Origin of the sequence: Pseudomonas sp. 18175 (assembly GCF_050432925.1) — a bacterium.
Classification (GTDB): Bacteria; Pseudomonadota; Gammaproteobacteria; order Pseudomonadales; family Pseudomonadaceae; genus Aquipseudomonas.
This window is the reverse complement of sequence record NZ_JBKFTO010000022.1, coordinates 1-56,063: the sequence shown is the minus strand read 5'-3', so window position 1 is coordinate 56,063 and position 56,063 is coordinate 1. Positions and strand designations below refer to the sequence as shown.

The 56,063-nt window shown below is 59.5% G+C and carries 52 protein-coding genes (1 of these 52 running past the window's edge); 21 read left to right on the top strand and 31 right to left on the bottom strand.

The window, feature by feature from the left end; all coding sequences use genetic code 11:
* Positions 1-835 carry the 3' portion of a M12 family metallopeptidase gene (locus ACLD1Y_RS24640; protein ID WP_429480382.1) on the top strand. The gene continues 290 nt to the left of window position 1, outside the view, so 835 of the gene's 1,125 nt are visible here — the last part of the coding sequence; the start codon falls outside the window, past its left edge; its stop codon occupies positions 833-835.
* A gap of 89 nt (positions 836-924) precedes the next feature.
* On the opposite strand, the gene ACLD1Y_RS24635 is transcribed toward ACLD1Y_RS24640, so the two are convergent.
* On the bottom strand, positions 925-2,571 hold the full coding sequence (locus ACLD1Y_RS24635; protein ID WP_429480381.1) for a Na+/H+ antiporter: 1,647 nt from the start codon (positions 2,569-2,571) through the stop codon (positions 925-927).
* Positions 2,572-2,826: 255 nt separating this feature from the next.
* On the opposite strand from ACLD1Y_RS24635, the gene ACLD1Y_RS24630 reads away from it, so the two are divergent.
* From ACLD1Y_RS24630 to ACLD1Y_RS24615, 4 genes are all read left to right on the top strand, one after another.
* Entirely contained in the window at positions 2,827-3,135 is a 309-nt protein-coding gene (locus ACLD1Y_RS24630) for an arsenate reductase (RefSeq protein ID WP_429480418.1), read from the top strand.
* Between the two features lie 33 nt (positions 3,136-3,168).
* The gene (dapD, locus tag ACLD1Y_RS24625) at positions 3,169-4,203 is read left to right on the top strand and encodes a 2,3,4,5-tetrahydropyridine-2,6-dicarboxylate N-succinyltransferase (RefSeq protein ID WP_429480380.1); all 1,035 of its coding nucleotides are present in this window, start codon (positions 3,169-3,171) and stop codon (positions 4,201-4,203) included.
* 64 nt (positions 4,204-4,267) lie between these two features.
* Positions 4,268-5,473, top strand: coding sequence for an aminotransferase class V-fold PLP-dependent enzyme (locus ACLD1Y_RS24620; RefSeq protein WP_429480379.1), 1,206 nt, complete (start codon positions 4,268-4,270; stop codon positions 5,471-5,473).
* Positions 5,470-5,883, top strand: coding sequence for a SufE family protein (locus ACLD1Y_RS24615; RefSeq protein WP_429480378.1), 414 nt, complete (start codon positions 5,470-5,472; stop codon positions 5,881-5,883). The genes ACLD1Y_RS24620 and ACLD1Y_RS24615 overlap by 4 nt, the downstream gene beginning before the upstream one ends.
* Before the next feature lie 117 nt (positions 5,884-6,000).
* Here the strand turns inward: ACLD1Y_RS24615 and tcdA are convergent, their stop codons facing one another.
* Positions 6,001-6,810, bottom strand: a complete 810-nt coding sequence (tcdA, locus tag ACLD1Y_RS24610) for a tRNA cyclic N6-threonylcarbamoyladenosine(37) synthase TcdA (RefSeq protein ID WP_411380879.1) — start codon at positions 6,808-6,810, stop codon at positions 6,001-6,003.
* Positions 6,811-7,028: 218 nt separating this feature from the next.
* On the opposite strand from tcdA, the gene ACLD1Y_RS24605 reads away from it, so the two are divergent.
* From ACLD1Y_RS24605 to ACLD1Y_RS24590, 4 genes are all read left to right on the top strand, one after another.
* Positions 7,029-9,620, top strand: coding sequence for a glycosyltransferase (locus tag ACLD1Y_RS24605; RefSeq protein ID WP_429480377.1), 2,592 nt, complete (start codon positions 7,029-7,031; stop codon positions 9,618-9,620).
* Positions 9,621-9,872: 252 nt separating this feature from the next.
* The gene (dapE, locus tag ACLD1Y_RS24600; RefSeq protein WP_429480376.1) at positions 9,873-11,024 is read left to right on the top strand and encodes a succinyl-diaminopimelate desuccinylase; all 1,152 of its coding nucleotides are present in this window, start codon (positions 9,873-9,875) and stop codon (positions 11,022-11,024) included.
* On the top strand, positions 11,024-11,833 hold the full coding sequence (locus ACLD1Y_RS24595) for a putative RNA methyltransferase (protein ID WP_429480375.1): 810 nt from the start codon (positions 11,024-11,026) through the stop codon (positions 11,831-11,833). The genes dapE and ACLD1Y_RS24595 overlap by 1 nt, the downstream gene beginning before the upstream one ends.
* A 49-nt stretch (positions 11,834-11,882) precedes the next feature.
* Positions 11,883-12,260, top strand: coding sequence for a hypothetical protein (locus ACLD1Y_RS24590; protein WP_429480374.1), 378 nt, complete (start codon positions 11,883-11,885; stop codon positions 12,258-12,260).
* Positions 12,261-12,405: 145 nt separating this feature from the next.
* Here the strand turns inward: ACLD1Y_RS24590 and ACLD1Y_RS24585 are convergent, their stop codons facing one another.
* Positions 12,406-12,615: a cold-shock protein gene (locus ACLD1Y_RS24585; RefSeq protein WP_017738302.1), complete on the bottom strand. Its 210-nt coding sequence runs from the start codon at positions 12,613-12,615 to the stop codon at positions 12,406-12,408.
* Between the two features lie 180 nt (positions 12,616-12,795).
* Here ACLD1Y_RS24585 and plsB point away from each other — a divergent pair, with 180 nt between their 5' ends.
* From plsB to ACLD1Y_RS24570, 3 genes are read left to right on the top strand one after another with little or no spacing between them, the layout of a single operon-like run.
* Positions 12,796-15,291 carry a glycerol-3-phosphate 1-O-acyltransferase PlsB gene (gene plsB / locus ACLD1Y_RS24580; RefSeq protein WP_429480373.1) on the top strand — a complete coding sequence of 832 codons (2,496 nt, stop codon included), beginning with the start codon at positions 12,796-12,798 and terminating at the stop codon, positions 15,289-15,291.
* A gap of 51 nt (positions 15,292-15,342) precedes the next feature.
* Positions 15,343-15,744: a YbaY family lipoprotein gene (locus ACLD1Y_RS24575; protein ID WP_429480372.1), complete on the top strand. Its 402-nt coding sequence runs from the start codon at positions 15,343-15,345 to the stop codon at positions 15,742-15,744.
* A gap of 23 nt (positions 15,745-15,767) precedes the next feature.
* Complete coding sequence (locus ACLD1Y_RS24570) at positions 15,768-16,457, top strand: DUF4197 domain-containing protein (RefSeq protein ID WP_135291281.1); 690 nt, start codon at positions 15,768-15,770, stop codon at positions 16,455-16,457.
* Positions 16,458-16,940: 483 nt separating this feature from the next.
* On the opposite strand, the gene ACLD1Y_RS24565 is transcribed toward ACLD1Y_RS24570, so the two are convergent.
* The 4 genes from ACLD1Y_RS24565 to ACLD1Y_RS24550 are packed head-to-tail and all read right to left on the bottom strand — an operon-like array spanning position 16,941 to position 20,318.
* Positions 16,941-17,534: a LysE family translocator gene (locus ACLD1Y_RS24565; protein WP_429480371.1), complete on the bottom strand. Its 594-nt coding sequence runs from the start codon at positions 17,532-17,534 to the stop codon at positions 16,941-16,943.
* A 31-nt stretch (positions 17,535-17,565) separates the two neighbouring features.
* Complete coding sequence (locus ACLD1Y_RS24560; RefSeq protein WP_429480370.1) at positions 17,566-18,180, bottom strand: LysE family translocator; 615 nt, start codon at positions 18,178-18,180, stop codon at positions 17,566-17,568.
* Positions 18,181-18,207: 27 nt separating this feature from the next.
* Positions 18,208-19,524 carry a serine hydroxymethyltransferase gene (locus tag ACLD1Y_RS24555; RefSeq protein ID WP_429480369.1) on the bottom strand — a complete coding sequence of 439 codons (1,317 nt, stop codon included), beginning with the start codon at positions 19,522-19,524 and terminating at the stop codon, positions 18,208-18,210.
* Between the two features lie 29 nt (positions 19,525-19,553).
* A complete protein-coding gene (locus ACLD1Y_RS24550; RefSeq protein ID WP_429480368.1) occupies positions 19,554-20,318 on the bottom strand; it encodes a HalD/BesD family halogenase in 765 nt (254 codons plus the stop codon).
* Between the two features lie 41 nt (positions 20,319-20,359).
* Here ACLD1Y_RS24550 and ACLD1Y_RS24545 point away from each other — a divergent pair, with 41 nt between their 5' ends.
* Entirely contained in the window at positions 20,360-20,938 is a 579-nt protein-coding gene (locus tag ACLD1Y_RS24545; protein ID WP_429480367.1) for an Lrp/AsnC family transcriptional regulator, read from the top strand.
* Positions 20,939-21,044: 106 nt separating this feature from the next.
* Here the strand turns inward: ACLD1Y_RS24545 and ACLD1Y_RS24540 are convergent, their stop codons facing one another.
* On the bottom strand, positions 21,045-24,125 hold the full coding sequence (locus tag ACLD1Y_RS24540) for an efflux RND transporter permease subunit (RefSeq protein WP_429480366.1): 3,081 nt from the start codon (positions 24,123-24,125) through the stop codon (positions 21,045-21,047).
* 6 nt (positions 24,126-24,131) lie between these two features.
* Positions 24,132-25,232, bottom strand: coding sequence for an efflux RND transporter periplasmic adaptor subunit (locus ACLD1Y_RS24535; protein WP_429480365.1), 1,101 nt, complete (start codon positions 25,230-25,232; stop codon positions 24,132-24,134).
* Positions 25,233-25,325: 93 nt separating this feature from the next.
* Here ACLD1Y_RS24535 and ACLD1Y_RS24530 point away from each other — a divergent pair, with 93 nt between their 5' ends.
* Positions 25,326-25,961: a TetR/AcrR family transcriptional regulator gene (locus tag ACLD1Y_RS24530; protein ID WP_429480364.1), complete on the top strand. Its 636-nt coding sequence runs from the start codon at positions 25,326-25,328 to the stop codon at positions 25,959-25,961.
* 132 nt (positions 25,962-26,093) lie between these two features.
* On the opposite strand, the gene ACLD1Y_RS24525 is transcribed toward ACLD1Y_RS24530, so the two are convergent.
* Positions 26,094-26,876 carry a class I SAM-dependent methyltransferase gene (locus tag ACLD1Y_RS24525; protein WP_429480363.1) on the bottom strand — a complete coding sequence of 261 codons (783 nt, stop codon included), beginning with the start codon at positions 26,874-26,876 and terminating at the stop codon, positions 26,094-26,096.
* Between the two features lie 96 nt (positions 26,877-26,972).
* Here ACLD1Y_RS24525 and ACLD1Y_RS24520 point away from each other — a divergent pair, with 96 nt between their 5' ends.
* The gene (locus ACLD1Y_RS24520) at positions 26,973-27,593 is read left to right on the top strand and encodes an energy transducer TonB (protein ID WP_429480362.1); all 621 of its coding nucleotides are present in this window, start codon (positions 26,973-26,975) and stop codon (positions 27,591-27,593) included.
* 1 nt (position 27,594) lies between these two features.
* Here ACLD1Y_RS24520 and ACLD1Y_RS24515 read toward each other — a convergent pair whose 3' ends face one another.
* From ACLD1Y_RS24515 to ppc, 6 genes are all read right to left on the bottom strand, one after another.
* On the bottom strand, positions 27,595-28,422 hold the full coding sequence (locus ACLD1Y_RS24515) for an isocitrate lyase/PEP mutase family protein (protein WP_429480361.1): 828 nt from the start codon (positions 28,420-28,422) through the stop codon (positions 27,595-27,597).
* A gap of 28 nt (positions 28,423-28,450) precedes the next feature.
* Positions 28,451-29,311 (bottom strand): DUF72 domain-containing protein, encoded by an 861-nt coding sequence (locus ACLD1Y_RS24510; protein WP_429480360.1) that lies wholly within the window; start codon positions 29,309-29,311, stop codon positions 28,451-28,453.
* The gene (locus ACLD1Y_RS24505; protein ID WP_429480359.1) at positions 29,311-29,601 is read right to left on the bottom strand and encodes a hypothetical protein; all 291 of its coding nucleotides are present in this window, start codon (positions 29,599-29,601) and stop codon (positions 29,311-29,313) included. The genes ACLD1Y_RS24510 and ACLD1Y_RS24505 overlap by 1 nt, the downstream gene beginning before the upstream one ends.
* Before the next feature lie 160 nt (positions 29,602-29,761).
* A complete protein-coding gene (tsaB, locus tag ACLD1Y_RS24500; RefSeq protein ID WP_429480358.1) occupies positions 29,762-30,448 on the bottom strand; it encodes a tRNA (adenosine(37)-N6)-threonylcarbamoyltransferase complex dimerization subunit type 1 TsaB in 687 nt (228 codons plus the stop codon).
* 90 nt (positions 30,449-30,538) lie between these two features.
* Entirely contained in the window at positions 30,539-31,186 is a 648-nt protein-coding gene (gene adk, locus ACLD1Y_RS24495) for an adenylate kinase (protein WP_105520619.1), read from the bottom strand.
* Positions 31,187-31,465: 279 nt separating this feature from the next.
* Complete coding sequence (ppc, locus tag ACLD1Y_RS24490) at positions 31,466-34,093, bottom strand: phosphoenolpyruvate carboxylase (protein ID WP_429480357.1); 2,628 nt, start codon at positions 34,091-34,093, stop codon at positions 31,466-31,468.
* Positions 34,094-34,278: 185 nt separating this feature from the next.
* On the opposite strand from ppc, the gene ACLD1Y_RS24485 reads away from it, so the two are divergent.
* The 3 genes from ACLD1Y_RS24485 to ACLD1Y_RS24475 all read left to right on the top strand — a co-directional run bounded on the left by ACLD1Y_RS24485 (position 34,279) and on the right by ACLD1Y_RS24475 (position 36,151).
* Positions 34,279-34,623 carry a pilin assembly protein gene (locus ACLD1Y_RS24485; protein WP_429480356.1) on the top strand — a complete coding sequence of 115 codons (345 nt, stop codon included), beginning with the start codon at positions 34,279-34,281 and terminating at the stop codon, positions 34,621-34,623.
* 275 nt (positions 34,624-34,898) lie between these two features.
* Positions 34,899-35,309 carry a DUF4398 domain-containing protein gene (locus ACLD1Y_RS24480; protein WP_176999372.1) on the top strand — a complete coding sequence of 137 codons (411 nt, stop codon included), beginning with the start codon at positions 34,899-34,901 and terminating at the stop codon, positions 35,307-35,309.
* 56 nt (positions 35,310-35,365) lie between these two features.
* Positions 35,366-36,151 carry an OmpA family protein gene (locus ACLD1Y_RS24475; RefSeq protein WP_429480355.1) on the top strand — a complete coding sequence of 262 codons (786 nt, stop codon included), beginning with the start codon at positions 35,366-35,368 and terminating at the stop codon, positions 36,149-36,151.
* Positions 36,152-36,210: 59 nt separating this feature from the next.
* Here ACLD1Y_RS24475 and ACLD1Y_RS24470 read toward each other — a convergent pair whose 3' ends face one another.
* From ACLD1Y_RS24470 to prfB, 8 genes are all read right to left on the bottom strand, one after another.
* A complete protein-coding gene (locus tag ACLD1Y_RS24470; RefSeq protein ID WP_429480354.1) occupies positions 36,211-36,540 on the bottom strand; it encodes a hypothetical protein in 330 nt (109 codons plus the stop codon).
* A gap of 185 nt (positions 36,541-36,725) precedes the next feature.
* Entirely contained in the window at positions 36,726-37,052 is a 327-nt protein-coding gene (locus tag ACLD1Y_RS24465; RefSeq protein ID WP_065872475.1) for a hypothetical protein, read from the bottom strand.
* On the bottom strand, positions 37,049-37,954 hold the full coding sequence (locus ACLD1Y_RS24460; RefSeq protein WP_429480353.1) for an alpha/beta hydrolase: 906 nt from the start codon (positions 37,952-37,954) through the stop codon (positions 37,049-37,051). Before ACLD1Y_RS24460 ends, ACLD1Y_RS24465 begins: the two co-directional genes overlap by 4 nt.
* Before the next feature lie 161 nt (positions 37,955-38,115).
* Positions 38,116-39,393 carry a flavohemoglobin expression-modulating QEGLA motif protein gene (locus ACLD1Y_RS24455; RefSeq protein WP_429480352.1) on the bottom strand — a complete coding sequence of 426 codons (1,278 nt, stop codon included), beginning with the start codon at positions 39,391-39,393 and terminating at the stop codon, positions 38,116-38,118.
* A 21-nt stretch (positions 39,394-39,414) separates the two neighbouring features.
* A complete protein-coding gene (locus tag ACLD1Y_RS24450) occupies positions 39,415-39,963 on the bottom strand; it encodes a hypothetical protein (RefSeq protein ID WP_429480351.1) in 549 nt (182 codons plus the stop codon).
* Positions 39,964-40,110: 147 nt separating this feature from the next.
* Positions 40,111-40,827 (bottom strand): TetR/AcrR family transcriptional regulator, encoded by a 717-nt coding sequence (locus ACLD1Y_RS24445; RefSeq protein WP_429480350.1) that lies wholly within the window; start codon positions 40,825-40,827, stop codon positions 40,111-40,113.
* A gap of 106 nt (positions 40,828-40,933) precedes the next feature.
* Positions 40,934-42,436 (bottom strand): lysine--tRNA ligase, encoded by a 1,503-nt coding sequence (gene lysS, locus ACLD1Y_RS24440; protein WP_429480349.1) that lies wholly within the window; start codon positions 42,434-42,436, stop codon positions 40,934-40,936.
* A gap of 70 nt (positions 42,437-42,506) precedes the next feature.
* Positions 42,507-43,602 (bottom strand): peptide chain release factor 2 gene (gene prfB, locus ACLD1Y_RS24435; protein ID WP_429480348.1). Its coding sequence is split into 2 segments (ribosomal slippage): positions 42,507-43,529 and positions 43,531-43,602, totalling 1,095 coding nucleotides; the frame shifts between segments, so codons are not numbered across the junction.
* A gap of 551 nt (positions 43,603-44,153) precedes the next feature.
* On the opposite strand from prfB, the gene ACLD1Y_RS24430 reads away from it, so the two are divergent.
* The 3 genes from ACLD1Y_RS24430 to ACLD1Y_RS24420 are packed head-to-tail and all read left to right on the top strand — an operon-like array spanning position 44,154 to position 47,044.
* Complete coding sequence (locus tag ACLD1Y_RS24430) at positions 44,154-46,427, top strand: S-type pyocin domain-containing protein (protein ID WP_429480347.1); 2,274 nt, start codon at positions 44,154-44,156, stop codon at positions 46,425-46,427.
* On the top strand, positions 46,424-46,675 hold the full coding sequence (locus ACLD1Y_RS24425) for a bacteriocin immunity protein (protein WP_429480346.1): 252 nt from the start codon (positions 46,424-46,426) through the stop codon (positions 46,673-46,675). The genes ACLD1Y_RS24430 and ACLD1Y_RS24425 overlap by 4 nt, the downstream gene beginning before the upstream one ends.
* A gap of 42 nt (positions 46,676-46,717) precedes the next feature.
* Positions 46,718-47,044, top strand: coding sequence for a bacteriocin immunity protein (locus tag ACLD1Y_RS24420; protein ID WP_429480345.1), 327 nt, complete (start codon positions 46,718-46,720; stop codon positions 47,042-47,044).
* 57 nt (positions 47,045-47,101) lie between these two features.
* Here ACLD1Y_RS24420 and ACLD1Y_RS24415 read toward each other — a convergent pair whose 3' ends face one another.
* The 7 genes from ACLD1Y_RS24415 to ACLD1Y_RS24385 are packed head-to-tail and all read right to left on the bottom strand — an operon-like array spanning position 47,102 to position 55,529.
* The gene (locus ACLD1Y_RS24415) at positions 47,102-48,109 is read right to left on the bottom strand and encodes a diguanylate cyclase (RefSeq protein ID WP_429480344.1); all 1,008 of its coding nucleotides are present in this window, start codon (positions 48,107-48,109) and stop codon (positions 47,102-47,104) included.
* A gap of 51 nt (positions 48,110-48,160) precedes the next feature.
* A complete protein-coding gene (locus ACLD1Y_RS24410; protein ID WP_429480343.1) occupies positions 48,161-49,171 on the bottom strand; it encodes a chemotaxis response regulator protein-glutamate methylesterase in 1,011 nt (336 codons plus the stop codon).
* Positions 49,168-51,444, bottom strand: a complete 2,277-nt coding sequence (locus tag ACLD1Y_RS24405) for a hybrid sensor histidine kinase/response regulator (RefSeq protein WP_429480342.1) — start codon at positions 51,442-51,444, stop codon at positions 49,168-49,170. Before ACLD1Y_RS24405 ends, ACLD1Y_RS24410 begins: the two co-directional genes overlap by 4 nt.
* Positions 51,441-52,142, bottom strand: a complete 702-nt coding sequence (locus ACLD1Y_RS24400) for a chemotaxis protein CheW (protein WP_429480341.1) — start codon at positions 52,140-52,142, stop codon at positions 51,441-51,443. Before ACLD1Y_RS24400 ends, ACLD1Y_RS24405 begins: the two co-directional genes overlap by 4 nt.
* Positions 52,139-53,398 carry a CheR family methyltransferase gene (locus ACLD1Y_RS24395; protein ID WP_429480340.1) on the bottom strand — a complete coding sequence of 420 codons (1,260 nt, stop codon included), beginning with the start codon at positions 53,396-53,398 and terminating at the stop codon, positions 52,139-52,141. Before ACLD1Y_RS24395 ends, ACLD1Y_RS24400 begins: the two co-directional genes overlap by 4 nt.
* A complete protein-coding gene (locus tag ACLD1Y_RS24390; RefSeq protein WP_429480339.1) occupies positions 53,395-53,907 on the bottom strand; it encodes a chemotaxis protein CheW in 513 nt (170 codons plus the stop codon). Before ACLD1Y_RS24390 ends, ACLD1Y_RS24395 begins: the two co-directional genes overlap by 4 nt.
* On the bottom strand, positions 53,907-55,529 hold the full coding sequence (locus ACLD1Y_RS24385) for a methyl-accepting chemotaxis protein (RefSeq protein ID WP_429480338.1): 1,623 nt from the start codon (positions 55,527-55,529) through the stop codon (positions 53,907-53,909). Before ACLD1Y_RS24385 ends, ACLD1Y_RS24390 begins: the two co-directional genes overlap by 1 nt.
* Positions 55,530-56,063: the final 534 nt, after the last annotated feature.

Here is a 56,063-nt window from a genome sequence, read left to right as displayed (position 1 = left end):
CCCCAGCAGTGGAAAAGGCTCCAATGGATCTTCACGCGTGGGTACGGACGCAAAACATGCGAAACCGCTGGAACCCACCATGTTCTTCAACTTCAACCGTCCGCCGGAAAACGTAATTGCCACCGTGATACATGAGGGTTTGCACGCCATTGGTGTTTTACATGAGCATCAACACCCGGACCGCAAGATAAGTTTTAATGAGGCAGAGCTAAAACCTCGTTTCGAAGGTTCTAATAACCCAGAAAAAGACATAAAAGACAACATAACCAACATTATAAAGCGGCAAAAAAAGGGACCCACATTTACACAGTACGATCCAAAATCAATCATGCATTACGAGTTCACTTCAAAAGAACTAAATGGCGCTCCCGCCATACCGAAAAACAATGAGCTTTCAGAAGGCGACATAGCACTCCTGCGTACGCTATACCCTCCACGGCCAGGTCCATCTATCAACGATACTATCGAAAAACTAAACGCCACTGCCGTCCTGAATAAGCTCTGGCCCGCTCTTTCAACTGTCACGATTTCATTACTCGACATGACTGACGAGCAGAAAAAATTTGTAACTCACAACATAAAAAAATTACAACCTTACTTAAGCACTCAAACCCAGTTCACCGACCGGGCAGATGGCGATATCCGGATTTCGCTAAGTACCCTTGGCAAGTCATGGTCAGCGATTGGCTCCGATGCCAGAAACATCGACCCCTCAAGTCCCACCATGAGCCTTCACTGGGGGGCCAACAAAAAGGATACCGCCCGCGCGGTTAAGCAACTTTTTGCACAAGCGTTAGGATTCACCAACATTACCCTTCCGAAAAACACTGCCTGATCTCAACACTGACCTGTTACACCGCTCGACAACGGCAGGCCTCGTCCCAGGGAAGGGGGAAATGTCTAAAAATTCGGGCCCTACGTCGATCATGCCTTCGCTATCCCTAGATTCGCCTCACTCATATCCAACTCGGCCAACACCTCCCTTAAAACGTCATCACCAATCTGGTGGTGACGGCTCAAGCTATACAACTCCAGGCGTTGCGCCCGTAGTGCCTTGAGGCGCAATTTGCGCTCAAGCAGATCCATCTGCTGCGCCAATACCTGGGCTTCGGCCGAGTCGTTGAACACGTCCAATTGATGGCGATATTCCGACATCAGGCGCGCCTTCAACTCAGTGGCGAGCGCGGCCTGGGCGGCATCCTGGTTTTCGCTGCCTGGCGGCTCCTCGGCTTCCAGCGCATGGATCGCGGCCACGGCGGTTTTCTTCCATGCTTCACGCACTTCGTTGTGACGCTTCTCATCCGGGCTCTTTTCAATACCCCGCAACAGCAGCGGCAAGGCGATGCATGCGGCAACCAGCGACAGCAGGATCACACCGGCCGCGATGAATATCAGCAGGTCGCGCTCGGGAAAATCCTGGCCTGGCGCCAACAGCAATGGCACCGACATCACACCGGCCAGGGTCACCGCGCCGCGCACGCCACCGACGGTCAGCAACCAGCAAGACCGGGCGGTGGGCACCAGCGTCAATTCACTTTTCCCTCGCAGCCTACGCAGCAAGCCCGACAGCCGCCAGATGCTCTGCACCCAGACAAAGCGCAGCACAATCAGCACCAGGAAAATCGCGATCACATCCAGGCAGCGATAAAACAACGCGGGCCACAGTGTCGGCTCATGACTGACCACCGCCTTGATGATGTCCGGCAATTGCAGGCCCAACAGCAGAAAGATCAGGCCATTGAACGCAAACTCCAGCAAAGACCAAACGCTGCGATTAAGCAGCCGTGTGCTGGTCTGGCGCGGCAGCAGGTCGAGCCAGCTTTGCATCATCCCCGCCGCCACGGCTGACAGGATGCCCGATGCACCCAAGCGCTCAGCCAGCACATACGCGGCAAACGGCAACAGCAACATGAACACCACGTGGGTCGCAGGATCATCCCAACCTCGGGCGATCATCCACGCACGCAAGCGGCCGACCAGCCAACTCAGCGCCACGCCAACAGCCAGGCCGCCCACCGCTACCAGCACAAAGGTCAGGCTGGCATCCGCCAGGGAAAACACCCCGGTCAACGCCGCCGCCAAGGCGAACTTGAAGGTCACCAGGCCCGACGCGTCGTTCATCAACGCCTCGCCTTGAAGCATATGCATCAATGGCGTAGGCAAACGGTTCTGGGAAATGGCCGACACCGCCACGGCGTCCGTCGGCGATAAAACGGCGGCCAGGGCGAAAGCTACCGGCAGCGGGATCGTAGGCAAAATCCAGTGAATGAAATAACCGGCGCCCACCACAGTAAACAACACCAACCCCACCGCCAGCGTCAGGATCGGCCCGCGCAGCCGCCACAACTCCCGCTTGGGCATGCGCCAACCATCGGAAAACAACAGCGGTGGCAGGAACAGAAACAGAAACAGCTCCGGGTCCAGCGCCACATGCAGCCCCAGCGTGGGCCAGGCCAACAAGGCACCGGCAGCAATCTGTACCAAGGGCAGCGGCAGCGGTATGACACGCCCGACCAGACGCGAAACGCTGACCAGCATCAGCAGGATAAGAACGGTGTAGGCAGTTTGCATAACGCGGGTTTCCCGGACAATCGACTTGCTACGACACACATCAGGCAACGACAGGCCTTTGAAGTGCCATATTAGCCGGCTATGTTACCGCCTGGCATTTGCACATAAGTCGCACGCCGGTATGACGGGAGGCACCACAGGCCCCTGGTCGTGGCATAATCCCGGTCCTTTCGTTTTCAGCATCTTAAAGGGGGCAATTCCTTGACCGTTTCAAGCAAAACCTTGCACCTTTTTGGCATCAAAGCCTGCGACACCATGAAAAAGGCGCGCACCTGGCTCGATGAGCACGCTGTGAGCTATGCGTTCCACGACTACAAAACGGCCGGTATCGACCGCGAACACTTGACCCAATGGTGCAACGAGCACGGTTGGCAGGTGGTTTTGAACCGTGCGGGCACCACCTTTCGCAAACTCGAAGACGAACGCAAAGCCGATCTCGATCAGTCGAAAGCCATTGAATTGATGCTCGCACAACCCTCGATGATCAAGCGCCCAGTGCTCGATCTCGGTGACAGAACCCTGATTGGCTTCAAGCCAGATGTTTATTCGGCGGCCCTCAAGTAGGCCAGCCCTTTCCATTTTTGTAGAGGTAACAGCATGTCCAATTCCCTGTTCAGCCTGGGCTTCGGCGTCGGCACTCAGAACCGCCAAGGTGCTTGGCTGGAAGTGTTTTACGCACAACCGTTGCTCAACCCATCGGCTGAAATCGTCGCAGCCATCGCGCCGATCCTCGGTTACACCGAAGGTAACCAGGCGATCACCTTCACCGTCACCCAGGCCCTGCAACTGGCTGACGCGCTCAAAAATGTCGACGCCGCCCAAGCCGCGCTGCTGAGCCGCCTGGCTGAAAGCCACACGCCGCTGGTCGCCACCCTGCTGGCCGAAGACGCTGCACTGACCTCCACCCCTGAGGCCTACCTCAAGCTGCACTTGCTGTCCCATCGCCTGGTCAAGCCACACGGCCTGAGCCTGGCCGGTGTGTTCCCGCAGCTGCCGAACGTTGCCTGGACCAGCCAAGGCGCCATCGACATCAGCGAACTGGCTGAGCGCCAGCTGGAAGCACGCCTGCGTGGCGAGCTGCTGGAAGTGTTCTCGGTGGACAAGTTCCCGAAAATGACCGACTACGTGGTACCGGCCGGCGTGCGTATCGCTGATGCTGCACGTATCCGCCTGGGCGCCTACGTGGGCGAAGGCACCACTGTGATGCATGAAGGTTTCGTCAACTTCAACGCCGGCACCGAAGGCCCGGGCATGATCGAAGGCCGTGTATCGGCAGGCGTGTTCGTCGGCAAGGGTTCGGACCTGGGCGGCGGTTGCTCCACCATGGGCACCCTGTCGGGCGGCGGCAACATTGTGATCAAGGTCGGCGAAGGCTGCCTGATCGGCGCCAACGCCGGTATCGGTATCCCATTGGGCGACCGCAACACCGTGGAGTCGGGCCTTTACGTCACCGCCGGCACCAAGGTTGCACTGCTGGACGAGCAGAACCAACTGGTCAAAGTGGTCAAGGCACGTGACTTGGCCGGCCAGCCAGACCTGCTGTTCCGCCGTAACTCCGAGACCGGTGCCGTGGAGTGCAAAACCCACAAATCGGCCATCGAACTGAACGAAGCGCTGCACGCTCACAACTAAGTAGCCACTCGATGCCACTAGCGGGCCCCGATCCTGGGGCTCGCTTATACGAGTCTTGAACACCATGCTTGTGCCCTCCCCCTGGCGCGCCGATTTCCCGGCCATCGCCACCCTGCAACGGCAAGACCAGACCTATCTGGACAACGCCGCTACCACACAAAAACCCCAGGCCCTGTTGGACGCCATCAGCCATTACTACGCCAATGGCGCAGCCAATGTGCACCGTGCCCAGCATTTGCCAGGCGCCCATGCGACCCAGGCATTCGAAGACAGCCGCAGCAAGGTCGCGCAGTGGTTGAATGCAGGTGACAGCGGGCAAATTGTGTTCACACACGGCGCAACCTCTGCGCTGAACCTCTTGGCCTATGGCCTTGAGCACCTCTTTAATGCGGGCGATGAAATTGTCATCAGCGCCCTGGAACACCACGCCAACCTGCTGCCCTGGCAGCAACTGGCCAAGCGGCGCGCCCTGGAATTGGTGGTGCTGCCCCTGGGCGATGACGGCGTGATTGACCTCGCCGCCGCCGCCAAGTTGATCGGCCCACGCACGCGCCTGCTGGCGGTGAGCCAGTTGTCCAACGTACTTGGCGCCTGGCAACCGCTGGACGCTCTGCTCGCCCTGGCGCGGCCACACGGCGCCCTGACGGTGATCGACGGCGCCCAGGGCATCGTCCATGGCCGTCACGATGTGCAAGCGCTGGGCTGCGACTTCTATGTGTTTTCCAGCCACAAGCTCTACGGTCCGGATGGCGTCGGCGTGCTGTTCGGTCGCAATGAAGCCTTGCATCACCTGCGCCACTGGCAGTTTGGCGGCGAGATGGTGCAACAGGCCGACTACCACAGCGCCAGCTTTCGCCCTGCGCCACTGGGTTTCGAAGCCGGCACGCCGCCGATTGCCAGCGTGATTGGCCTGGGCGCCAGCCTGGATTACCTGAGTTCGTTGGATCAGCAGGCGGTGGTTGCCCATGAGGCGGCTCTGCATGACTACCTGTTGCGTGGGCTTAAGGCGCGCAATGGCGTGCGCGTGTTGGGCTCGCCTCAGGTCGCACTGGTCAGCTTTGTGGTTGAGGGCGTGCACAACGCCGACCTGGCGCACCTGCTGACCGAGCAAGGCATTGCCGTTCGCGCCGGCCATCATTGTGCGATGCCGTTGCTCAAGGCGATGCATTTGTCCGGGGCTATCCGCGTGTCGCTGGCGCTGTATAACGATTCCGATGACCTGGAGCGCTTTTTTGAGGCGTTGGACCAGGCGCTGGATATGTTGCGATGAGCCTGCCCGTTGAGGCAGTAAGTGCGCTTGAAGCCTTCCAGGCTGTCGGTAGCTGGGAGCAGCGCGCCCGCATGCTGATGCAATGGGGCGAACGCATGCCGGCGCTGGCCGCTGAAGATAAAGTCGACGCCAATCTGGTACAGGGCTGTGAAAGCCTGGTGTGGTTGGTGGGTCGTTTACAGGATGGCCACTGGCAGTTTTCTGCTGCCAGTGATGCACGCTTGATTCGTGGATTAGTGGCGTTATTGCTGGTGCGAGTCAATGGTTTGTCGGCTGCCGAGCTGCAGGCCGTGGACCTGCCCGACTGGTTCAATCAACTGGGGCTTTCCCGGCAACTGTCACCGTCCCGAAGCAATGGCCTGAATGCAGTGTTGCAGCGCATGCGAGCGTTGAGCCTTACACCAAACTAAATGTGGGAGCGGGCTTGCTCGCGAATGCAGAGTGTCAGTCGATACATCATCGCCTGAACCACCGCATTCGCGAGCAAGCCCGCTCCCACATTTTTGAATTGTGCATGGATCTGCAACCTAGGCAGGCTTGACCCGCTCAGAAGGCCTGCGCACCCCGGCCACAATCTTGTCCACCGCCTTGGTCGCGGCCACCATGCCAAAGGTGGCGGTCACCATCATCACCGCGCCAAACCCACCGGCGCAGTCCAGCTTCACCCCATCGCCAACAAAACTCTTCTGCAAACAAATGCTGCCATCGGGCTTGGGATAACGCAGTTGCTCGGTGGAAAACACGCACGGCACGCTGTAATGGCGGGTCACGGTGCGGCTGAAGCCGTAGTCGCGGCGCAAGGTTGAGCGCACTTTCGAGGCCAGAGGATCGTTGAACGTGCGGTTCAAGTCGCACACCTGGATCAACGTCGGGTCGATCTGCCCGCCCGCGCCGCCGGTGGTGATGATCTGGATCTTGCGGCGCTTGCACCACGCGATCAGCGCGGCCTTGGCGTTCACCGCGTCGATGCAGTCGATCACACAATCGATATCGGGCGTGATGTATTCAGCCATGGTGTCGCGCGTCACGAAATCCGCCACCGCATGCACCGTGCAATCGGGATTGATGCCACGCAGGCGCTCGGCCATCACGTCGACCTTGGGCTTGCCCACGGTGCTATCCAGCGCATGCAACTGGCGGTTGCTGTTGCTCACGCACACGTCGTCCAGGTCAAACAGCGAAATCTCGCCCACCCCGCACCGGGCCATGGCTTCCGCCGCCCAGGAGCCCACGCCGCCGACGCCGACGATCGCCACATGGGCCGCTTTCAAGCGTTCCAGACCTTCAATGCCATACAAGCGGGCGACGCCTGCAAACCGTGGATCTTCTGTACTCATGACCATTACCCCAAAAACCGGCGCGCATTATGGGCTACGCAGCCGCAAGTTTTAAGCTACAAGTTACACGTTAAGAACTTAGATGGCCTTTCGCTGACTAACGTCCGGCTTTTCTCTGTCTGCTATACGCTTAAGGGAAGCGCCGGTGTAGGATGCGCGCCGTTCGGCGCAGGCCGGCACCTCTTTTCGTTCCACACCCTTTGGAACCCGAAATAACCATGGCATCGCGTAAATTTGGACTCAACCTGGTGATCGTGCTGGCAATCGCCGCGCTGTTCACCGGCTTCTGGGCGCTGATCAACCGCCCGGTCACCGCCCCCAACTGGCCTGAGCAGATCTCCGGGTTCTCTTACTCGCCGTTCCAGCAAGGCCAGTTCCCGCAGAAAGACCAGTACCCGACCGACGACCAGATGCGTCGCGACCTCGAGATCATGAGCAAGCTGACGGACAATATCCGTACCTACTCGGTTGACGGCACCTTGGGGGACATCCCCAAACTGGCCGAAGAGTTTGGCCTGCGCGTGACCCTGGGGATCTGGATCAGCCCGGACCTTGAGCGCAACGAGCGGGAAATCCAGCGCGCCATCGAACTGGCCAACAGCTCTCGCAGCGTTGTGCGGGTGGTGGTCGGCAACGAAGCACTGTTCCGTGAAGAAATCACCCCCGAAGCACTGATCGTGCTGCTCGACCGCGTGCGCGCTGCCGTAAAAGTGCCGGTGACCACGTCCGAGCAATGGCACATCTGGGAAAAGAACCCACAATTGGCCAAGCACGTCGACCTGATCGCCGCGCACATCCTGCCGTTCTGGGAATACATTCCAATGGACAAAGCCGGTCAGTACGTACTCGACCGTGCCAAGGACCTGAAAAAACTGTTTCCGAAAAAGCCGCTGCTGCTGTCGGAGGTTGGCTGGCCGAGCAACGGCCGCATGCGTGGTGGCAATGAAACATCCCCCGCCGACCAGGCGATTTACCTACGTACCCTGGTAAACAAGCTGAACCGCCAAGGTTACAACTACTTCGTGATCGAAGCGTTCGACCAGCCATGGAAAGTCAGCGACGAAGGCTCGGCCGGTGCTTACTGGGGCGTGTACAACGCCGCGCGTCAGCAAAAATTCAACTTTGAAGGGCCGGTGGTAGCCATTCCACAATGGCGCGTACTGGCCATTGGCTCGGTGGTGCTGGCGCTGCTGTCCCTGACCCTGCTGATGATCGACGGCTCGGCCCTGCGCCAGCGTGGCCGCACCTTCCTGACCTTTATCGCGTTCCTATGCGGGTCGGTGTTGGTGTGGATCGGCTACGACTACAGCCAGCAATACAGCACGTGGTTCAGCGTCACCGTGGGCATCCTCTTGGCCCTCGGCGCCCTGGGCGTGTTTATCGTGCTGTTGACCGAAGCCCATGAACTCGCGGAAGCGGTATGGACCCACAAGCGCCGGCGTGAATTCCTGCCGGTGGAAGGGGAATCGGACTACCGCCCGAAAGTGTCGATCCATGTGCCGTGCTACAACGAGCCGCCGGAGATGGTCAAACAAACCCTCGACGCCCTGGCCGCGCTGGATTACCCGGACTACGAAGTCCTGATCATCGATAACAACACCAAGGACCCAGCTGTGTGGGAACCGGTGCGCGACTACTGCGAAACCCTCGGCCCGCGCTTCAAGTTCTTCCATGTCGCGCCCCTGGCCGGTTTCAAGGGTGGTGCACTGAACTACCTGATCCCGCATACCGCCAAGGATGCCGAAGTGATCGCGGTGATCGACTCGGACTACTGCGTGTCGCCTAACTGGCTCAAGCACATGGTGCCGCACTTCGCCGACCCGAAAATCGCCGTGGTGCAGTCGCCGCAGGACTACCGCGACCAGAACGAAAGCACCTTCAAGAAGCTTTGCTACGCGGAATACAAAGGCTTCTTCCATATCGGCATGGTCACCCGCAACGACCGTGACGCGATCATCCAGCACGGCACCATGACCATGACCCGTCGCTCGGTGCTCGAAGAACTGGGCTGGGCCGACTGGTGCATCTGCGAAGACGCCGAACTGGGCCTACGGGTATTCGAGAAAGGCCTGTCGGCGGCGTATTACCACGACAGCTACGGCAAAGGCCTGATGCCCGATACCTTTATCGACTTCAAGAAACAGCGTTTCCGCTGGGCCTATGGCGCGATCCAGATCATCAAGCGTCACACCGCCAGCCTGTTGCGCGGCAAGGACACCGAACTGACCCGCGGCCAGCGCTACCACTTCCTCGCGGGCTGGTTGCCGTGGGTGGCAGACGGCATGAACATCTTCTTCACCGTGGGCGCCCTGTTGTGGTCGGCGGCGATGATCATCGTGCCGACGCGAGTCGACCCGCCGCTGCTGATTTTCGCGATCCCGCCGTTGGCACTGTTTGTGTTCAAAGTGGGCAAGATCGTGTTCCTGTACCGTCGCGCCGTGGGCGTGAACCTCAAGGATGCGTTCTGCGCGGCCCTGGCCGGTTTGGCGTTGTCCCACACCATCGCCAAGGCGGTGCTGTATGGCTTCTTCACCAGCAGTATTCCGTTCTTTCGCACACCGAAAAACGCGGATAACCACGGCTTCTGGGTAGCCATTTCCGAAGCCCGCGAAGAAATGTTCATCATGCTGCTGTTGTGGGGCGCCGCGCTGGGTATCTACCTGGTGCAGGGCCTGCCGAGCAATGACATCCGCTTCTGGGTGGTGATGCTGCTGGTCCAGTCGCTGCCGTATGTGGCGGCGTTGATCATGGCGTTCCTGTCGTCGCTGCCCAAACCTTCGGTAGCTGCGGAGCCCGCACCCGCTGCGTAAAAACTTGCGCAATGCACTAAACGGCGGCCTCTGGTCGCCGTTTTGCTATAAGATAACGGCCGTTTTGCACGACTTGGCCTGCGCCAATGCTTCATGTGAAGCAGGTCTGTGTGGGAGCGGGCTTGCTCGCGAATGCGGTGTGTCAGCCACACATGAATTGACTGACACACCGCATTCGCGAGCAAGCCCGCTCCCACATTAGATCTGCGCCACCTTGTGTCCTGCGCCCCTAATACGCTTCCGGAGTTTCCCATGACGGCCCATGCCGACCTTTCGCCGACCCTTCAACTTGCCATCGACCTGATCCGTCGCCCCTCCGTGACGCCGATCGACGCCGATTGCCAGAAGCTGATGATGCAGCGCCTGGGCGACGCCGGTTTTGCGCTGGAGCCGATGCGTATCGAAGACGTGGACAACTTCTGGGCCACCCACGGCAAGCACGAAGGCCCGGTGCTGTGCTTTGCCGGCCACACCGACGTGGTACCGACCGGCCCGGTGCAGGCCTGGCAGAACGACCCATTCGACGCGTTGATCGATGAAAACGGCATGCTCTGCGGGCGTGGCGCCGCCGACATGAAAGGCAGCCTGGCCGCGATGCTGGTGGCCTCCGAGCGTTTTGTCGCCGACTACCCGGATCACAAGGGTTCGGTGGCATTCCTGATCACCAGCGATGAAGAAGGCCCGGCGCACCATGGCACCAAAGCCGTGATCGAACGCCTGGCCGCCCGCAAGGAACGCCTGGACTGGTGCATCGTCGGCGAACCGTCGAGCACTACGCTGGTGGGCGATGTGGTCAAGAACGGTCGTCGTGGCTCCCTCGGCGCCACCTTGACCGTACGCGGTGTACAGGGCCACGTGGCCTACCCGCACTTGGCGAAGAACCCGATCCACCTGGCTGCCCCGGCCCTGGCCGAGTTGGCTGCCGAGCACTGGGACGACGGCAACGCGTTCTTCCCGCCGACCAGCTTCCAGATTTCCAACCTCAATTCCGGCACCGGTGCCACCAACGTGATTCCGGGTGACCTGACGGCGGTGTTCAACTTCCGTTTCTCCACCGAGTCCACCGTCGAAGGCCTGCAACAGCGCGTTGCGGCGATCCTCGACAAACACGGCCTGGACTGGCACGTAGAGTGGGCGCTGTCGGGCCTGCCGTTCCTCACCGAACCGGGCGCGTTGCTGGATGCGGTCTCCGCCAGCATCAAGGCAATCACCGGGCGGGAAACCCAGGCGTCCACCAGCGGCGGCACTTCCGATGGGCGTTTCATCGCCACCTTGGGTACCCAAGTGGTCGAGCTGGGCCCGGTCAACGCGACGATCCATCAGGTCAACGAGCGCATCCTCGCCAGCGACCTCGACGTGCTGACCGAAATCTACTACCAAACCCTGATCAAGTTGCTCGCCTGATGCTCGCTTGCCCCATTTGCAGCGCGCCGCTCAACGCGGTGGACAATGGCGTGGCGTGCCCGGCCGGGCACCGTTTTGACCGTGCGCGCCAGGGTTACCTGAACCTGTTGCCGGTGCAGCACAAGAACAGCCGCGACCCGGGCGATAACCTCGCTATGGTCGAAGCCCGCCGTGACTTTCTCAACGCCGGCCACTACGCCCCTGTGGCCAAGCGCCTGGCCGAGTTGGCCGCTGAACGCGCGCCCCAGCGCTGGGTGGATATCGGTTGTGGCGAGGGTTACTACACCGCGCAAATCGCCGACGCCCTGCCCCACGCCGATGGCTATGCGCTGGATATCTCCAAGGAAGCGGTCAAGCGCGCCTGCAAGCGCAACCCTGCAGTGACTTGGTTGATCGCCAGCATGGCCCGCGTACCGTTGGCCGATGCCAGCTGCCAATTCCTGGCCAGTGTGTTCAGCCCGCTGGACTGGGAAGAAGCCAAACGCCTGCTCAGCCACGGTGGCGGCTTGATGAAGGTCGGCCCCACCAGTGGCCATCTGATGGAGTTGCGCGAGCGCCTGTACGACGAAGTGCGTGAGTACACCGACGACAAGCACCTGGCCCTGGTACCGGAGGGCATGAGCCTGGCCCACAGTGAAACCCTGGAATTCACGCTGAGCCTGGAAAAGCCTGAGGATCGCGCCAATCTGTTGGCCATGACGCCCCACGGCTGGCGCGCCAGCGCCGAGCGCCGCAGCCAGGTGATCGAGGCGGCTGACCCGCTGCTGGTCACCGTGTCGATGCGCTACGACTATTTCGTGCTTCAATAACCGACTTTTCCGCGAATGGATTTTTAAAATCCCGCAACGAGGAACATCCATGCGCCAACCTGATATCGAGATTTACCTGAAGGACGCCGACGTCGACCACCGGGCCGTCGCCGCCTGGCTGGGCGCTGCCCTGGGCCCGTGCACCGACTGGGTCCAGAAGGGCCAGACCTACAAGTGCAAGGCCGGCAACGTGCCGGTGACTTGGCTGCCGAAAGCCGTAGGCAAGTGGAACAGCCTGTACCTGGAAAGCGACCAGACCCCGTGGGACGACGACATCGCCTGCGCCCGCGCGGCATTTGCTGCGTTGAACGTGGAAGTGCGTTGCGCGCCGGGGACGTGGGTTGAGGAAGAAGGTGAAGAGAGTGCTGATCGCTGGATGCGCATCAGCGCGGATGGTGAAGAAGAAATCACCTGGAAAACGGCCTGATTTAAAGCTGCAAATACAGTCAATGTGGGAGCTGGCTTGCCTGCGATGCAAACACCTCGGTCTATCAGCAAGACCACAGTGATGCTATCGCAGGCAAGCCAGCTCCCACATTTGATTGGGTTACCAGAACAGCATTGGGTCGGCCTTACAACCCCACCACATCCTCCGCCTGCAACCCCTTCTCGCCGGTCACCACGGCGTATTCCACCTGCTGGCCTTCGGCCAACGAGCGGTGACCGTCTCCACGAATGGCGCGGTAGTGCACAAACACATCCTTGCCATCATCGCGCTGGATAAACCCATAGCCCTTTGCATCGTTGAACCACTTCACATTACCGGTTTCGCGCGTTGCCATCTGTCTTACTCCCACATGCATTTTTATTGTTGAGTGACGCATTGAACTGCCGAGTATATGACAGGCTCAAAAACGATCAACTCAAGTTTACTTCCCTGCTTTTTTGCCGATTTTCGGCGAATACGGCACACTACCCGCCCGAGCACCTGCTCGGTTTTAACCACTTGAAGCAGCACGCCTATGACCCGCTCTCCGTTCCGCCGTCTGGTGTTTGGCACCTTGCGCCGACTGTTGTACCTCTGGGTTCGCTCGGAGACGATCAACCAGTCGTCCCTTACCCTCAACCTGGACCGCAGCCGGCCGGTGTTCTACGTCCTGCAATCGCCCTCCCTCACCGAATTGGCCGTGGTCGACGCCGAGTGCACCAAGGCCGGCCTGCCGCGCCCGGTGCTGCCAGTGTCGGTAGGCCCATTGATGGAACCCGCGGCGTTCTTCTACCTCACACCGGAACCGGACTGGCTCGGTCGCCAGGACAAGCGCGGCGCACCGCCAACCCTGACACGCCTGGTCAACACCCTGAGCGAACACGCCGAAGAGAATGCACAAATCATTCCGGTCAGCGTGTTCTGGGGGCAGTCACCCGAAAGCGAGTCGAGCCCGTGGAAGCTGCTGTTTGCCGACAGCTGGGCCGTCACCGGTCGCCTGCGTCGTTTACTGAGCATCCTGATCCTGGGCCGCAAGACCCGTGTGCAATTCTCTGCGCCTATCAACCTGCGTGAATTGATCGAGCACAATAAAGGTCACGAACGCACGGTTCGCATGGCTCAGCGCATCCTGCGGGTGCACTTTCGCAACCTGAAAACCGCCGTGATCGGCCCCGACCTGTCCCACCGCCGCAATTTGGTGAAAGGCCTGGTGAATATGCCGCTGGTGCGCCAGGCCATTGCCGATGAAGCCGAACGGGAAAAAATCAGCCCGGAAAAAGCCAAGGCCCAGGCCCTGCGCTACGGCAACGAGATCGCCTCGGACTACACCTACACTGCGATCCGCTTTCTCGAAGTGGTGCTGAGCTGGTTCTGGAACAAGATCTACGACGGCATCAAGGTCAATAACATCGAAGGCGTGCAAAAGGTTGCCCAGGGCTACGAGGTGATCTACGTGCCTTGCCACCGCAGCCATATCGACTACCTGTTGTTGTCCTACCTGCTGTTCAAGAACGGCCTGACCCCACCGCACATCGCTGCCGGCATCAACCTGAACATGCCGGTGATCGGCAGCCTGCTGCGTCGTGGCGGTGCGTTTTTCATGCGCCGCACCTTCAAGGGCAACCCGCTGTACACCTCAGTGTTCAACGAATACCTGCACACCTTGTTCACCAAGGGCTTCCCGGTGGAGTACTTCGTCGAAGGCGGACGCTCGCGCACCGGGCGCATGCTGCAACCCAAGACCGGCATGCTGGCGATTACCCTGCGCAGCTTTTTGCGCTCCTCGCGCATGCCCATCGTGTTTGTGCCGGTGTACATCGGCTACGAACGCGTGCTCGAAGGCCGCACCTACCTGGGCGAGCTGCGTGGCGCGACCAAGAAGAAAGAATCGATCTTCGATATTTTCAAAGTGGTCGGTGCGCTCAAGCAGCGCTTTGGCCAGGTCGCAGTCAACTTTGGCGAGCCGATCAAGTTGGCCGAATTCCTCGACGCCGAGCAACCGGACTGGCGCAGCCAGGAACTGGGCCCGAACTACAAACCGGCCTGGCTCAACGAAACCACCAACCGCCTCGGTGAACAGGTGGCCCGCCACCTGAACGAAGCGGCTGCCGTAAACCCGGTCAACCTGGTGGCCCTGGCGCTGCTGTCCACCACCCGCCTGGCCCTGGACGAACAAGCCATGGCGCGCCAGTTGGACCTGTACCTGGCCCTGCTGCGCCGCGTGCCCTACTCGCCCCACACCACCCTGCCCGAAGGCGATGGCCTGGCGCTGATCAAGCACGTGTTGGACATGGACCTGTTGTCAGAACAAAGTGACGCCCTGGGCAAGATCCTCTACCTGGACGAGCAGAACGCCGTCCTGATGACCTACTACCGCAATAACGTGCTGCACATCTTCGCCTTGCCTGCGTTGCTGGCGAGCTTCTTCCAGAGCAGCTCGCGCATGAGCCGCGAGCAGATCCTGCGCTACACCCACGCCTTGTACCCGTACCTGCAATCGGAGCTGTTTATCCGCTGGAATCAGGATGAGTTGGACACGGTGGTCGACCAGTGGCTGGAGGCCTTCGTCGAACAGGGCCTGCTACGCTTCGAGAACAACGTGTACCTGCGCCCGGCGCCGAGTTCGCGGCACTTTGTGCTGCTGACCCTGCTGTCCAAGAGCATCGCCCAGACCCTGCAGCGCTTCTACATGGCCATCTCGCTGCTACTCAACAGCGGCCAGAACAGCATCAGCGCCGAAGAGTTGGAAGACCTGTGCACCATCATGGCCCAGCGCCTGTCGATCCTGCATGGGCTCAACGCGCCGGAGTTCTTCGATAAGAGTCTTTTCCGACATTTCATCCAGACGTTACTGGAGCAAGATGTGCTGCGCCGCGATGAAGCCGGCAAATTGAGCTACCACGACCTGCTCGGCGAACTGGCCGAAGGCGCCGCCAAACGCGTGTTGCCGGCGGAGATTCGGTTATCGATTCGCCAGGTCGCGCTGCATCGGGTCGATGATGAGCCGGTTGAATCTCAAGAAAGCCGCTAGATTGAATAAGGCGCCGGGCGGTTTCCGGCGCCGTTTACAAGGAGCTGCACCATGAAAAAAATCGTCCTACTGGGCCTGACCGCCCTGCTCGGAGCCTGCCAATCCATGACGCCCGCGCCCCAGGCCAGCCTTGATGGCGAAGTGTTCTACCGCCAACGCATCGCCTTGCCGCCGACCGCCATCTTGAGCGTCAGCCTGCAAGACGTTTCCCTGGCCGACGCACCGGCGGTGACCCTCGCCGAACAAAAAGGCCCGGTCAAAGGCCAGGTGCCGCTACCGTTTCACCTGAGCTACGACCCGGCGCAGGTCAAACCCGGCCATAGTTATTCGGTGAGTGCTCGCATCGAAGTGGATGGCGAGCTACTGTTTATTACCACCGAACGGCACTCTGTGCAGCTCAATGGCCAGGATCCACAACCGTTGCGCGTGCGCGTTGATGCTGTGGCCCACTGATTTTGATTGATAAGGAAGCGCCCATGCTCCGTAACTCCCTTCGCTTTACTGCCCTGTTTGCCGGCCTGATGCTGGGCGCCAACGCCATGGCCCTGGACTTGAGCAGCCTGTCCCAGGGCGACGCCAGCGGCGGCCTCAAGGACGCCCTGACCCAAGGCGCGCAGATCGCCGTGAAACAGCTGGGTGTTCCAGGTGGTTTCAGCAACAACCCTGAAGTGAAGATCGGCCTGCCCGGCAAACTGGGCAAAGTGGCGGACAAGCTGAAAATGTTCGGCATGGGCGACCAGGTCACCCAGTTGGAAACCAGCATGAACAAAGCGGCCGAAACCGCCGTGACCCAGGCCCAGCCGATCCTGGTCAACGCTGTGAAAAACATGAGCGTGACCGACGCCAAGGGCATTCTCAGCGGCGGCCAGGACTCGGCCACCCAATACCTGAACAAAAGCAGCCGCGAAGAAATCCGCGCCAAGTTCCTGCCAATTGTGAAAGCCGCCACCGACAAGGTCGGCGTAGCCCAGCAATACAACGCCCTGGCCGGCAAAGCTGCGGCCTTTGGCGCGGTGGACGCCAAGAGCGCCAACGTCGAAAACTACGTGACCGAACAGGCGCTGGACGGCCTGTTCAAAATGATCGCGCAGCAGGAAGAAACCATTCGCAAGAACCCAGCGGCTGCGGCCACCAGCTTGGCGAAGAAGGTGTTTGGCGCACTGTAAGCCTTGAAAGGAGTGCTCCCTGCAATGGGGGGCACTCGCACGCACCTTCTGGACCGCGCAAGCGTTCTCCCCCTCACAAAAGGCTAACTATCATGCGGACTAATCCAGCGTGATAGTACGCATTGAGATCATGCTGTACTCAATGCGCTTGGTTTGTTTGCGGTCGTCGTTTGAACAGGGTTTTTCCGGGCAAGGTGGTTTTTGAACTTGGGCTTGGCAAGGAGGTTTGGACGGCTGCTCTGAGTCAGTTGGGCAGTCTGGCTTTTGAGGCTGTGGCGCCAAATTGACCATTTTGTTTATTAACGAAATAAGACACATGGGGAATCCCTGCTATCAAGTAAGGTGAATCCCATTAACGATGCCGACAGCTACCGACAGCGCCAATGAGAACCTGTGACCAGGTAATCCCTGAGTGGAAGGCACCCTGAAAGCGTTCCCGTAAGCTGTCGTCTATTTCAACAACAGGTGCACGAGCGAGCGATCCTAGTGCAGCACCGACTCAGCCAACCGCCCCACCATCAAGGTCGCAAAACAGCCGATGGCAATTGACGTCGCCCGGTTGATCTTCAGTGGCGAAAGCCACGCCTTCTGCATACCTTCAAAGCGACTGCCCAGCACGATCCAGGCCGCGCCCACCGGTATCACCACCAGCGCCAGCGTCGTCATAAAGGCTGCGTAGCCCTCCAGCGTGGTGAAAGCGTTGATCGGCGCAATGAACGACACAATCAATAGCCCCTTGGGGTTCATCACGGTCATCCAGAAAAAATACGCCCCCGAGAACCGGTCGCCCCCCGGGTCGATGGTGCTGTTCTTGCGCTGCCACAGCTTGTACGAGACGTACAGCAGGTAACACGCTGCCGCCAATTGCGTGACCTTCAACGCCCACGGCGAGTACGCCGCCAGATACAACAACGCCACGCCCCACACCGAGACCTGCAGCAGGTAGGCCAGGCATTCGATACATGCCAGCCGCCACGAAGCCCTGAAGCCAAACAACACCCCGGCACGGAACAGCAGGGTGTTGGTGGGGCCTGGGGCAAGCAATAACAACATCAGGGCTGAAACGGTGGTCAACATGATCATGTCCTCGACAGAAACCAACTGCGCACTACGCGAACGCGAATGACCAGGCGACCGTCACTATCATCAAAACCGCAAAGCTTACGTTAAGTTGTCGGCTCCAGGTGGGGTGAATGAATAACCCGCGCATCTTGCTGCCTACCCACAACCACAGGAAGTCAAAAACTACACATACCCACAAAATGATCAGTGCCTTCGTAACTTGCTCCCATTCGGACGTCATTCCCAAGGTGAAGCTGCCAAACAATGCGCCGAAGGCTGCATAGGCCTTGATGTTTGAAATCCCAAGAATAAACCCGGCACCCCAGCCAGGCGCAGCAATCGTCTGCTCATCCTTGATTGGGGGCGCGGTGCCTATCCGGTAGGCAAGCCAAAAAACATAAACAACAGAAACAGCCGTCAACGCGTACGCCAGTGCGGGAAAACGATGCAAGAGTACATACAGGCCAGAGGCGACCACTGCTATAGCAATCACCAAGCCCGAGAGGATGCCAGCGAAGAAATAGAGCGAGCGCTTCATGCCATAGGCAGCTCCGCTAGCGGCCAGAGCGAGTGTCGCCGGGCCTGGGCTTGCCAGAAATGCAATGGCTGCCAGCGTGAACATCAATAACGAAAGATAAAGCGAAAACTCAAGATCAACCATACAACCCTTCCTGCTCAATCGAATGAGTTAGCGTGGGAGTCCGTTTTCATGGCAGTAAAAAACAGTTCTATAGCGCTTCATGAAGTCGATCACCCCATTGGCCACTGCCATCGGGTCCTCGTTGTGCATGAGCACCTTGGCGATTTGTTCAGCTATCCACGCCATCTCTCGCTCTTTCATCCCCAGACGAGTGACCTCGACTGTCCCCAGCCTTATACCCGTTTGTCGAGAGGGGTCTATATCCCAAGGCAATGGCATCTCGTTAGCAATGATGTTGGCAGCCTCAAGGCGCTCTACGGCATCGCGACCGCTGGTGAAGGGCTTTGAATCGAACACGACCTGATGCGTCTGCGTGTATCCCTCGTCGCGATAAAAGACGCTCACACCTGCGTTATCCAAATGCTTGCCCAGCGTCTGTGCGTTACTGACTACCTGTTTCATGTAGGTATGCCCGTACTCCAACATCTCGGTAGCCGCCACGGCGAGCGCCGCCACACGATTGATCTGATGACTGCCTGTCAAGGTGGGAAAAATCGCGTCAGAGATCGGTGCGACCAAGGTTGCATCGTTCCATGTGATTACTCCGCCCTGAGGCCCACTGAAGGTTTTACCCGAGGAGCCGGTCAGAACGTCCGCTCCTTCGGCCAAAGGGTCTTGGAACAGGCCGGCACTGATCAACCCCAATTGATGGGCCGCATCGAAATAAACTTTTCCACCCCAAGATGAAACAATGCTTTTGATATCGGCCACCGGCAGGGGGAAAAGTGTGAGTGTCATACCTAACCCGGTCACTACGGGCTTCAGCGCCTGGGCTACCTCGCTGAACCGAGTGAGGTCGATCTGTGCGGTTTTATGTTCGAAGGGAATATCCCAAACCCTGAGTCCACGAACGCCGGGGGGACCATTCGTTCTGTTGCTCGTATCACCGCCTCTGATCACGGGCACCGTCATGACATTGTCTTGCGGCTTAGCGAGTGCTGTGTAAGCCGCGAGTACTGCGGCCATACCGCCCATCAAACGATGATCGGCATACTGGGTACGTAACGTGAGTTTTAACAGCTCTACACACAACGACTCCAACTCATCAATGTTCTTCATCCCCGAAAAAAAACGGTTGGCACGACCAATATGACCGCCCGATGCGCGCGTGCCCACTTCACTGGAGAGCAGCGCACGCACAGACGGGCTGGTCGGCGACTCGGCTGCCACGAGATTGATGCATTGCTTACCGCGCCACTGCTCACTTCGAGCAACTGCCGACCTGACCAGATCAGCCATGGCGGCATGTGATTGAGCCTGCTTGAGCAGGTCCCGGGCGACCCGAAGGCATTGAGCATCATGCATGAGCGTCGCTCCGTGAATTGATGCCGCGTTTACAGAGGGTTTTTGGCAGCTTCAACGTGCTGATCTTCCCACCAGCGGTCATTTCCGTGCAGGCTACTGTGGAGATCTTTTTCAGCTGCCCACGTCATATTGAGGATCACTCGCGTGACATCCTCATTGAGCGGAACGGTGCGATGTAATGTGGTATCGGTGCGCAGGAAGTAAATATCGCCGGTCTTGAAACCGTAGGTCGCAATGGGATTGCTGCACAGCAGTTCGTGGATTCTGGGATTGGTTTTGTCCCACGACGTGTGAGGCACACATTGCAACATCCCACCTTTAGCCACCGAGGGCGTTTGGATAATCCAGATCAACGCGAAACTGTAATCACCCCAATGCCAACCGTGGGTATCACCTTTGCGTTCCTGCTTGGTGATCAAGTACTCCTCATCCTTGGATACGGACGGGACCACCGGTGTACCTGCGATCAATGACAACGTGTGGAGCAGTACTGTTGACTTCGACAGTGCGCAGATCAACGGACTGTTTTCAGCGATGAATTCGCTGCGCACCACACTCATGTAGCGTGGTGTGTTATCTGTGGTAGCCAAGCGCAGGTCCCGCCGTTCAAGCTGGCGCTCAATCAGACCATTGACTTCATCTGTCACCGCTTCCCGCAGGCCTTCATCCACGATATCGCGCAACTTTACGAAACCACTTCGAGCAAACTCATTGCGTAAAGAAAACACTCTTTCTTCAAGAAAGTGGTTGTGATGATGTTGTTGTAAGCGAGCCTCATCAAGTACGTCGTTCATTTCATACCCTCGACAAAGATACTCAATAGAAATGACTGCGCATGACAGTCAACAAAACAATAAAAAGGCATCGCCAAAAAATCCACTACTTTCGCAACAATCTATGGTATGTAAGCTTTCCACGCTATTTCATCAATGTTCGTAAGGTTCATCCAATGAAAAAGCTTACAAAAAAAGATAAGAAACTAGACACCCTTGACTGTGCGCTGATTACAGCGCTTCACCAAAACGCTCGATTGTCTATTCGAGCGCTCAGTCGACAAGTAGGGTTATCAGCCCCTGGCTGCAGCGAGCGCCTCAGAAACCTGGAAGATTCAGGCGTGATCAAAGGGTTTGATATTGAACTAGACGCTCAGGCGCTGGGCCATGCACTGCAGGCACTCGTGCGGATTAAACCGTTCTCGGGAAAGTTTCAGACTGTCGAGCAGTTACTTACAGAAATGGCTGAGTGCGTCGTGTGCTACAAAATCACCGGAGATGACAGCTTCGTCTGTCATCTCTATACCACCTCTGTGAGCCACTTGGATCTTACACTGCGTAAAATCAGTTCGCATGCGGACACCAACACCTCGATTATTAAAACAATCGACAAGAAGCTACCCAGACTCTTTATTGAGTAATGGAACAACTTCACGCACAAACAAGCTTAATTAGACCTCATACTTTTCCTACGTTCTTTCAACGTTCATCGAGCGCATGTAGCCACCTACGCTCTTGTCATTAACTTTAAACGCCAGATGACTGTGCTGTGTCCTTTCTCACTCGGAACCACGCAGCATACAGGGCCGGCAGGAACAATAGGGTCAAGGCCGTCGCCACAATCAACCCGCCCATGATCGCCACGGCCATCGGCCCGAAGAACACGCTGCGTGACAGCGGGATCATCGCCAGTACGGCCGCCAGTGCGGTCAGCACGATCGGGCGGAAGCGGCGCACGGTGGCTTCGATGATCGCTTGCCACGGCGCCAGGCCGGCCTTGATGTCCTGTTCGATCTGGTCCACCAGGATCACCGAGTTACGCATGATCATCCCCGACAACGCGATCGTGCCCAACATGGCCACAAAGCCGAAGGGTTGGCGGAATACGAGCAGGAACAATGTCACCCCGATCAAGCCCAACGGCGCCGTCAGAAACACCATCGCGGTGCGTGAGAAACTGCGCAGTTGCAGCATCAGCAAGGTCAGCACCACCACGATAAACAGCGGTACGCCGGCCTTCACCGAGTTCTGGCCACGGGCGGAGTCTTCCACCGTGCCGCCGACGTCCAGCAGGTAGCCGTCGGGCAATTCGGCGCGCACACCCGCAAGGGTCGGCAAGATCTGCTGAACCAGGGTCGCCGGTTGTTCCTTGCCATAGATATCCGCACGCACGGTGACGGTTGGCAGGCGATTGCGGTGCCAGATGATGCCCTCTTCGAAACCATATTCGAGGGTCGCGATCTGCGACAGCGCCACGCTTTTGCCGTTATCGGTGGGCACCGCCAGGCTTGGCAGCAGCGACAGTTCGGTACGCTCATGCACGGTGCCGCGCAGGAGTATCTCGATCAACTCGTTGTCTTCGCGGAATTGGCTGACGCTGGAACCGGTCAACGAGCTTTGCAGGAATTTCGACAGGTTGGCAGTACTCACGCCGAGGGCACGGGCACGGTCCTGGTCGATATTCAAGTAAACGATCTTGCTGGGTTCTTCCCAATCCAGGTGCACGTTGACCACATGGGTGTTTTCGCGAACCTTGGCCGCCACTTTGCGCGCCAAGGCGCGGACTTCTTCGATGTGCTCGCCGGTCACGCGAAACTGCACCGGGTAACCCACGGGTGGGCCGTTTTCCAGGCGTGTGACGCGCGAGCGCAGGTCGGGGAATTGTTCGTTGAGGGTTTCGATCAGCCAGGTGCGCAGGCTTTCGCGCTCTTCGATGGTTTTGGCCAACACCACGAACTGGGCGAAGCTGGCGGCGGGCAACTGCTGATCCAACGGTAGGTAGAAGCGCGGCGAACCGGTGCCCACGTAGGCCACGTAGTTGTCGATGCCGGCGTGTTCCTTGAGCAAGCCTTCCAGGCGTTTGACCTGCTCGGCCGTGTTGCTCAGGGAGGTGCCTTCGGCCAATTTCAGGTCAACCATCAGCTCCAGGCGGCCCGAGGCCGGGAAGAACTGCTGCGGCACAAAGCGGAACAGTGCCACCGAGCCGATAAACAGCAGTAGGGTCAGCACGATCACGGTTTTGCGCCGATCCACGCACCATTCCACCAAACGTCTTACGCGCTGATAGAAGGGAGTGCCGTAGGGATCCGGGCCATCGGCGCCGTGTTTGGCTGCATGAATTTTCGCCAGGTCCGGCAGGAGTTTTTCCCCCAGGTACGGCACAAACACCACCGCAGCGACCCACGAGGCCAGTAGCGCGATGGTGACCACCTGGAAGATCGAACGGGTGTATTCGCCGGTGCTCGATTGCGCGGTGGCAATCGGCAGGAAACCCGCAGCGGTGATCAACGTACCGGTAAGCATCGGGAATGCGGTGCTGGTCCAGGCGAAGCTGGCGGCCTTGAGCCGGTCGTAGCCCTGCTCCATTTTGATCGCCATCATTTCCACGGCGATGATCGCGTCATCCACCAGCAGCCCCAAGGCCAGGACCAGTGCGCCGAGGGAGATCTTGTGCAGGCCGATGCCGAGGTAATACATGGTGGCAAAGGTCATCGCCAGCACCAGCGGAATCGCCAGGGCTACCACCATGCCGGTGCGCACGCCGAGGGAGAAGAAACTCACCAGCAGCACGATGGCCAACGCCTCCGCCAGTACCTGCACGAATTCGCCGACGCTGGTTTTCACTGCTGCTGGCTGGTCCGAGACCTTGCGCAGCTCCATGCCGGCCGGAAGGTTCTTTTGCAAACGTGCGAATTCGCCTTCAAGGGCCTTGCCCAGCACCAGGATGTCACCACCGTCACGCATGGCCACGGCCAGGCCGATGGCGTCCGCGCCCATATAGCGCATACGGGGTGCGGGCGGGTCGTTGAAGCCACGGTGGATATCAGCCACGTCGCCGATACGGAAGGTGCGGTCACCCACGCGGATCGGGAAATTGCGGATCTCTTCCACCGTCTTGAAGTTACCCGAGACCCGCAGTTGCACACGCTCGGTGGGGGTTTCGAAGAAGCCCGCCGTGGACACCGCGTTCTGTTCCTGCAACGCCTGTTGCACCGCCGCCAGGGGCAAGCCGAGGGTGGCCAGCTTGAGGTTGGACAGTTCGATCCAGATTTTCTCGTCCTGTAGGCCAAGCAGCTCGACCTTGCCCACATCCGGCACGCGTTGCAGTTGAATCTGAATGCGGTCGGCGTAGTCCTTGAGCACCGCGTAGTCGAAACCGTCGCCGGTCAGCGCATAGATATTGCCGAAGGTTGTACCGAATTCATCGTTGAAAAACGGCCCCTGGATATCCGGCGGCAAGGTCTGGCGGATGTCGCTGATTTTCTTGCGTACCTGGTACCACAGCTCGGGAATCTGCGCCGAGTGCATGGAGTCGCGGGCCATAAAGGTGACTTGGGATTCGCCGGGGCGCGAGAAGGAAACGATGCGCTCGTACTCACCGGTCTCCATCAGCTTCTTTTCGATGCGCTCGGTGACCTGACGCGAGACTTCCTGGGCCGTGGCGCCGGGCCAGTTGGTCTTGATTACCATGGCCTTGAAGGTAAACGGCGGGTCTTCGCTTTGTCCCAGCTTGGTGTAGGACAAGGTGCCGACCACGGCCAGCAGGATCATCAGGAACAGTACGATCTGGCGATTACGCAGCGCCCATTCGGAAAGATTGAAACCCATGGGGGACTACTCCTTGGCCGCCAGATTGACCACTCGGTTGGAGCGATCCACCGGGCGCACTTGCTGGCCCTCATGGAGCACATGCACGCCGGCGGCGATGACCCAGTCCGTGGGAGCCAAGCCTTCCAGCACCGGCACGGTTTTTTCACCGAAGGCGCCGATACGCACCGGTGTGCGCTTGAGGGTGTTGTCCGCCTGAACCCGCCAAACGTAGGACGCACCGTTCTCCGCACTGAGGGCAGACAACGGCACCGACAGTGGAATCACGCCGTCTGCCTGTATGAATACTCGAGCACTCTGGCCCAACTCGGCGGGGACTTTACCGCCCGTAAACGCGACGCGGGCGGCGAAGGTGCGCGACTTCGGATCGGCCGCCGGTGACAGCTCACGAATGCGCCCGGCAAAGCGTTGCTCCGGTTGGCTCCACAGCTCTACCGCCACCGGCTGGCCGATCTTGAAGCGGCCAAAACCCTGCTCCGGCAGGCTGATCAGCACTTCGCGCTCGCCATCGGTGGCCAGGGTGAAGACGGTTTGGCCGGCAGACACCACTTGGCCGACTTCCACTGCACGCTTGGCCACCACGCCATCTTGGGGCGCGCGCAGCACGGCGTAGCCGGCCTGATTGCTGGCCACGTCGAACTCGGCCTTGATCTGCTTGAGGCGCGCTTCACCGGATCGGTAGAGGTTTTCGGAATTGTCGTACTGGGAACGGCTGACCATCTGACGGTCCATCAAGGTCTTGTAGCGGTCACGCTCGGCGCGCACCAGGCTCAGGTTGGCCTCGGCGGCCGCCACTTGGGCGCGGGTGGCTTCCAATTGCAGGCGCACATCCTGGGGGTCCAGTTCGGCCAGGGGTTGATTGGCCTTGACCCGCTCACCCTCCTCCACCAGGCGTTTGCTGACTTTGCCGCCAATACGAAAGGCCAGGTCCGGCTCATAACGGGCACGCACTTCGCCGGGAAAGCTGTCTGCCGACAGGGCCGAAGGCTGCGGCTGCACCACCATGGCCGGGCGGACAGTGGTCTGGGCCGCGTCTTCATGGCCGCACGCGGACAGGAGGAAAACCAGGCTGACAGGCAACGCAAAGGGCAGGAAAGTGCTGCGCATGCTGAAGGACCTTTCGCTAATGGAGCTAGGAATAATTATACTGGCCGGTATGTTATTAATACCAAACTCACCAGTCCAGTAATAAACATCACAATGTCCGACAATCCTGTAAACACCAATAGCCCTGGGCGTCCCAAGGACATGGCAAAACGCCAGGCAATCCTCGAAGCAGCGAAAATCCTGTTTTTGAGTAATGGCTATGCCAGCACCAGCATGGACGCGGTGGCACTGGAAGCGGGCGTGTCGAAGCTGACCGTCTACAGCCACTTCACCGACAAAGAAACCTTGTTTACCGCCGCCGTGGTGGCCACATGCGAGGAGCAATTGCCGGTGATGTATTTCGAGTTGCCGGCCGGCATGCCCGTGGAGGCGGTATTGCTGAATATCGCGCGGGGGTTCCATCGGCTGATCAACAGCGAGGAGTCGGTGAACCTGCATCGCCTGATGATGACCACCGGCAATCAGGACGTGAAACTGTCACAGATTTTCTTCGAAGCCGGCCCGATGCGTATGTTGCAAGGCATGGAGCGCTTGCTGTGCAAGATTCACCAGAATGGCGCCTTGAGCATCGACAAACCGTTTACGGCGGCTGAGCACTTCTTTTGCCTGCTCAAGGGCACGGCGAATTTTTGCTTGCTGTATGGCTGCGGCGGGCAACTGAGTGATGAAGCCGCCGAGGCGCATGTGCAGGATGTGGTGGGGTTGTTTATGCGGGCGTACCGGGCCTGAGGCCTTGTGGTGCCTGGGCGGGCGCTTTCGCGAGCAAGCCCGCTCCCACATTCAACTGCATTCCAAAGCTGGAACTGGGTCAAATGTGGGAGCGGGCTTGCTCGCGAAGAGGCCCTCAAGATCACTGAAGACTCAGCCCTTGAGCGCCTTCTTCGGATAGATGTCATACCGGCTGGACTTCCCATCCAACGCATGGCTCGGCTTGGGCCCGTCAATACACGGCGCCTTGCGCGGCCGCTTGACCACCACCCGATGGCTGGCCAACGCCAGCGCCGCCGCCAACAACGCCGGCGCATCCGGGTCATCGCCCACCAGTGGGCGGAACAGGCGCATTTCCTTCTTCACCAGGGCGGTTTTCTCACGGTGCGGGAACATGGGGTCCAGGTAGATCACCTGGGGCGGCTCCCCTTCCCAGTTGCGCATCACCTCGATGGAGTTGCCCTTGAGCAGCTTCATGCGCGCCACGATGGGGGCCACTTCGAAGTCATCCGCGCCACGGGCCAGGCCATCTTCGAGCAAAGCGCCGATCAGCGGTTGGCGTTCGATCAGGCTCATCTCGCAGCCCAGGCTGGCCAGCACGAACGCGTCTTTACCCAGCCCCGCCGTAGCGTCCAGCACCCGTGGGCGTACGCCTTGGGCAACGCCCACGGCCTTGGCGATCATCTGCCCGCTGCCGCCGCCGTATAAACGCCGATGCGCGGCGCCACCTTCGACAAAATCCACGCGCACCGGCCCCGGTGCGTCAGGCCCAAGCTGTTGCAGCTGTAGGCCGTGCTCCCCGACTTGCAGGGAAAACTCCGCCTCCGTCACCTGTAGCGGCAAGCCAAGCGCCTCGGCCCATTGCTCGGCACGCGCCTTAAAACCTTCGCCCAAGGCCTCGACCTGGATGCGGCTGGCCGCTGGTTGTTCGCTCATCAATCGCTACGCTCAAAAAAATTAAGGATCGGCCAACATCGGCCGATAAAAAAAACAGTCAGGTATTTTGCCAGAGCTGAGCGTCGACCGAGAAAAATGTCAGACATTCTTCCCCTAACCATCGGTGTACTGCCGACCCACAACCACTACGGCCTGCGCAATACCCAAGCGCTGGCCGGGGTGAGTCATGTGTGGCAGGACTTCTTCGCCCGTGCATTGGCCGATCAGCTCGGCGATACGCCAAGCGCGCTCGCCGCCCAGGCGCAGGCACCGGTGGACCCAGCGGTAGAACCCAGCGCCGGGGCCGACCTGTTGTCGCAAATCCTCACCCAGCGCGAGTGCGACGTAAAAGACACCGAAATCGCCCCGCCCGAGCCGCTGTTCCTGCCAATTGCCGAGTTCGAGACCGAGTTGCTGCCGCCGGCCGCAGAGCCGTTCCCGGACGACGAAATCGTCGCCCAGCAGCGCCAGCAGAATTTCGAAAGCGGTTGGGTCCGCCCCATCGTGCTGACCGCTGGCCAGCCACTGCCAGAGCCGGGCCCGGCACCGCAACCGCGCCCACTGCACCTGCCAATCGCCGAGTTCGAACTGGACTTGCTGCCGCCTGCCGCCGAGCCGTTCCCAGCCGAAGAACTGGTGGCACAACAAAAAGCCCTGGACTTCGATTACTACTGGGCACGCCCGCTGGTTACCCAAAACCTGCGCCTGGCCGCCTGATTCAGCCTTTGAAAAACCCATTCGCCTGGCTGAACGGCATCTTGCGCTCAGTAAAGGTGAACGTGCCCAACTCATACACCTCCTGCGCCGCCCGGTAGAACTCGCCATACGCCGCCAGCGCCATGGCCGAGCCGACGCTGATACGCCGCACCCCCATCTCGCTCAATTGCGCCACGCTGAGGTTCAAGCCGCCGGACATCAACACGTTCACAGGTTTAGGGGCCACCGCCTTGACTACCGCCAGCACTTCTTCGGCACTGCGCAAGGCCGGTGCATACAGCACGTCGGCCCCCGCCTCGGCGTAGGCTTGCAGGCGGCGGAGGGTGTCGGGCAAATCCAGGCGGCCATGCAGGAGGTTTTCCGCACGCGCCGTCAGGGTGAAGGGGAATGGCAGGCTGCGAGCGGCGGCGACGGCGGCCTCTACACGCTCGACGGACAAGTCGAAGGCGTAGATCGGGTCAGCGGCGATACCGGTTGCGTCCTCAATCGAGCCGCCGACAATGCCAACCGCCGCAGCGCGCAGGATGGTTTGGGCGCAGCCTTCGGGGATGTCGCTGAAGCCGTTTTCCAGGTCCGCCGCCACCGGCAACGGGGTGGCTTGAGCGATCATCGAAGCATTGAGCAAGGTATCTTCCAGGGACAACGCCCCTTCGGCATCCGGCCGCCCGAGGCTGAACGCATAACCTGCGCTGGTGGTGGCCAAGGCTTCAAAACCCAGGCTGGCCAGCATGATCGCAGAGCCTGCATCCCACGGGTTGGGCATCACGAAAGCGCGATCACGCTCATGCAAGGCCTTGAAGGTTTCGGCGCGAAGGGTTTGGGCATCCATATCGGGGTCCTGGCGAGATAAAGAAGCCTTAGAGTAACCCCAGCTGCTCCACTGCGGGCTGCCGATTCAGGGTCGGCAACGATGGCAAGCCGGGCAGGCGCGCCATCAGTTTGTCGTGAAAGCGCAGGGCCAGTTGGGCAGCCAGGCGGTTGTCCGAGGTGTGCAGGAATACATAGGGTGTACGACCTTCTTCGATCCAGCCGGCGACTTTTTCCACCCACGGAATCAGGAACGGGTCGTTGGCTTCCAACTCGGGATGGCCGATAAAGCGCACCTGGGGAAACAGCGTCAGCGCAGCCGGGCGTGGCGGCACTTTGGGTTTCTTCGATTGGGCATGCAGCACCGCGGCCGAGGTGGACGTGCAACTGAACAGCGGGCGCGAATCCAGGCAGATCCGCTCAACGCCCCGGTCACGCAGCAAACGGTTGAGCATGCGCTCGGCGTCGCCTTTGGCGAAGAACTCCGGGTGGCGCACTTCCACCGCCAGCGGTCGCTCCAGGCCATCGATAAACCCCGCCAGCTCACCAAGGCGCTGGGGCGAAAAGCTCGCCGACAGTTGCAACCACAACGGCGAAACGCGCTCACCCAACGGGCTCATCAAGCCAACGAAACTCTCGGCTGCGGGCAATTGCTCGCGCAAGTCGCCCGCGTGGCTGATGTCTCCGGGAAACTTGGCGGTGAAGCGAAAATCCTCGGGCATGATCTCGGCCCAGCGCTGCACCGTGGCGGCCGAAGGGCGGGCATAGAAGGTGGTATTGCCTTCAACGGCATTGAAGACCTGGGAATAGAGGGCGAGGTAGTCGCTGGAACGCGCATCGGCGGGGTACAGGTACTCGCGCCAGGCGTTTTCACTCCAGGACGGGCAGCCGATGAAGTAAGGCAAGCGCATCAGATGTGGATGTCGAGGCCCAGCACTTCCATATCCCATTCGACAAAGCCAGCGGTGGTCAGGTAGCTGGCCAGAGCGGTGGCAACGCTTTTGCTCATGGAGCGCGGGAAGATCATGTCTTGCTGACGGGCGGGAAGACCGCTGATGCGTGCTTGGGAACTGGCCTGTGCTTCGGATTGAACTTCGATGAAGTCCGGCGAATCCTCGACGGAGTCGTCCACCGTGGCGCTTGCCTTGCGTGGCTTGCGCTTGATTGGGTAGGACTGTGAGGAAAAGCCATCAATACGCATGGGCGCGAACTCGCTATCAGTAATGGCATTTTAGTGGCGCAATCCGTAGCGCGCAAATGCTCTGGTGATAACTAGAACACATAATTTGAAAAAGGTTTAAAAGCGGGGGCAAATTCTGACGATTGGTGAATTTAACCCCAAATTTCCAGCATTTTTGGCGTCAAATAATCCCGCGCTCAGCCTTGGTCTGGGCAACTTTATCGCGCAAGTAAACCGGTGCCGCCTGGTCTGCCGGAATCGCCTCACCGCGCTCAAAAGCAAACCGCGCAAGGGTCAACAAGTCTTCGGCATGAGGCAACATCGCGGCATCCTGGCCAGCCAACGGAACGGCGATACGCTCGCCATACCCCCAACCAGTGCCCGCACCAAACCAGTCACCGATGGCATCCTGCGGCAATACCGAGGCTTCTGGCGGCTGCACGGCTTCGACGCCCACCAGGCGCATTTCGCCCGCGGTTTCGCGGTAGCAGCCCCAATAGACCTCATCCATGCGCGCATCAATCGCCGCCGCGACCTGATGGGCGCCGTGCTCACGCAAAGCACGCTGGGCCAGCACGGCCAGGTTGGACACCGGCAATACCGGGCGCTCCAACGCAAACGCCAGGCCCTGCACCACGCCGATGGCGATGCGCACACCGGTAAATGCACCCGGCCCACGGCCAAAAGCGATGGCATCCACCGCTGCCAGGGTGGTGCCTGCGTCTTCCAGCAGTTGCTTGATCATCGGCAACAGCTTCTGCGCGTGCAGGCGCGGGATCACCTCGTAGTGGCTCGTGACCTTGCCATCATGCAGCAGGGCAACGGAGCAAGCTTCAGTCGCGGTGTCCAGGGCCAGCAGGGTGCTCATCGGTGTAGGTGTCCAAGTCGAAAAAAAGTGCGCCAGTATAAACAACAACGGCCCGCAAGCGGGCCGTTATACGTGAAGCCGGTCGTGGGATCAGCTAAGTGCTTGCAGCACCTTGGCGGTGATCGCTTCAACCGAGCCAACACCTGGGATGTGGCTGTACTTTGGCTTGCCTTGTGCAGCCGACAGGTCCTGGTAGAACGCCACCAGTGGCTTGGTCTGGGAGTGGTAGACCGACAGGCGATGACGCACGGTTTCTTCGGTGTCGTCTTTGCGCTGTACCAGCTCTTCGCCGGTGACATCGTCCTTGCCTTCCACTTTTGGTGGGTTGTAGACGGTGTGGTACACGCGGCCCGAGGCTTCGTGAACACGACGACCAGCAATACGCTGCACGATCTCTTCGTCTTCAACCGCGATTTCGACCACGGCATCCAGCTCGACGCCGGCCTTCACCAAGGCTTCAGCCTGGGGAATGGTGCGTGGGAAGCCGTCGAACAGAAAACCGTTCTTGCAGTCTTCCTGGCTGATGCGCTCTTTGACCAGGTTGATGATCAAGTCATCGGACACCAGGCCACCGCTGTCCATCACGCTTTTGGCGATCAGGCCCAGTTCGGTGCCGGCCTTGACCGCTGCACGCAGCATGTCGCCGGTGGAAATTTGTGGAATGCCGAATTTTTCAGTGATGAACTTTGCCTGAGTACCTTTACCGGCCCCGGGAGCTCCCAGCAGAATGACGCGCATTGATGTGCTCCTCAATTTTTTATAGAGATAACGCTCGGATTCGCCGCGTGGGGCAAATCTCGTAAAAATAGGATTCGGGCCGTGTAAACGGCCAAAGGCTGATCAAGATACACAGCAGGCCTTAACCACACAAGCCGCCAAAAGTCGCAGGAACCGCGCTGTATATGCTTCATAGGTAGGGTATGCCGGAGTGCAACCCGCCCCTTCAAACGCCAACCGCCCCTCTCGGGGCGGCCGTCGCGGTTTAATCGCAAGCCTTTGAGAACACGCAAAAAAACCTCAACCGGTGTTGCGCAAACCTGCCGCAATACCCGCTACAGACACCAGCAGCGCCTGTTCCAGAGGGCTGTCCTGCGCGGCTTCGCGTTGACGGGAACGCGCCAGCAACTCGGCCTGCAACAAGTGCAGGGGATCGAGGTAAGTGTTACGCAGGCGAATGAACTCCAGGGTGTCCGGGCTATGGGCCAGCAGTTGCGACTGGCCGGTCAGCCCCAGCACAACCTTGCACGCCTGCGACAATAGGTCGCGCAAATGCGCACCCAATGGCAGCAGGTCTGCCTGCACCAGACGCTCGTCATACAGTTGCGCGATGTCGGCATCAGCCTTGGCCAGCACCATTTCCAGCATGTCGATGCGCGTGCGGAAGAACGGCCACTGCTCACGCATTTGCCCCAACAACTCACCTTCACCGCGTTCCAGGGCCTTACTTAGCGCGTCTTCCCAGCCCAACCAGGCCGGCAACATCAGGCGGGCCTGGGTCCAACCGAAGATCCACGGAATGGCGCGCAGGCTTTCAATCCCACCCGCACGGCGCTTGGCCGGGCGACTGCCCAAGGGCAAACGGCCCAATTCCTGCTCCGGGGTGGACTGGCGGAAGTACTCGACGAACTGCGGATTTTCCCGCACTACGGCGCGGTAGGCGCTGACACCATCGGCGGCCAATTCATCCATCAAATGGCGCCAGGCCGGCTCAGGGGGTGGCGGCGGTAGCAATGTCGCTTCCAGCACCGCCGCCAGATAGAGGTTGAGGTTCTGCTCGGCGATATCCGGCAGGCCGAACTTGAAACGGATCATCTCGCCCTGCTCGGTGGTGCGGAACCGCCCCGCCACCGAACCCGGCGGCTGCGACAGGATCGCCGCGTGGGCCGGGCCGCCGCCACGGCCAACGGTGCCACCACGGCCGTGGAACAGCAGCAGTTCCACCTGTTGTTCACGGCAGATATCCACCAAACGTTCCTGCGCACGGTATTGCGCCCAGGCGGCGGCGGTGGTGCCGGCGTCCTTGGCCGAGTCCGAATAGCCGATCATCACTTCCTGCGGGCCTTGCAGCCGCGCGCGGTAGCCCGGCAACAGCAACAGTTGTTCAATCACCGGGCCGGCGTTGTCCAGGTCGGCCAGGGTTTCGAACAGCGGCACCACGCGCATCGGCCGCAACACGCCTGACTCTTTAAGCAGCAGCTGCACCGCCAGCACGTCCGACGCGGCGCCGGCCATGGAGATGACATACGAGCCCAAGGATGCGGCCGGTGCGGCGGCAATTTCCTTACAGGTGTTCAGGACTTCAGCGGTGTCCGCCGAAGGTTTGAAATACCCCGGTAGCAGCGGTCGACGATTGGCCAGCTCCTTCATCAGGAAGCTGATGCGCGCGTCCTCGTCCCAGTCCTCATAGCGACCCAGGCCGAGGTAGTCAGTGATCTCGGTCATGGCCGCCGAATGCCGGCTGGAATCCTGGCGCACATCCAGGCGTACCAGGAACAGGCCAAAGGTCACGGCGCGACGCAAGCAGTCGAGCAATGGGCCATCGGCGATCACCCCCATGCCACATTCATGCAACGACTGGTAGCACAGCTCCAGCGGGTCGAGCAGGTCGCGGTTGTTTTGCAGAACCTCGGCCGGTGCCGGGGTGCTGCTGCTTAACGCGGTATGGGCCCATTGGCGCGTGGCGCGCAGGCGTTCGCGCAGTTGCTTGAGCAGTGCGCGGTAAGGCTCGACGCTGTCACCGACCTTGGCCTGCAACGCCGGGCTGGCCTGTTGCATCGACAACTCGGAGGCCAAATGGTCGATGTCCCGCAGGTACAAGTCGGCGGCCATCCAACGCGCCAGCAGCAGCACTTCGCGGGTGACCGGCGCGGTGACATTCGGGTTGCCATCACGGTCGCCGCCCATCCACGACGCAAAGCGAATCGGCGCCGCCTCCAGCGGCAGGCGCAGGCCGGTGGCGGCATGCAAGGCGCGGTCGGCTTTGCGCAGGTAATTGGGAATGGCGTGCCACAGTGAGTGTTCGATCACTGCAAAGCCCCACTTGGCTTCGTCCACCGGGGTGGGCCGGACACGGCGGATCTCTTCGGTGTGCCAGGCTTCGGCGATCAGGCGTTGCAGGCGTTCACGGATCTGTTCGCGCTCGGCGCTCGTCAGGTCGCGGTGATCCTGCAGCGCCAGTTGGGCGGCGATGGCATCGTATTTCTGGATCAGGGTGCGGCGCGCCACTTCGGTGGGGTGGGCGGTGAGGACCAGCTCGATCTCCAGGCGCCCCAACTGGCGGGCCAGGGACTCATTGCTGTGACCTTCGCTTTGCAGGCGAGCCAAGAGTTCGGGCAATACGCGGGATTCGAACGGTGCCGGTTGCGACTCATCGCGCCGATGAATCAATTGGTACTGCTCGGCGATATTGGCCAGGTTGAGGAACTGGTTGAAGGCCCGGGCCACCGGCAGCAGCTCGTGTTCCTGCAACTGGTTCAAGCTGGCGCTCAGCTCATCGCCAGCGCCATGACGGTCGGCCTTGGCGCCTTTGCGGATCTGCTCGATCTTGTCGAGGAAATCATCGCCGTACTGCTCTCGAATGGTGTTGCCCAACAGTTCACCCAGCAGGTGAACGTCCTCACGCAAGCGTGCATCGATATCACTCATCAGCCAATCTCCAGCCAGAAATCCGGGACGCGCAGGTCTGCCAGAGTGCCGCCAGCATCGTTTTATGACAAGACTTTAAACCTTGTGGCGTGCAGCTAGTCTCAACGGTAAGTCGCCCGCGTTTATCCGTGCGAGCGGCTGGTCACTCATCACCGCCTGCTATCGCGGGCTTTACTGAGGTTGCCATGAAAATTCGAGAACTGGCCCAGCATTGGGAAGAGAACGCCAAGGGTCGCCTGACCAAGACCGAATATGCCATCCATTTAGATATGGAGTCCGCCGCAAGGCTAGCGGCCATCGCCGAGATGTACCCCAAACGCAGCACCGAAGAACTGCTCGGCGAGCTCATCGGCGCCGCGCTGGAAGAGCTGGAAGCGAGCTTCCCGTACATCAAGGGCCAGCAGGTAATCGCCACTGATGAAGAGGGCGACCCGCTGTATGAAGACGTCGGCCCTACCCCTCGCTTCCTGACGCTATCGCGTCGCTACCTGCATGATTTATCGGCCAGCGCCGACAAACCCAAACACTGAAACCCCTTGTATTCCGGGCCTATCCCTAGGCCCGGCGTACCCCTGCGCAACGCAGAAGTTCCAACTTTTTACGCTGACCATTCAGTCAGATATTTTTTTAGGCAAATCGCCATCTTCTCTGAACTATTCAAAAAAGCCTTCGGTCACAGCCAGTAAGCCATCACTTGGAACGGCCGTTTGAACAGGCGTCATGTGCCTTATCCGCCGGCCCCTCAACCGACCTCCCAAGATGGATGTTGAAGTTTTTCAGGAGTTATCCAATGGAGTTGAAGACCATGAAGACCAGCACTGCCAAATCCTCGTTTAACCACCTGCGCGGGCTCAAATTGGCCGCGCTGGCAATCGGCACCAGCTTCGTTCTGGCGGGCTGCGCCGGTAACCCGCCGACCGAGCAGTACGCCGTGACCCAGTCCGCCGTGAACAGCGCCGTCAGCGCTGGCGGCACCGAGTACGCCGCTGTGGAAATGAAGTCGGCCCAAGACAAGCTCAAGCAAGCCGAAATCGCCATGCACGACAAGAACTACGACGAAGCCCGTCGCCTGGCCGAGCAAGCTGAATGGGATGCCCGCGTGGCTGAACGCAAGTCCCAGGCTGCCAAGGCTGAACAGGCTGTGAAGGACTCCCAGAAAGCTGTTCAGGAGCTGCGTCAGGAAGGCATGCGCCCGGCTGTTATCCAACAGCAATAAGCCGCCGCCACCCGATTGCATTGCACCCGATATCGAATTGAAAGGACGACACGACTATGCGTAAACAATTGATGATCCCTGCCCTGCTGGCGATGAGCGTTGCCCTGGCGGCCTGCTCCACCCCGCCAAACGCGAACCTGGAAAACGCACGGACCAACTACTCGGCCCTGCAAGCCAACCCGCAAGCCACCAAGGTAGCGGCGCTGGAGACCAAAGACGCTCAGGAGTGGCTGGACAAGGCTGACAAAGCCTACCGCGACAAGGAAGACCAGAAGAAAGTCGACCAACTGGCCTACCTGACCAACCAGCGCGTTGAAGTGGCCAAAGACACCATCGTGCTGCGCGAATCCGAAGCCAAGCTGAAAAACGCCGGTGACGAACGCGCTCGCGCCCTGCTCGAAGCTCGCGATGCGCAGATCAAGCAGTTGCAGGACAGCCTGAACGCCAAGCAGACCGAACGCGGCACCCTGGTGACCTTTGGTGATGTGCTGTTTGCCACCAACAAGTCCGACCTCAAATCCAGCGGCCTGGTGAATATCACCAAACTGGCGCAGTTCCTGCGCGATAACCCGGACCGTAAAGTGATTGTGGAAGGCTACACCGACAGCACTGGTTCCGATGCTTACAACCAGAGTCTGTCGGAACGTCGTGCGGCTTCCGTGCAGCGCGCATTGGCGCAGCAAGGCGTGGATATTTCGCGCATCGTGACCCAGGGTTACGGCAAGGAATACCCGGTTGCCGATAACGGCAGCGTCTCGGGCCGTGCCATGAACCGCCGTGTTGAAGTGACCATTTCCAACGATAACCAGCCGGTCAAGCCGCGCTCTTCCGTCGCTAATTGATCGTGTGACGCAAAAAGAACCCCGCCTCAATCTGGCGGGGTTCTTGTTAAAGCGCTAAGTCAGAACCCAATTGACGTTTTAGTTTGTTCCACTATCGCCTGAACCGGGCCTCCTGCGCCCTGCCCACCGGCGGAATCACCTCCACCACCAGCGCCCTGGGCGTCCATCAGTTCTTTCAGCTCTTTCATCATCTTCAACATCTTCTCCAAAAGATCGTCTTCGCCACCACCTTGAGCGCCCTGCGACCCCTGTTGGCCCTTGGCGGCAATTTTACCCTCGAGGTCTTTGATCCCGTCCTTAAGCTCTTGGATCTTCTGCTGATTACCAGCCGACCCAGTGGGTTGACCAACACTGCCCTGAGAAAACTGCGGGTTAACGATCATGTTCATAAAAATCAACTCCAAAGTGGATAACACCGTAGCCCGATCAAGTCTGCTGATCGGGCCAAAATCTGTGGTGATCGATCCAATATGGTTCCATAGCGGTATTGCTCTGACGCCGCTTGATGCAGAAGTCGGCATGAGTTCAATGATTCAACGCAGGGCAACACTCAGCATTCGTACCGGCACGTGCTTTATTGCTGCAACTGCGGCGTCTCTTGCCCCATGCAGCGCACGGCCTGTTTCTTATTGTTTACCAGCACGCCGCTGAGGCCTTTCTGCTCGGTATCGAACATGACCAACACACCGTCGACACACTGCGCCACTTGCGCGGCTGGGGTCAGGGAGATCTTGTAATCTTCACCCGGCACCGTCTTGAGCAGGGTGAAGTCACTGAGCAGCAGTGCATCTTCCGGCTTGGCGAAGTGCAGGTAACCGTAGAACCACAGGCAACCGACGGTGCCGATGATGGTGCCGATACCGGTGAGGATCAGCGGGATCATGTTGCGTTCTTCGCTCATTGCGGGCTCTCTGATGAATCAACTTTGGGAATGGAATAATTCGGAATCTCGCCCAGGCGGCGTAGGCCGTTGAAGTGCTGAGGGTCGTCCAGGTAACGCAGCATCACGGTTTGCCAGGTCTTGTCGGCAAAGGTCTGCACGTGGCCGCCACGGGTCAGTTGCAACACCCTCGGCGGCGGTGCGACCTGGTACAGGCGAATAACGTTGGCCACCGGCACAATCGGGTCATCCAGGCTGTGGAACAGCAGCTTCGGCACACCAGTCAGTTGGGGCATGGCGCGGATCGCACTGTCGGTGTCCGGCACCAGCCAGGACAAAGGCACCTGGAATGGCCATGTTAACCAAGAGGTGCTCAGGGCGAATTGTCCTACGTCACGATAACTGGCGGGCACACCGTCCAGTATCAGCGCCTTGAGCTGGCTTTGGCGCTGCGGGTGTTCTGCCAGGTAGTGCACCGCCAGCGCACCGCCCAGGCTTTGGCCGAGGACGATCAAGGGTTGGTGCTGGGTTTCGGGCGCCTGGTCGATCCAACTGAACGCCGCGTCGATGTCCTGATATACAGCCGGCAACGATGGCTTGCCTTCGGACAGGCCATAACCGCGATAGTCCAATAGCAGCACTTGATAGCCCTGCTCCGGCAACCACCAACTACCGCCCAGGTGCCAGGCCAGGTTGCCGCCATTGCCATGCAAATGCAGCACCGTGCCTTTGAGCGGCACGCCGGGCTTGGCGGGTAGCCACCAGGCGTGGAGTTTGATGCCGTCTGCGGTGGTAAGGGTGACGTCGCGATATTCAAGGCGGGCCTTTTGCGGCGTGAACGGCAGGCCGGGCTCGGGGTAGAACAGCAGGGAGCTGCAGCCGTTTAACGTAAGTAGTAGGCACAGAATGCCGAGGATTCTCATCCGTTAAAGCCTCGCTAAAAGATTGGACTCGCCTCTCAAGATCAATGAGATCAACTGTGGGAGCTGGCTTGCCTGCGATAGCGGTGTATCAGTCGCAGCTGCTTTAACTGAAAGACCGCTATCGCAGGCAAGCCAGCTCCCACATTTCTCATCCGGTTTCGTCAGAGGATATTGGAGTAATCCGCCTCGATCCGGTCCAGGCTCAAGTGGTTGAGGAAGTTGGAGAAGCACATCCATGCCGCCAGCGCGTTCATGTCGCGAAATTGCTCCGGCAGGTACTTGGGCGGCACCACCAGGCCTTCGTCCACCAGTTGGCGCAAGGTACGCATGTCTTCCAGGGTAGTCTTGCCGCAGAACAGCAGCGGCACTTGTTCCAGCTTGCCTTTGCGCACGGCCAGCTGGATGTAGTTGTAGACCATGATAAAGCCCTTGAGGTAGGACAGATCCTTGGTAAACGGCAGACCCGTCGGCACCGAGCCACGGAAAACGCGGCTGGCGTTGCCGTAGCTTTCGGCCATTTCAAAGCCTTGCTCGCGGAAGAACTCAAACACCTGCAGGAAGTCGGCGCCCTCCTCCACCATGTGGATGGCGCGGGTACGGTTGGTGAGTTTGCGCAGGCGGCTGGGGTAGGAGGCGAAGGTGATGATCTCCATCAGAATCGCCAAGCCTTCCTGGGTCACGGTGGACGACGGCGGGCCTTTGGACAGGAAGGTGCAGATCGGCTGGTTCTGGCCGTTAAGGGTGGTGCCGACATGCACCAGGCCTTCATGCACTTCCAGGGCGCGTACGTCGCGGTTGTTGAACATCGCGTCGGCGCGGATCTTGATGTAGTCGGCGCCCGCCGCCGCATCGGCGACGATACCGTCGGACTCGAACACGCGAATGGTTTCCTCGGCCTCGCCAAACACCTTGTTCAAGCGGGTTTGCAGCAGGGCCACGGCGTCCTTGGCGGTGAGGGTCTTGGCCTCATCCTTCAAGTCGCCACGGCCGTCGATGTTGTTCAGGTAGTCGGAGAGCATCAGGCCCAGGTCGGCCAAGGTCGGGTCGCCAGCGTGGAACGCATCGGAGGCGGCGCCGTACAGCTCCTGGGAGATCAGGCCAAAGTCCTCGGTGCCACGCGCTTCAAGCATGCGCACCACCATGCGGTATTCCTTGCACATGCGGCGCATGATCTGCCCCACCGGGCTGAACTGCCCGAGGCGGCGGGTGATGTCGCGCTCAATGTTCTGGAACTCCAGCTTTACCGCACTGGAGTCGAACGACAGCGGCCGGTTGAGGTAATAGTCGCGGCTCACCGCCGGCATTTCCTTACCCTTGGCCTTGAGGAAGCCTTGGCGAATGTTCTCGTCCCACTTCACGGCGTCGAGGACGCGAATCGGTGTTTGCGCCAGCACAATGCGATCAGACAAGGTGCGTATCGTCTGCTGGTAATCGTCCACCCGGTGCTTCCTCTTTAAACGTTATTTACCCGCGCGCTGGTAGCGCACGGCTTCAACGAACACATCGGCATTGGCCGGGTCATCCAGGTAGGCAAATACCTGGTCCATGGGGCTGTCCACCCTTATGCCGTCGCCTTCGACGGTTTCCACGGGGCTGCCGTGCAAGCGCTTCTGGTCGATGGCCTGGTGGATCGCGTCCAGATCCAGGTTGTAGACCACCAATTCGTGTTTTTCGTTGAATTCGAAGCCGCCAAGGATGAACTGTCCGCCGAGTTTGGCCGGCAATGGCGCCGAAAAATACCAACGACTGCCATGGCGCGACACCATAAACAGGTACTCATCACGCTGGCCGGGCTTGGCTGTAGGGTAGCTCACGGCTTTATAACGCTGGTCACCGGCGCTGGTGATCTGCAGGTTAAGTGGCTCACCCCAGGCGTTTTTGCTCGACCATTGGCCCAACAAGCCTTTCGGCGCGGCTTCATGGGCTGGCAGCGGGTCCTTGAAGGTCACCAGGCAACCGCTGAGTAGCAGGAACGACAAGGCGATTGCCAGAACACGCCAGGTTTTCATCAAGTACTCCACGGGTGGTATAGGTTGAACCGCTTAATGTGGGAGCGGGCTTGCTCGCGAAAGCGGTGGTTCAGCCAAGCATGTATCGACTGACACTGCGCATTCGCGAGCAAGCCCGCTCCCACACAAAGCAAATCCCGTCTTCGTCTAGACCGAGGCCAACACCAGATGCATGTAGCGCTTGAGAATCTCAAGCATCTCTTCACCAGTCAGAGACTCGGCGCTGGTCAACAGGCCCTGATATTCCATCCGACCGATTATCGCCGTCAACACTTTGGCATCCTGCTGCGGCTCCCGAGAGCCTAGCACCTGGAAAAACTGCTCCGTGCCCTGCAACAGAATCTGTTGGTGGGAGCGCACCAGTTCCGCCAAGCGCGGGTTCAGCAGGGCTTCCTGGCGGAAGGCCAGCTCTGCCATTAGGTAATCACGACGGTTGGTCAGTTGGCGCAACACGTAGTCGGCGGTGAGCCGGGCTATATCGTCGGCCAATTGGGAGCGTGACTGCGGGCTGCCATCGCCATAGGCGACCATCTCGCGCAGCAGGCCTTCGTTACGCACCCACAGCTTGCCCATGAAGGCAGCGCTGCGTTCGACGTATTGAGCGAAGGTATCGGTGAGCAAGTCATCGATGTCCTTGAAATAGTAGGTAGTGGCCGACAGCGGCACCCCCGCCTCCGCCGCCACCGCCCGATGACGCACGGCGCGTACCCCATCGCGCACCACGATGCGCATGGCCGCATCGAGAATGTCCTGCCTGCGCTGCTCGCTGCCCCGACGACTGGCCTTGCGGCCCTGGTACTGGACGCTTTCAGCCACGGCCGCGGCAATGCCGGCGGCGCCTTCCTGAGCGATTACGCGGTTCACGACACACATCCTTGAATAGATCAAAACCTGGCGCTGGTTGCTTGACGCTTAATAACGCCCCATAAAAAAGCCGCCTTATAAAAGGCGGCTTCGGATTTCGCTACGCTTACGCTTGTGGCCGCATGTGCGGGAACAAGATCACGTCGCGGATCGACGGCGAATTGGTCAACAGCATCACCAGGCGGTCGATGCCGATACCTTCACCGGCCGTTGGCGGCATGCCGTATTCCAGGGCGCGTACGAAGTCTGCGTCGTAGTGCATGGCTTCGTCGTCGCCGGCGTCCTTGTCGGCCACCTGGGCCATGAAGCGCTCGGCCTGGTCTTCGGCATCGTTAAGCTCGGAATAGGCGTTGGCGATTTCACGGCCGCCGATGAACAGTTCGAAACGGTCGGTGACGTTCGGGTTGTCATCGTTGCGACGGGCCAGCGGCGACACTTCGAACGGGTACTGGGTAATGAAGTGTGGCTGCTCCAGCTTGTGCTCAACCAGCTCTTCGAAAATCATCACCTGCAACTTGCCCAGGCCTTCGAAGCCCAGCACCTTGGCGCCGGCTTTCTTGGCGATGGCGCGGGCTTTGTCGATGTCGTTCAGGTCGTCAGCCGTCAACTCAGGGTTGTACTTGAGGATCGAGTCGAACACCGACAGACGCACGAACGGCTCGCCGAAGTGGAACACCTTGTCGCCGTACGGCACGTCGGTGCTGCCCAACACCAGCTGCGCCAGCTCGCGGAACAGTTCTTCGGTCAGGTCCATGTTGTCTTCGTAGTCGGCGTAGGCCTGGTAGAACTCCAACATGGTGAATTCGGGGTTGTGACGGGTCGAAACGCCTTCGTTACGGAAGTTGCGGTTGATCTCGAACACTTTCTCGAAGCCGCCGACAACGAGGCGCTTGAGGTACAGCTCCGGCGCGATACGCAGGAACATTTCCATGTCCAGCGCGTTGTGGTGGGTTTCGAACGGCTTGGCTGCGGCACCACCGGGAATGGTTTGCAGCATCGGGGTTTCGACTTCGAGGAAGTCACGCGCCATCAGGAAGCTGCGGATGTGCGCAATGACTTGCGAGCGCACACGGAAGGTGTGGCGCACGTCTTCGTTGACGATCAGGTCAACGTAGCGCTGGCGGTAGCGCTGCTCGGTGTCGGTCAGGCCGTGGTGTTTGTCCGGCAGCGGGCGCAGCGACTTGGTCAGCAGGCGCACTTCTGTCATTTCAACATACAGGTCGCCCTTGCCGGAACGGGCCAGGGTGCCGACGGCGGCAATGATGTCGCCCATGTCCCAGGTTTTAACAGCGGCCAGGGTTTCTTCAGACAGGGTTTTGCGGTTGACGTAGACCTGGATGCGACCGGTCATGTCCTGGATCACCATGAACGAGCCACGGTTGAGCATGATGCGACCGGCAACCTTGACCGGGATTGCAGCCTCTGCCAGCTCTTCCTTGGTCTTGTCCGCGTATTTCTTCTGCAGTTCTTCGCAGTAGTGTTCACGGCGGAAGTCGTTCGGGAAGGCGTTGCCCTTGGCGCGCTCGGCAGCAAGCTTTTCCTTGCGCAGGGCGATCAGGGAGTTTTCTTCCTGTTGCAGGGCTTGCGGGTCGAGTTGTTGGTCGCTCATGTCTTTAAATCTTCCATCACAGGTCTGTTGCCCCCGCCACTGGCGGGGGACTTGAGGTCGGGCAGGCGGTTTACAGGCCCGATTTCAGGCTGGCTTCCAGGTATTCGTCGATATCGCCGTCGAGCACCTTGTCGCAGTCGCTGCGTTCGATGTTAGTGCGCAGATCCTTGATCCGCGACGCATCGAGCACATAGGAACGGATCTGGTGACCCCAGCCGATATCCGACTTGGTGTCTTCCAGCGCCTGGGAAGCCGCGTTGCGCTTCTGCATTTCCTGCTCGTACAACTTGGCCCGCAGCATTTTCATGGCGGTGTCTTTGTTGGCGTGCTGGGAACGTTCGTTCTGGCAGCTGACCACGGTGTTGGTCGGTACGTGGGTAATACGTACGGCCGAGTCGGTGGTGTTTACGTGCTGGCCACCGGCACCGGAGGAGCGGTAGGTGTCGATACGCAGGTCGGCCGGGTTGATCTCGATCTCGACCTTGTCGTCGATCTCTGGCGAGACGAACACCGCGCAGAACGAAGTGTGGCGACGGTTGCCGGAGTCGAACGGGCTCTTGCGCACCAGGCGGTGTACGCCGATCTCGGTACGCAGCCAGCCAAAGGCGTATTCACCCTTGATATGCACGGTCGCGCCCTTGATACCGGCGACTTCACCGGCCGACAGCTCCATGATGGTGGCGTCGAAACCGCGTTTATCCGCCCAGCGCAGGTACATGCGCAGCAGGATGTTGGCCCAGTCCTGGGCCTCGGTGCCGCCGGAGCCGGCCTGGATGTCCAGGTAGGCGTTGTTCGGGTCCATTTCATGGCTGAACATGCGGCGGAATTCGAGTTTGGCGAGGTTTTCCTCGAGACGGGCCAGCTCGGCGACGACATCGCCCACTGCGCCTTCGTCGTTCTCTTCGACGGCCATGTCCAGCAGGTCACGGCAATCGGCCAGACCGGTGTTCAGCTCGTCGAGGGTATCGACGATCTGCGCCAGCGCAGCGCGCTCGCGGCCCAGTTCTTGGGCGTATTCAGGTTTGTTCCAGACAGCAGGATCTTCAAGCTCGCGATTGACTTCGGTCAGACGCTCATGCTTTTGATCGTAGTCAAAGATACCCCCGAATAGTTTCGGAGCGCTCGGACAGGTCCTTGATGGTGTTAAGGATCGGGTTGATTTCCATGGCGGGCAGCACTCGTTGGCGAACTTTTGAAAGCCGGCGAGTATAACGGCAAACGGGGGGGAACGGCAGCCCGCTTGGTCGATTGTATTGAGCGAAACGTCCATTGGTAGTCTCACCGAACGCTGATCGGGTACGGCTGCCTGATTGGGCCGAACCGCTGGCTCACTGAAGATCGCAATAGGCAGCAATGCTGACTCCCGTAAAAACATACCGCTTATCTGTTTAATAAAATAAAAAAAACGCCCCCTATTAAAAGCACTCATAAACCACAAAAAACAAAACAAGCCAGCCAACCCCTTATAAAACACACCATAAGAAAGCCACCCCTTATCCCCTTCGCCCTATCCCCACCTTAAATAACGAAAAACGATACCAGCACTTCAGCTTTATCCTACACAACATCCTACAAACGTAAAAACCTATCAAATAGCCACTCACTTGCCCAACTGCCATCTCCCTATACATTAATTAGCGACAGCTGATTCAACTTAACAGTCAGCACACATCAAAATGCAGGGCAGAGCATTGCCAAAAAGCGAGGATTGCAGAACATGGCACAGCAAGGATGGCAACCCGGAGAGCCACTCCATATAAAACCCGTAATAATCAGAGATGGTTTAAACAAACCACAAGGCATCGGTGCAGGCGGTGGCTTTATAGGTTCAGGTAATGGCTGGGGCCCACAAGAAGGACCCCGTCGAGGAGAGGGAGGCCCTAGCAGCATCAACTACTTGAGTTTCCCCAGTATTGTTGAGGATTTGCTTGGGGAGCAAAAATCCGAGCGACTGTTGATGGATGCTGAATACAATGTCCGGTTTAAAACGATCAGCGCTGATACTGAGCGCGCACTGCAAGATGCACAACGAAAGAATGCTCAACACATAGAAAAAACCGATCACACAACATTAGCCAAGAACGACCAGGCAACAGCATTCTCTCTATTAGAGAAAAATAAGGCTCATTACGAAGCAACCTACCCTAAAATGTTTGGCCTTTACGGACAAAACCCTCATTTTTTAATGGATCAATTAGTCGGCACCCGGCTTAACGACATTATGCACCGTCGAGTCAGTGATAGCTGGGAGGTGACCAACGCACTATACGCTACTGTATGGAGGTCCACTTTAGAACTTAAAGCATCGGCTTTGACGATGGAAGCTCTTGCAAAAAAACTGCCCGAACTGGCCGAAAAGATATACCGGGCAGAGTCTAGTATTGATCCGACTGATCCCGCGCGGGCGGTTGCGCTGACTGCATACATGATCGCAATATCTCAAGAATTAGATATTCACGTATCACTGCTTCCCGAATTTCTTCAAATGGAATTAGTGACCGCTGTCGGCTCCGCCTCAGCGTTAACACCGGCCCAGGCGCTGGAGCATTATACAACCGTACTTGAGCAAATGGCCGCCACAAAACTGTCCGACATTAAGCCAATCGACCCTCCAAAAACCTACAAAAGAGGCGGATTAAAATGGACGACGCCTGCAACTAACGCAAAAGTGAAGCTTCCCCTCAGCAAACCTGAACTGGAAGGTTTGAACAACCTTGTTCGCTTGCAAAAAACCACATCGCTTGGGGTGCTATGGCTAAGCCACCATGACGCCGTGTTAAAGGCCGAGTCTGCCAGGTATTTATCTTCTGCTGCCAAGGCCATGGCTGAATTGGCGGAGCGGGCCAGGAAAATCTCAGACGAGCAATCTCGAGTTGCATACCTGACACGAGTCGCTCATACATTCCGCGCCCAGGGGGCCGTTTCCGCAAGCCAAACGGTTTTCATGACCTCTGCGGGCACTATTGCGGCGGCAGAAGGTGCAGCAGTGACCCTGAGAGCGGCGATCAGCGCAGCGATGGTCACGCTGGGTGACTTTGCTGCGAGTACCGCAGGCGGGCTATTTGTCGGTGTATCCGCCTTGGTCTATTCGCCCAAACTGGGCAACGGGGAACTTCCAGAACGTTTCGCGCTAGGTACACCGGTTTCAACATTGGTACCGGGCCTGGATACATCAACGATCACATCCGCTGTCAACGGAACGTTGGATCTTCCAGTTCGGATGAGTTCAAAAACAGCAGCGGATGGGCACTCAGAAGTTTTTGTGGTCAATGCCGACGGCAGAAGTGTGCCCCGCAAGGTCAAAGTTGTCGCCGCAACCTATGACCTTGTCCAAAAGGTTTACACCGTAACGACCAATGACGTCCCAGCCAGGACGTTGACCTGGACACCCATCGTTGATCCGGCAGACAGTTCGACATCACTGCCTGTTGAACAGCCTGAGCTGCCTGTCTACGTTGGGGCGTCGGTTACTCCGGTGTTGGGCAGAATTGATTCGTTTCCGGAAGTCGGCGAAGCCAGCTTTGACGATTTCATAACGGTGTTTCCCGCAAGTTCCGGATTGCCGCCTATTTATGTAATGTTCAAGGATAGGAGAGAGGAACCAGGGGTTGCTACCGGGATGGGCCAACCGGTGACACGTAACTGGCTTGCAAATGCGTACGAGGGTGAAGGTGCCCCCATTCCGTCTCAAATTGCTGATCAGTTGCGAGGAAAACAGTTTAAAAACTTTAAATCTTTTAGAGAAACGTTCTGGAAGGCAGTTGCCCATGACCCTGAATTGGCACAGTATTTCGACCATAGCGCGTTAGCGACAATGAAAAATGGACGCGCGCCCATAGCGAAAGAGAGTGATCAGCGAGGTAGAAGAATAAGACTTGAGCTGCATCATAAAACGTATATTTCTGCCAATGGCGAGGTATACGGCATCGACAATATCGCAATACTAACCCCAAAAAACCACATCAACACCCATAAGGAACCAAAAGAATGAACACACTAATAAGTGACATGACAGAAAGTGAGTTCCTTAAGCTTGTTATAAAAATCTACAATGACGAATACAGCACAGAGGAAGAACACACCGACGCAATTTTAGCGTTCAAATCCTTAACTGAACACCCTGAGGGTTCTGACCTGATATTTTATCCAGCACCAGGAAAAATCGGACCTGAAGCTATTGTAAAAGAAATTAAAGAGTGGAGAGCTTCAAATGGTAAACCCGGCTTCAAAGCTGACTAATCAGCAAGCCTTATAAGCATTCGCACTGTCATCCACCACCCGTTGACGACAGCTTTTTCCGCATTGCTGCGGCTCGACATTTTGGGCCGTATGCAAAGGGAGACAAATAATGGAACTCAAGCGTTTTTTTCGGAATATACAAAACCCGAATTTATGGCATTTATTACAGAACTTTTTCGAGAGAATTCTTCTGAAAAAGATGACCGGATTGATGAACTGCTGGAACACTTTGAGCGTGTAACTGAGCATCCAGACGGGACAGACCTTATCTACTACGCCTCCGACGCAGAAAGCACCGTTGAGGCCATTACACAGCGGGTAGAAAACTGGCGATCGGCCAACGGCAAATCTGGCTTCAAAACTGAGTGATTTTACTTCGTGGGAGGGCCAAGCCCCCTCCCATATTTAACCAGCGTCGGATTCAGCTCACTCAATCTCAATCCCCACCTGATTCCGCCCATTATGCTTGGCCGTATACAACCCCTTATCCGCCGCCAATATCAGTTGCCGACAATCCGTGCCCTGCTGCGGCGTCATGGTCGACAAACCGATGCTGACGGTCAGGCTCGCCCCTTCCGCCGGGGCGATATGCGGGATTTTCAGTGCAGCAACCGCCATGCGCAGCTTCTCGGCCACCAGGCGTGCACCACCCGGCGAGGTGTTGGGCAGCACCAGCGCAAACTCTTCGCCGCCGTAGCGCGCCGGCAGATCCGAAGGGCGGCTGCTGGCTTCGCGGATGGTGGTAGCAACTTTGCGCAGGGCTTCGTCGCCTTCGACGTGGCCGAAGCTGTCGTTGTAAGTCTTGAAGAAGTCCACGTCGATCATCAGCAACGACAGCTGGGTCTGGTCACGCATGGCACGGCGCCATTCCAGTTCCAGGTATTCGTCGAAGTGGCGGCGGTTGGACAGCCCAGTGAGGCCATCGGAGTTCATCAGCCGTTGCAGCACCAGGTTGGTGTCCAGCAGTTGTTGCTGGCTGACCCGCAGCGCGCGGTAGGCCGCATCACGTTGCAGCAGCGTCATGTAGGAACGCGAGTGATAGCGGATGCGCGCCACCAGTTCGATGTTGTCCGGCAGCTTCACCAGATAATCGTTGGCCCCGGCCGAGAACGCCGCGCTTTTGATCAGCGGGTCTTCCTTGGTGGAGAGCACGATGATCGGGATGTTCTGGGTGGCCGGGTGGTTGCGGTATTCGCGCACCAGGGTCAGGCCGTCGAGGCCGGGCATCACCAGGTCTTGCAGGATCACCGTGGGCTTGATGCGGATCGCCTGGGCAATCGCCTGGTGCGGGTCGGCACAGAAGTGGAAGTCGATGTTTTCTTCATGGGCCAGACCACGCCTTACGGCTTCGCCAATCATGGCCTGGTCGTCGACCAGCAACACCATGGCGGCGTTTTCGTCGGTCTTGATGTCGTCGATCTGTAAATCATTCATGTGCAGTCACCTGAATTACTACCAGCAAGCCAGCACTGCGGGAGCAAGCAATCATTTTGCAAAGACCTCCAACAGTCGGGGCGCAATTCTATCCAGTGGGCGAATTTCAACAGCAGCATCAATCGCCGCCGCCGCTTTGGGCATGCCATACACCGCCGAGCTCTGCTGATCCTGGGCGATGGTCAAATAACCTTGTTCACGCAACAACTTGAGGCCCTGGGCGCCGTCGCGGCCCATGCCGGTCAGCAATACGCCGACGGCATCGCCATTCCAGTGGCTGGCCACGCTTTCGAAAAACACGTCGATCGAAGGCCGGTAGATCTCGTTCACCGGCTCTGCGGTGTAGGCCAGGGTGCCATTTTTCAGTAACCGAATATGGTGGTTGGTGCCGGCCAGCAGCACCACGCCGCTTTGCGGTGGCTCACCTTCACGGGCCAAGCGTACCGGCAGGCCCGAGGCGCTGCTCAGCCATTCAGCCATGCCGGCGGCGAACACCTGGTCCACATGCTGCACCAGCACGATGGCAGCGGGAAAGTCCCGGGGCAGGCCTTTGAGCAGGATTTCCAGGGCCGCCGGGCCACCGGCGGAGGAACCGATGGCCACCAGGCTTTCGCGCTTGCCGGTGACGCGCTGGGGCGTTGTTTCGGCGCGTATGCGGCTGCCACGCTGGCCAATCAGCCAGCCAATATTAAGGATCTTGCGCAACAGCGGCGCCGCCGCATCCTTGGGGTTACCCACGCCCAGAGGCGGGGTGTCCACCACGTCCAGTGCGCCATGGCCCATGGCTTCGAACACGCGACTGACGTTGGCTTGACGGTCAACGGTCACGATGACGATGGCGCACGGCGTCTCGGCCATGATCTGGCGCGTGGCCTCCACGCCATCCATCACCGGCATGATCAGGTCCATCAGGATCAGGTCCGGGGTCAGTTCGGCGCAGCGCTGTACCGCTTCCAGGCCATTGCTCGCGACCCAGACAACTTGATGCGCCGGCTCGAAACTCAAGGCACGGCGCAAGGCCTCCACGGCCAGGGGCATATCATTGACGATCGCAATCCTCATGCCCGCGCGCCTCCGATCAGCTCCACCACGGCATCCAACAGGGCGTCATCGTGGAAACTGGCTTTGGCTAGATAATAGTCGGCGCCGGCGTCCAGTCCACGACGTCGGTCTTCTTCACGGTCTTTGTAGGACACCACCATCACCGGCAACGATTGCAGGCGACTATCACGACGCAAAAGTGTGACCAATTCAATACCGTCCATGCGAGGCATATCAATATCTGTGATCAACAGGTCGAAGTCTTCGGAGCGCAACGCATTCCAACCGTCCATGCCATCGACCGCCACCGCCACTTCATAACCGCGATTAAGCAGCAATTTGCGTTGCAGCTCACGCACCGTGAGTGAGTCATCGACCACAAGTACGCGTTTACGTGGCGCTTCGCTGGCCTGCTGGCTGCGTCGGGCGATGCGTTCAAGGCGGCCGGTGTTGAGCAGTTTGTCCACCGAACGCAGCATGTCTTCCACATCAACGATCAGCACCACCGAGCCGTCGTCCAGCAGGGCGCCGGCGGAGATATCCTGGACCTTGCCCAAGCGATCATCCAGCGGCAGCACCACCAGGGTGCGCTCGCCGATAAAGCGTTCCACGGCAATCCCGTAGACCGCATCGCGCTCGCGGATCACCACCACCTTCAAGGTTTCGTCGTTATTCTGCCCCGGCGGGCGCTGCAACAACTGGCTGGCGGCCACCAGGCCGACGTGCCGGCCTTCGTGCCAGAAGTGCTGACGGCCTTCCAGTTGCACGATGTCGTCCGGCGCCAGGTCGCACATGCGTTCGATATGGGCCAGCGGGAAGGCATAGGCTTCTTCGCCGACCTCCACCACCAGGCTGCGCACCACCGACAGGGTCAATGGCACTTCCAGATGGAATTGGCTGCCCTGCCCCGCCGTCTGCTCCAACACTACCGCACCACGCAGTTGGCGCACCATGTGCTGCACCGCATCCAGGCCGACGCCGCGCCCGGACACTTCGGTGACCTTGTCCCGCAGGCTGAAACCCGGCAAGAACAGGAACGTCAGCAGTTCTTCTTCACTCAGGCGCAACGCCGTTTCCAGCGGCGACAGGTGCCGATCAACGATGGTGCCGCGCAGGCGCTCCAGGTCGACGCCATTGCCGTCATCACTCAATTCCAGCACCAGCAAACCGGCCTGGTGGGAGGCGCGCAGGCGGATCAAGCCTTCGGCAGGCTTGCCGGCGAGCATGCGTTGCTCGGGCATTTCGATGCCGTGGTCGACGGCATTGCGCAACAGGTGGGTGAGCGGTGCTTCGAGCTTTTCCAGTACGTCGCGGTCAACCTGGGTCTTTTCGCCCTCAATCTCCAGGCGCACCTGTTTGCCCAGGCTGCGGCCAAGGTCACGCACCATACGTACCTGCCCGGCCAGCACATCGGCAAACGGGCGCATGCGGCAGGCCAACGCGGTGTCGTAGAGCACTTGGGCGCGCTGCCCGGCCTGCCAGCCGAATTCGTCCAGCTCGGCGGTTTTTTCCGCCAGCAGGGCCTGGGCTTCGCTGAGCAGGCGGCGTGTGTCGGCTAGGGCTTCCTGGGCTTCGAGGTTCAGATCCAGGGTCTTGAGTTGGCCGTCCAGGGTGTCGAGGGCGCGTGCGCTCTGGCTTTGCATGCGCTTCAAGCGTTGCAGGCTGGCCAGGTAAGGTTTGAGCCGCTGGGTTTCCACCAGAGACTTGCTGGACAGGTCCAACAGGCTATTCAAGCGCTCGGCAGTCACCCGCAGCACGCGCTCGCCGCCTTCGGTCATGCGTTTGTTCTGGCGCGGCGGCTCGGCGATGACCGGCGGCGCAGGCTCGGGCTCCGGTGGCAGCTCCTCGACCACCGGGGCCGGCTCCGGCGCAACGGCCGGCGCAACGCTAACCACCGGCGCCTGGGACGGATCGAGCAAACGCTCCATCAACGCCACATAGGCTTCGATATCCGCCGGGCCAACGGTGTTGCCGGGGGTGGCGATGCGCATCAGCAGGTCGGTGCCTTGCAGCAGCGCATCGATATGTTCGGGTTGCAGATACAGGCGGCTTTCCTGGGCACTCACCAGGCAGTCTTCCATCACATGGGACACACTGACCCCGGCGTCCACCCCGACAATCCGCGCCGCACCCTTGAGGGAGTGGGCGGCGCGCATGCAGGCTTCGAGCTGGTCGGCCTGGGTCGGGTTGCGTTCCAGGGCCAGCAGGCCCGCGCTCAGTACCTGGGTTTGCGCATCGGCTTCCAGGCTGAACAGTTCCAGCAGCGAGGCATCGCGCATCTGGTCGGGGGTCATGTGAGGCTCCGGGTCACGGCAGACAACAATTGCGCCTCGTCCAGCCAACGCAGGCTGCGGCCTTTCCACTGCAACACGCCTTGGGTGTAGCGCGCACTGGCCTGGGTGCCGGAGGCCGACGCGGCCTTCAAGGTGCGCTCATCGATGGCATGGATGCCGTCGACTTCATCCACCGGCACCACCACCGGGCCATCCTGGGCGGCGATGATCAGCATGCGCGGCATGATCCGCCCGCCGCTGGCGCCATTATGGGTGGCGTCCAGGCCCAGCAGTTCCACCAGCGACAGGCACGCCACCAGCGCGCCGCGCACATTGGCCACGCCCAGCAAGGCACGGGAGCGTTGGTGCGGCAGCGAATGAATCGGTTGCAACGGAGCCACTTCCACCAGGCAGCGGGTGGCGATGCCTAGCCATTCTTCACCCAGGCGGAACATCAGCAGCGAACGGGTCACCACCTCTTCGCCACGCTCGGCGGCGGCTTGGGGCCGATGGTCGTCCTGCTGCAAGGCGTAACGGTCCAACAGGCGCGTGGCGGCGGCGGAATACACCGAGCAGTTGCGACAGTGGATATGGTCCACCAGCAACGGGCACGATTTGTCGCCATGAATGCCGATGCGGTTCCAGCAGTCGTCGATGGCTTGGGTATCGGCCAGGGTCAGGTCCAGGCCGGCGGTGTCGAGCGCCTCGGTGCTACTCATCGTTTGGACTCACTGTCAGCTCGCTCGCTACGCGCGGCGCGTGCCTGCAAGCGGCGCGCCCCCGCACTGTCGCCCTGGGACTCAAGCAACGCGGCCAGGTGCATCAAGGCCTGCGGGTGCTGCGGTTCCAGGTACAAGGCTTTGCGGTAAAACCCCTGGGCTTGCAGGGCACTGCCGTCCACATCGCTAAGCAGCCCCAACCAGTAGAACACTTGGGCGGCCGGCGGGTGGTTGTTCAAATACTGTTCACAGGCGGCACGGGCCTCGGCACTTTTGCCTTCGTTGGCCAAGGTCGCGATGCGGCTGAGCAAGGCGCTCGCATCGGACGGCGGCGCCTTGATCGGCACCACTTGGGCGCTGACCGTGCTGAACGGGCGCGGCTTGGTCGGCAGCGTGGCGGCCGTGCGCGGAGTCGGCGGCGCAGGCACCGGCACAAACACCGGTTCCGGCCGGTCCGGCGCGCCCTGGCGGCTAAAGGCAAAGGACTGCGGCACGCCAATCGAGCGCATGCCATGCCGGCCCAGCAGGCTGCCTTCGGCCGGGCCGATAAACAACACGCCATCGACGTGGGTCAGGCCCTTGAGCACATCGAACACTTGCTTCTGGGTCGGCTGGTCGAAGTAGATCAGCAGGTTGCGGCAAAACACGAAATCGTAGCTCGGCTCATTGGCCAGCAACGCCGGGTCGAGCAGGTTGCCGACTTGCAGGCGCACCTGTTCGCGCACGTGATCGACGACATGGAAGCCGTCGGCGGACTCGGTAAAGTGCCGATCACGAAAGGCAATATCACCGCCACGAAATGAGTTCTTGCCGTACACCCCACGCCGCGCACGCTCCACCGACAGCGGGCTGACATCCAGGCCCAGCACCTTGAACTGGTGCGGCGCCAGGCCCGCATCCAGTAGAGCCATGGCAATCGAATACGGCTCTTCGCCGGTAGAACACGGCAGGCTGAGGATGCGCAGCGCGCGCATCTGCTTGATTTCGCTTAGCCGCGCCTTGGCCAGCCGGGCCAGGGTCGCGAAGGATTCGGGGTAACGGAAAAACCAGGTCTCGGGAACGATCACCGCTTCGATCAGCGCTTGCTGCTCATCGTGGGAGCTTTGCAGCAACTGCCAGTATTCGCCCGGCGTCTGCCCATGGGTCGCCTGGATACGCTGGCGCACGGCGCGCTCGATAATGGCCTCGCCTACCGAGGCCACATCCAGGCCGATGCGCTCTTTGAGGAAAGCAAAGAAACGCGGGTCGTTGCTCATACGCTTAGCTCGGCTGCAAACAACAGGGCGCGCACGTCATCGGTGAGCAGGTCGTTCACGCCGATCCACTGCATCAGGCCCAGCGCATCTTCGCGCACCGGCCCCAGGTAGGGCGCCTGACGGTTATCCAGGCCGTAGGGCTGGAATTCGGACGGGTCGCAACGCAGGGTATCGGTGGCTTGTTCGAGGATCAGCCCCAGCCAGCGTGCCTCAACCCACGGTTCGGGCCGGTAATTGACCAGCACCAAGCGTGTGCTGGTACGGGCCTGGGCCGGGGTGCCGAAGGTCAAGGCGCTCAGGTCGATCACCGGCACCAGTGCCCCGCGATGGGCAAAGATGCCCGCCACCCACACGGGCGCATGGGCGATGGGTTTCAAAGGCAGGCGCGGCAGCACCTCGGCCACTTCGGTGGCCTTGAGGGCGTAGCGTTCGCTGCCGATGTGGAACACCAGGAACAACGCTTTTTTCGCTGCCGGGACGGCGCCGCGTTTAGCCGCGAGGTCGCTCATCAGACTTTGAAACGCGACACGCCGCTGCGCAGACCCACCGCAACCTGGCTCAGTTCATCGATGGCAAAACTGGCCTGGCGCAGCGACTCCACGGTCTGGCTGCTGGCATCACCCAGCTGCACCAGCGCATGGTTGATCTGCTCGGCCCCGGTGGCCTGGGCCTGCATGCCTTCATTGACCATCAACACCCGCGGCGCCAGCGCCTGTACCTGGTGGATGATCTGCGACAACTGCTCGCCCACTTGCTGCACTTCGAACATGCCCCGGCGCACTTCTTCGGAGAACTTGTCCATGCCCATTACGCCGGCAGACACCGCCGACTGAATCTCGCGCACCATCTGTTCGATGTCGTAGGTGGCCACGGCGGTCTGGTCGGCCAGGCGTCGTACTTCGGTGGCGACCACCGCAAAGCCGCGCCCGTATTCACCGGCCTTTTCGGCCTCGATGGCGGCGTTGAGCGACAACAGGTTGGTCTGGTCGGCGACCTTGACGATGGTTACCACCACTTGGTTGATGTTGCCGGCCTTCTCATTGAGGATCGCAAGCTTGGCGTTCACCAGGTCCGCAGCGCCCATCACCGAGTGCATGGTTTCTTCCATGCGCGCCAGGCCTTGCTGGCCGGAACCGGCGGCCACGGAGGCCTGGTCGGCGGCGGTGGACACTTCGGTCATGGTGCGGACCAAGTCCTTGGACGTGGCAGCGATTTCGCGGGAAGTGGCGCCGATTTCGGTGGTGGTCGCGGCGGTTTCGGTTGCGGTGGCTTGTTGCTGCTTGGAGGTGGCAGCAATCTCGGTGACCGAAGTGGTCACCTGCACCGACGAGCGCTGGGCCTGGGACACCAAAGCCGTCAGCTCGGTCATCATGTCATTGAAGCCGGTTTCCACCGCGTTGAATTCGTCTTTGCGCTCCAGGTTCAGGCGCTTGCTCAGGTCGCCGTCACGCATGGTTTCGAGGATTTCAACGATGCGCTGCATCGGCGACATGATCGCGCGCATCAACAACAGGCCGCACAGGCCAGCGGCTAGGATCGCCACACCCAAGGACAGGAACATGCTGATTTTTGCGGCGGATACAGCGTCATCGATGGCGTTGGTGGCACGATCGGCGACATTCTTGTTTTCGGTGATGATGTCGTTGAGCTTCATGCGGCCTGCGGTCCAGGTCGGCGTCAGCTGGGTGTCGAACTCTTTGCGTGCGGCGGCCAGGTCGCCGCGTTGCAGGCTGTCGAGCACCGTGGACAGACTCTTGTTGTAGGCCTGGTGCAGGGCTTCGAATTTGTCGAACTCGGAACGGTCTTCGTTGCCGGCGATGGTTTTTTCGTAGTTGTCCATCTGCTGCAGGATGCGCACCTCGAAGGACTTGAATTCAGCCTTGTCGGCGTCGCTCAGCTTCTTGTCTTCGCGCAGGCCCAGCAATTCCAGGGTTTGCAGGTAGCTGTCGACCCACGCACTGCGGATCATGGAACTGAGGTAAACCCCCGGCACCGCGTCATCGCGTACCGCGACTTCGCTGGTTTCGATCTTCAGCAACCGTGAATAAGAGACCACAACCATTAACAGCATGATGGCGATAATGACCGCAAAACTTGCCAAGATCCGTTGGCGCAGGGTCCAGTTCTTCACAGTAATTCCTCGGAGGGCCATTCAAATGGAGGGGAGTATAGCTGAGCAGAAGCCCTCATTAATCAACGGGTTTTGATGGAATGCTCATAGATTGCAAATGTGGGAGGGGGGTTGGGTGTGTCAGTGAGCTGTAAAGGGGTTGAAACACTGTGATTGGGGCATAAGCTTGTAGCTGTGGCGATCTGGTCGTCGTGCGGGTTTTACCAGGTGTAAACCGGTTCAAACTGTGGGAGCGGGCTTGCTCGCGAAGGCTATATGTTAGGCGCTGGAGGGGTTTTGGCGGGGTACATATCCGTTATTTGGGTGATGGCTAATATGGGTTCCGCCCTTACGGCGGGTCACTTTTGGAAAAGAGCCCGGAATGCCGGCCCAGCCAAAAGTAACCAAAAGGGCTCTTGCCCCACCACTCGGTGCCTCGCCTAGGCTCGACATGCCCTCACTCCGGCTTGAATCCGTGGGCCGCCGTCATGGGCCATCCTTGGCCCAGGACGGCTAACCCGGCGTCCTGCCGGGTTACCCACGGATTCAAGCCTG

Excerpts from the sequence above, each read along its gene's own strand:
- ACLD1Y_RS24615 (WP_429480378.1), top strand. The coding sequence starts at position 5,470 with ATGAGCCTGCCCGTTGAGGCAGTAAGTGCGCTTGAAGCCTTCCAGGCT.
- ACLD1Y_RS24605 (WP_429480377.1), top strand. The coding sequence starts at position 7,029 with ATGGCATCGCGTAAATTTGGACTCAACCTGGTGATCGTGCTGGCAATC.
- ppc (WP_429480357.1), bottom strand. The coding sequence starts at position 34,093 with ATGAGTGATATCGATGCACGCTTGCGTGAGGACGTTCACCTGCTGGGT.
- ACLD1Y_RS24590 (WP_429480374.1), top strand. The coding sequence starts at position 11,883 with ATGCGCCAACCTGATATCGAGATTTACCTGAAGGACGCCGACGTCGAC.
- plsB (WP_429480373.1), top strand. The coding sequence starts at position 12,796 with ATGACCCGCTCTCCGTTCCGCCGTCTGGTGTTTGGCACCTTGCGCCGA.
- ACLD1Y_RS24430 (WP_429480347.1), top strand. The coding sequence starts at position 44,154 with ATGGCACAGCAAGGATGGCAACCCGGAGAGCCACTCCATATAAAACCC.
- ACLD1Y_RS24400 (WP_429480341.1), bottom strand. The coding sequence starts at position 52,142 with ATGAGTAGCACCGAGGCGCTCGACACCGCCGGCCTGGACCTGACCCTG.
- ACLD1Y_RS24465 (WP_065872475.1), bottom strand. The coding sequence starts at position 37,052 with ATGAGCGAAGAACGCAACATGATCCCGCTGATCCTCACCGGTATCGGC.
- ACLD1Y_RS24635 (WP_429480381.1), bottom strand. The coding sequence starts at position 2,571 with ATGCAAACTGCCTACACCGTTCTTATCCTGCTGATGCTGGTCAGCGTT.
- ACLD1Y_RS24575 (WP_429480372.1), top strand. The coding sequence starts at position 15,343 with ATGAAAAAAATCGTCCTACTGGGCCTGACCGCCCTGCTCGGAGCCTGC.
- ACLD1Y_RS24525 (WP_429480363.1), bottom strand. The coding sequence starts at position 26,876 with ATGAGCGAACAACCAGCGGCCAGCCGCATCCAGGTCGAGGCCTTGGGC.
- ACLD1Y_RS24510 (WP_429480360.1), bottom strand. The coding sequence starts at position 29,311 with ATGCGCTTGCCTTACTTCATCGGCTGCCCGTCCTGGAGTGAAAACGCC.
- ACLD1Y_RS24520 (WP_429480362.1), top strand. The coding sequence starts at position 26,973 with ATGTCAGACATTCTTCCCCTAACCATCGGTGTACTGCCGACCCACAAC.
- ACLD1Y_RS24390 (WP_429480339.1), bottom strand. The coding sequence starts at position 53,907 with ATGAGCGACCTCGCGGCTAAACGCGGCGCCGTCCCGGCAGCGAAAAAA.
- dapE (WP_429480376.1), top strand. The coding sequence starts at position 9,873 with ATGACGGCCCATGCCGACCTTTCGCCGACCCTTCAACTTGCCATCGAC.
- ACLD1Y_RS24450 (WP_429480351.1), bottom strand. The coding sequence starts at position 39,963 with ATGAAAACCTGGCGTGTTCTGGCAATCGCCTTGTCGTTCCTGCTACTC.
- ACLD1Y_RS24570 (WP_135291281.1), top strand. The coding sequence starts at position 15,768 with ATGCTCCGTAACTCCCTTCGCTTTACTGCCCTGTTTGCCGGCCTGATG.
- ACLD1Y_RS24585 (WP_017738302.1), bottom strand. The coding sequence starts at position 12,615 with ATGGCAACGCGCGAAACCGGTAATGTGAAGTGGTTCAACGATGCAAAG.
- ACLD1Y_RS24505 (WP_429480359.1), bottom strand. The coding sequence starts at position 29,601 with ATGCGTATTGATGGCTTTTCCTCACAGTCCTACCCAATCAAGCGCAAG.
- ACLD1Y_RS24535 (WP_429480365.1), bottom strand. The coding sequence starts at position 25,232 with ATGCGCAGCACTTTCCTGCCCTTTGCGTTGCCTGTCAGCCTGGTTTTC.
- ACLD1Y_RS24530 (WP_429480364.1), top strand. The coding sequence starts at position 25,326 with ATGTCCGACAATCCTGTAAACACCAATAGCCCTGGGCGTCCCAAGGAC.
- ACLD1Y_RS24485 (WP_429480356.1), top strand. The coding sequence starts at position 34,279 with ATGAAAATTCGAGAACTGGCCCAGCATTGGGAAGAGAACGCCAAGGGT.
- ACLD1Y_RS24550 (WP_429480368.1), bottom strand. The coding sequence starts at position 20,318 with ATGAACGACGTACTTGATGAGGCTCGCTTACAACAACATCATCACAAC.
- ACLD1Y_RS24630 (WP_429480418.1), top strand. The coding sequence starts at position 2,827 with ATGAAAAAGGCGCGCACCTGGCTCGATGAGCACGCTGTGAGCTATGCG.
- ACLD1Y_RS24395 (WP_429480340.1), bottom strand. The coding sequence starts at position 53,398 with ATGAGCAACGACCCGCGTTTCTTTGCTTTCCTCAAAGAGCGCATCGGC.
- ACLD1Y_RS24410 (WP_429480343.1), bottom strand. The coding sequence starts at position 49,171 with ATGAGGATTGCGATCGTCAATGATATGCCCCTGGCCGTGGAGGCCTTG.
- ACLD1Y_RS24555 (WP_429480369.1), bottom strand. The coding sequence starts at position 19,524 with ATGCATGATGCTCAATGCCTTCGGGTCGCCCGGGACCTGCTCAAGCAG.
- ACLD1Y_RS24415 (WP_429480344.1), bottom strand. The coding sequence starts at position 48,109 with ATGAATGATTTACAGATCGACGACATCAAGACCGACGAAAACGCCGCC.
- adk (WP_105520619.1), bottom strand. The coding sequence starts at position 31,186 with ATGCGCGTCATTCTGCTGGGAGCTCCCGGGGCCGGTAAAGGTACTCAG.
- ACLD1Y_RS24475 (WP_429480355.1), top strand. The coding sequence starts at position 35,366 with ATGCGTAAACAATTGATGATCCCTGCCCTGCTGGCGATGAGCGTTGCC.
- dapD (WP_429480380.1), top strand. The coding sequence starts at position 3,169 with ATGTCCAATTCCCTGTTCAGCCTGGGCTTCGGCGTCGGCACTCAGAAC.
- tsaB (WP_429480358.1), bottom strand. The coding sequence starts at position 30,448 with ATGAGCACCCTGCTGGCCCTGGACACCGCGACTGAAGCTTGCTCCGTT.
- ACLD1Y_RS24425 (WP_429480346.1), top strand. The coding sequence starts at position 46,424 with ATGAACACACTAATAAGTGACATGACAGAAAGTGAGTTCCTTAAGCTT.
- ACLD1Y_RS24460 (WP_429480353.1), bottom strand. The coding sequence starts at position 37,954 with ATGAGAATCCTCGGCATTCTGTGCCTACTACTTACGTTAAACGGCTGC.
- ACLD1Y_RS24560 (WP_429480370.1), bottom strand. The coding sequence starts at position 18,180 with ATGGTTGATCTTGAGTTTTCGCTTTATCTTTCGTTATTGATGTTCACG.
- ACLD1Y_RS24620 (WP_429480379.1), top strand. The coding sequence starts at position 4,268 with ATGCTTGTGCCCTCCCCCTGGCGCGCCGATTTCCCGGCCATCGCCACC.
- ACLD1Y_RS24565 (WP_429480371.1), bottom strand. The coding sequence starts at position 17,534 with ATGTTGACCACCGTTTCAGCCCTGATGTTGTTATTGCTTGCCCCAGGC.
- ACLD1Y_RS24515 (WP_429480361.1), bottom strand. The coding sequence starts at position 28,422 with ATGGATGCCCAAACCCTTCGCGCCGAAACCTTCAAGGCCTTGCATGAG.
- ACLD1Y_RS24540 (WP_429480366.1), bottom strand. The coding sequence starts at position 24,125 with ATGGGTTTCAATCTTTCCGAATGGGCGCTGCGTAATCGCCAGATCGTA.
- ACLD1Y_RS24545 (WP_429480367.1), top strand. The coding sequence starts at position 20,360 with ATGACAGTCAACAAAACAATAAAAAGGCATCGCCAAAAAATCCACTAC.
- ACLD1Y_RS24470 (WP_429480354.1), bottom strand. The coding sequence starts at position 36,540 with ATGAACATGATCGTTAACCCGCAGTTTTCTCAGGGCAGTGTTGGTCAA.
- ACLD1Y_RS24480 (WP_176999372.1), top strand. The coding sequence starts at position 34,899 with ATGAAGACCAGCACTGCCAAATCCTCGTTTAACCACCTGCGCGGGCTC.
- lysS (WP_429480349.1), bottom strand. The coding sequence starts at position 42,436 with ATGAGCGACCAACAACTCGACCCGCAAGCCCTGCAACAGGAAGAAAAC.
- ACLD1Y_RS24595 (WP_429480375.1), top strand. The coding sequence starts at position 11,024 with ATGCTCGCTTGCCCCATTTGCAGCGCGCCGCTCAACGCGGTGGACAAT.
- ACLD1Y_RS24405 (WP_429480342.1), bottom strand. The coding sequence starts at position 51,444 with ATGACCCCCGACCAGATGCGCGATGCCTCGCTGCTGGAACTGTTCAGC.
- tcdA (WP_411380879.1), bottom strand. The coding sequence starts at position 6,810 with ATGAGTACAGAAGATCCACGGTTTGCAGGCGTCGCCCGCTTGTATGGC.